This is a genomic window from Danxiaibacter flavus (assembly GCF_041060425.1).
Taxonomy (GTDB): Bacteria; Bacteroidota; Bacteroidia; order Chitinophagales; family Chitinophagaceae; genus Danxiaibacter; species Danxiaibacter flavus.
Genome location: NZ_JAULBC010000007.1, coordinates 142,715 through 200,385, shown reverse-complemented (window position 1 = coordinate 200,385; position 57,671 = coordinate 142,715). Strand labels below are relative to the sequence as shown.

Annotated in this window: 43 protein-coding genes (1 of these 43 cut by a window edge); 25 read left to right on the top strand and 18 right to left on the bottom strand. The window is 42.9% G+C overall.

What is annotated here, in order from left to right; genetic code table 11:
• The 7 genes from QTN47_RS20200 to QTN47_RS20170 form a co-directional block, all read left to right on the top strand.
• Positions 1–2,697: the 3' portion of a Calx-beta domain-containing protein gene (locus QTN47_RS20200; RefSeq protein WP_369331231.1), read on the top strand. 12,822 nt of this gene lie to the left of the window's left edge; only the last 2,697 of its 15,519 coding nucleotides appear in the window; its start codon lies beyond the left edge, outside the window; its stop codon occupies positions 2,695–2,697.
• A 57-nt stretch (positions 2,698–2,754) separates the two neighbouring features.
• The gene (locus tag QTN47_RS20195; protein ID WP_369331230.1) at positions 2,755–3,678 is read left to right on the top strand and encodes a PorP/SprF family type IX secretion system membrane protein; all 924 of its coding nucleotides are present in this window, start codon (positions 2,755–2,757) and stop codon (positions 3,676–3,678) included.
• A gap of 41 nt (positions 3,679–3,719) precedes the next feature.
• On the top strand, positions 3,720–5,552 hold the full coding sequence (locus tag QTN47_RS20190) for an OmpA family protein (RefSeq protein WP_369331229.1): 1,833 nt from the start codon (positions 3,720–3,722) through the stop codon (positions 5,550–5,552).
• 49 nt (positions 5,553–5,601) lie between these two features.
• Positions 5,602–8,052 (top strand): Calx-beta domain-containing protein, encoded by a 2,451-nt coding sequence (locus QTN47_RS20185; protein ID WP_369331228.1) that lies wholly within the window; start codon positions 5,602–5,604, stop codon positions 8,050–8,052.
• Between the two features lie 968 nt (positions 8,053–9,020).
• Entirely contained in the window at positions 9,021–9,899 is an 879-nt protein-coding gene (locus QTN47_RS20180) for a creatininase family protein (RefSeq protein ID WP_369331227.1), read from the top strand.
• Between the two features lie 785 nt (positions 9,900–10,684).
• Positions 10,685–11,467: a transporter gene (locus tag QTN47_RS20175; protein WP_369331226.1), complete on the top strand. Its 783-nt coding sequence runs from the start codon at positions 10,685–10,687 to the stop codon at positions 11,465–11,467.
• Between the two features lie 27 nt (positions 11,468–11,494).
• On the top strand, positions 11,495–11,683 hold the full coding sequence (locus tag QTN47_RS20170) for a hypothetical protein (protein ID WP_369331225.1): 189 nt from the start codon (positions 11,495–11,497) through the stop codon (positions 11,681–11,683).
• Positions 11,684–13,264: 1,581 nt separating this feature from the next.
• Here the strand turns inward: QTN47_RS20170 and QTN47_RS20165 are convergent.
• The gene (locus QTN47_RS20165) at positions 13,265–15,007 is read right to left on the bottom strand and encodes a glycoside hydrolase family 13 protein (protein WP_369331224.1); all 1,743 of its coding nucleotides are present in this window, start codon (positions 15,005–15,007) and stop codon (positions 13,265–13,267) included.
• Positions 15,008–15,345: 338 nt separating this feature from the next.
• Between QTN47_RS20165 and QTN47_RS20160 the strand changes: the two genes are divergently transcribed.
• The 4 genes from QTN47_RS20160 (at position 15,346) to rbp (ending at position 18,514) form a co-directional block, all read left to right on the top strand.
• Complete coding sequence (locus QTN47_RS20160; protein WP_369331223.1) at positions 15,346–16,059, top strand: exonuclease/endonuclease/phosphatase family protein; 714 nt, start codon at positions 15,346–15,348, stop codon at positions 16,057–16,059.
• Positions 16,060–16,214: 155 nt separating this feature from the next.
• Positions 16,215–16,955, top strand: coding sequence for an NYN domain-containing protein (locus tag QTN47_RS20155; protein ID WP_369331222.1), 741 nt, complete (start codon positions 16,215–16,217; stop codon positions 16,953–16,955).
• 55 nt (positions 16,956–17,010) lie between these two features.
• On the top strand, positions 17,011–17,868 hold the full coding sequence (locus QTN47_RS20150) for an ankyrin repeat domain-containing protein (RefSeq protein ID WP_369331221.1): 858 nt from the start codon (positions 17,011–17,013) through the stop codon (positions 17,866–17,868).
• A 358-nt stretch (positions 17,869–18,226) separates the two neighbouring features.
• Positions 18,227–18,514: an RNA-binding regulator gene (gene rbp / locus QTN47_RS20145; protein WP_369331220.1), complete on the top strand. Its 288-nt coding sequence runs from the start codon at positions 18,227–18,229 to the stop codon at positions 18,512–18,514.
• 84 nt (positions 18,515–18,598) lie between these two features.
• Here rbp and QTN47_RS20140 read toward each other — a convergent pair whose 3' ends face one another.
• From QTN47_RS20140 to QTN47_RS20130, 3 genes are all read right to left on the bottom strand, one after another.
• The gene (locus QTN47_RS20140) at positions 18,599–18,853 is read right to left on the bottom strand and encodes a hypothetical protein (protein WP_369331219.1); all 255 of its coding nucleotides are present in this window, start codon (positions 18,851–18,853) and stop codon (positions 18,599–18,601) included.
• A 49-nt stretch (positions 18,854–18,902) separates the two neighbouring features.
• Positions 18,903–19,184, bottom strand: coding sequence for a hypothetical protein (locus QTN47_RS20135; RefSeq protein WP_369331218.1), 282 nt, complete (start codon positions 19,182–19,184; stop codon positions 18,903–18,905).
• 541 nt (positions 19,185–19,725) lie between these two features.
• Positions 19,726–20,184 carry a cold-shock protein gene (locus QTN47_RS20130; protein ID WP_369331217.1) on the bottom strand — a complete coding sequence of 153 codons (459 nt, stop codon included), beginning with the start codon at positions 20,182–20,184 and terminating at the stop codon, positions 19,726–19,728.
• Positions 20,185–20,572: 388 nt separating this feature from the next.
• Here QTN47_RS20130 and QTN47_RS20125 point away from each other — a divergent pair, with 388 nt between their 5' ends.
• The 3 genes from QTN47_RS20125 (at position 20,573) to QTN47_RS20115 (ending at position 24,426) form a co-directional block, all read left to right on the top strand.
• Positions 20,573–20,881: a hypothetical protein gene (locus QTN47_RS20125; RefSeq protein ID WP_369331216.1), complete on the top strand. Its 309-nt coding sequence runs from the start codon at positions 20,573–20,575 to the stop codon at positions 20,879–20,881.
• A gap of 377 nt (positions 20,882–21,258) precedes the next feature.
• Positions 21,259–22,338 carry a GAF domain-containing protein gene (locus QTN47_RS20120; protein ID WP_369331215.1) on the top strand — a complete coding sequence of 360 codons (1,080 nt, stop codon included), beginning with the start codon at positions 21,259–21,261 and terminating at the stop codon, positions 22,336–22,338.
• Positions 22,339–22,347: 9 nt separating this feature from the next.
• Positions 22,348–24,426: a GAF domain-containing protein gene (locus QTN47_RS20115; protein WP_369331214.1), complete on the top strand. Its 2,079-nt coding sequence runs from the start codon at positions 22,348–22,350 to the stop codon at positions 24,424–24,426.
• A 97-nt stretch (positions 24,427–24,523) separates the two neighbouring features.
• Here QTN47_RS20115 and QTN47_RS20110 read toward each other — a convergent pair whose 3' ends face one another.
• Entirely contained in the window at positions 24,524–25,087 is a 564-nt protein-coding gene (locus tag QTN47_RS20110; RefSeq protein ID WP_369331213.1) for a PPC domain-containing DNA-binding protein, read from the bottom strand.
• A 674-nt stretch (positions 25,088–25,761) separates the two neighbouring features.
• Here QTN47_RS20110 and QTN47_RS20105 point away from each other — a divergent pair.
• Positions 25,762–26,205: a hypothetical protein gene (locus QTN47_RS20105; protein ID WP_369331212.1), complete on the top strand. Its 444-nt coding sequence runs from the start codon at positions 25,762–25,764 to the stop codon at positions 26,203–26,205.
• 157 nt (positions 26,206–26,362) lie between these two features.
• Here QTN47_RS20105 and QTN47_RS20100 read toward each other — a convergent pair whose 3' ends face one another.
• Positions 26,363–26,599: a dodecin family protein gene (locus tag QTN47_RS20100; protein ID WP_369331211.1), complete on the bottom strand. Its 237-nt coding sequence runs from the start codon at positions 26,597–26,599 to the stop codon at positions 26,363–26,365.
• Positions 26,600–27,123: 524 nt separating this feature from the next.
• Between QTN47_RS20100 and QTN47_RS20095 the strand changes: the two genes are divergently transcribed.
• The 3 genes from QTN47_RS20095 (at position 27,124) to QTN47_RS20085 (ending at position 28,372) form a co-directional block, all read left to right on the top strand.
• A complete protein-coding gene (locus QTN47_RS20095; protein WP_369331210.1) occupies positions 27,124–27,378 on the top strand; it encodes a hypothetical protein in 255 nt (84 codons plus the stop codon).
• A 30-nt stretch (positions 27,379–27,408) separates the two neighbouring features.
• Complete coding sequence (locus QTN47_RS20090; RefSeq protein WP_369331209.1) at positions 27,409–27,783, top strand: hypothetical protein; 375 nt, start codon at positions 27,409–27,411, stop codon at positions 27,781–27,783.
• A 172-nt stretch (positions 27,784–27,955) separates the two neighbouring features.
• A complete protein-coding gene (locus QTN47_RS20085; protein ID WP_369331208.1) occupies positions 27,956–28,372 on the top strand; it encodes a hypothetical protein in 417 nt (138 codons plus the stop codon).
• Positions 28,373–28,915: 543 nt separating this feature from the next.
• Here QTN47_RS20085 and QTN47_RS20080 read toward each other — a convergent pair.
• From QTN47_RS20080 to QTN47_RS20065, 4 genes are all read right to left on the bottom strand, one after another.
• The gene (locus tag QTN47_RS20080) at positions 28,916–29,974 is read right to left on the bottom strand and encodes a chemotaxis protein CheB (RefSeq protein ID WP_369331207.1); all 1,059 of its coding nucleotides are present in this window, start codon (positions 29,972–29,974) and stop codon (positions 28,916–28,918) included.
• A gap of 273 nt (positions 29,975–30,247) precedes the next feature.
• Positions 30,248–30,601 (bottom strand): response regulator transcription factor, encoded by a 354-nt coding sequence (locus QTN47_RS20075; protein WP_369331206.1) that lies wholly within the window; start codon positions 30,599–30,601, stop codon positions 30,248–30,250.
• 15 nt (positions 30,602–30,616) lie between these two features.
• Positions 30,617–35,620 carry a CheR family methyltransferase gene (locus QTN47_RS20070; RefSeq protein WP_369331205.1) on the bottom strand — a complete coding sequence of 1,668 codons (5,004 nt, stop codon included), beginning with the start codon at positions 35,618–35,620 and terminating at the stop codon, positions 30,617–30,619.
• A 219-nt stretch (positions 35,621–35,839) separates the two neighbouring features.
• Positions 35,840–36,445, bottom strand: a complete 606-nt coding sequence (locus QTN47_RS20065) for a COG3650 family protein (RefSeq protein WP_369331204.1) — start codon at positions 36,443–36,445, stop codon at positions 35,840–35,842.
• 614 nt (positions 36,446–37,059) lie between these two features.
• On the opposite strand from QTN47_RS20065, the gene QTN47_RS20060 reads away from it, so the two are divergent.
• Both QTN47_RS20060 and QTN47_RS20055 read left to right on the top strand, forming a co-directional pair.
• The gene (locus tag QTN47_RS20060) at positions 37,060–37,311 is read left to right on the top strand and encodes a hypothetical protein (protein ID WP_369331203.1); all 252 of its coding nucleotides are present in this window, start codon (positions 37,060–37,062) and stop codon (positions 37,309–37,311) included.
• A gap of 395 nt (positions 37,312–37,706) precedes the next feature.
• Positions 37,707–38,906, top strand: coding sequence for a sensor histidine kinase (locus tag QTN47_RS20055; protein WP_369331202.1), 1,200 nt, complete (start codon positions 37,707–37,709; stop codon positions 38,904–38,906).
• Between the two features lie 3 nt (positions 38,907–38,909).
• Here the strand turns inward: QTN47_RS20055 and QTN47_RS20050 are convergent, their stop codons facing one another.
• The 3 genes from QTN47_RS20050 to QTN47_RS20040 all read right to left on the bottom strand — a co-directional run bounded on the left by QTN47_RS20050 (position 38,910) and on the right by QTN47_RS20040 (position 42,442).
• On the bottom strand, positions 38,910–40,925 hold the full coding sequence (locus QTN47_RS20050) for a PAS domain-containing sensor histidine kinase (protein WP_369331201.1): 2,016 nt from the start codon (positions 40,923–40,925) through the stop codon (positions 38,910–38,912).
• Between the two features lie 146 nt (positions 40,926–41,071).
• The gene (locus QTN47_RS20045; RefSeq protein ID WP_369331200.1) at positions 41,072–41,332 is read right to left on the bottom strand and encodes a hypothetical protein; all 261 of its coding nucleotides are present in this window, start codon (positions 41,330–41,332) and stop codon (positions 41,072–41,074) included.
• Between the two features lie 45 nt (positions 41,333–41,377).
• Positions 41,378–42,442 carry a sensor histidine kinase gene (locus QTN47_RS20040; protein ID WP_369331199.1) on the bottom strand — a complete coding sequence of 355 codons (1,065 nt, stop codon included), beginning with the start codon at positions 42,440–42,442 and terminating at the stop codon, positions 41,378–41,380.
• Positions 42,443–43,033: 591 nt separating this feature from the next.
• Here QTN47_RS20040 and QTN47_RS20035 point away from each other — a divergent pair.
• Positions 43,034–45,430, top strand: a complete 2,397-nt coding sequence (locus QTN47_RS20035) for a PAS domain-containing sensor histidine kinase (RefSeq protein ID WP_369331198.1) — start codon at positions 43,034–43,036, stop codon at positions 45,428–45,430.
• Positions 45,431–45,658: 228 nt separating this feature from the next.
• On the opposite strand, the gene QTN47_RS20030 is transcribed toward QTN47_RS20035, so the two are convergent.
• Entirely contained in the window at positions 45,659–47,425 is a 1,767-nt protein-coding gene (locus QTN47_RS20030) for a thiamine pyrophosphate-dependent enzyme (RefSeq protein ID WP_369331197.1), read from the bottom strand.
• Positions 47,426–47,771: 346 nt separating this feature from the next.
• Here QTN47_RS20030 and QTN47_RS20025 point away from each other — a divergent pair, with 346 nt between their 5' ends.
• Positions 47,772–48,674 carry an SDR family NAD(P)-dependent oxidoreductase gene (locus tag QTN47_RS20025; protein WP_369331196.1) on the top strand — a complete coding sequence of 301 codons (903 nt, stop codon included), beginning with the start codon at positions 47,772–47,774 and terminating at the stop codon, positions 48,672–48,674.
• Between the two features lie 129 nt (positions 48,675–48,803).
• On the opposite strand, the gene QTN47_RS20020 is transcribed toward QTN47_RS20025, so the two are convergent.
• The 4 genes from QTN47_RS20020 to QTN47_RS20005 are packed head-to-tail and all read right to left on the bottom strand — an operon-like array spanning position 48,804 to position 52,839.
• Positions 48,804–49,925: a glycosyltransferase family 9 protein gene (locus QTN47_RS20020; RefSeq protein ID WP_369331195.1), complete on the bottom strand. Its 1,122-nt coding sequence runs from the start codon at positions 49,923–49,925 to the stop codon at positions 48,804–48,806.
• Positions 49,926–49,927: 2 nt separating this feature from the next.
• On the bottom strand, positions 49,928–50,506 hold the full coding sequence (locus QTN47_RS20015; RefSeq protein ID WP_369331194.1) for a D-glycero-alpha-D-manno-heptose-1,7-bisphosphate 7-phosphatase: 579 nt from the start codon (positions 50,504–50,506) through the stop codon (positions 49,928–49,930).
• Positions 50,499–51,872, bottom strand: coding sequence for a glycosyltransferase family 4 protein (locus tag QTN47_RS20010; protein ID WP_369331193.1), 1,374 nt, complete (start codon positions 51,870–51,872; stop codon positions 50,499–50,501). The genes QTN47_RS20015 and QTN47_RS20010 overlap by 8 nt, the downstream gene beginning before the upstream one ends.
• Entirely contained in the window at positions 51,847–52,839 is a 993-nt protein-coding gene (locus tag QTN47_RS20005; RefSeq protein ID WP_369331192.1) for a glycosyltransferase family 4 protein, read from the bottom strand. The genes QTN47_RS20010 and QTN47_RS20005 overlap by 26 nt, the downstream gene beginning before the upstream one ends.
• Positions 52,840–53,068: 229 nt before the next feature.
• On the opposite strand from QTN47_RS20005, the gene QTN47_RS20000 reads away from it, so the two are divergent.
• Genes QTN47_RS20000 through QTN47_RS19990 form a run of 3 tightly spaced genes read left to right on the top strand, consistent with a single transcriptional unit; the run spans position 53,069 to position 56,843 of the window.
• The gene (locus QTN47_RS20000) at positions 53,069–54,784 is read left to right on the top strand and encodes a carbamoyltransferase family protein (protein ID WP_369331191.1); all 1,716 of its coding nucleotides are present in this window, start codon (positions 53,069–53,071) and stop codon (positions 54,782–54,784) included.
• A 12-nt stretch (positions 54,785–54,796) separates the two neighbouring features.
• Positions 54,797–55,774 (top strand): glycosyltransferase family 2 protein, encoded by a 978-nt coding sequence (locus QTN47_RS19995; protein ID WP_369331190.1) that lies wholly within the window; start codon positions 54,797–54,799, stop codon positions 55,772–55,774.
• A gap of 13 nt (positions 55,775–55,787) precedes the next feature.
• Positions 55,788–56,843: a glycosyltransferase family 9 protein gene (locus QTN47_RS19990; RefSeq protein ID WP_369331189.1), complete on the top strand. Its 1,056-nt coding sequence runs from the start codon at positions 55,788–55,790 to the stop codon at positions 56,841–56,843.
• Positions 56,844–57,671: the final 828 nt, after the last annotated feature.

The window sequence follows — 57,671 nt, the reverse complement described above, 5'->3', positions numbered from 1 at the left end:
TGTACCGGAGGTCATAGCGTTAAACTTACTGCAAGCAGTATTGTAGGTGCTACAAGCTACCAGTGGTATGTTAATGGTGCATTGATAGCCGGGGCCACCAGCAATGTTTACAATGCTACATCAACCGGAACCTACCAGGTTACAGCGGGTAATGGCGGTTGCTCAAGCGTGTTAAGCACAGGTTACACACTTACCGCAGGTTCATCTGTTGCTGGTAATGCAGATGTCACTATCAATGGAGTAAATCCTGTTTGTTTTAACAGCAGCACGGTACTACAGCCTGCAAGCAACATCACTAATCCGGTATATAACTGGTATACTGATGCTGCCCTGACTAACCAATTCTATACCGGCAACAGCTATCTGACAACTACGCTTACTGTAGATACAACGTTCTACGTTACGGTTAGCAATACGATCTCCGTTTGTGAGAATGCGCCGGGCAACGCAAGAGTGCTGGCTATTGCTGTTAAGCCGAAAGCTGAGTTAAACATAACAACTCCGGCAGCAGTGTGCACGCCATCTGCCATAAATCTTACTGCAAGAGCGGTAACGAGCGGCAGCAGTATGGGAATGACATTTGTATATTCTTCAGACAGTACGGCACTGGTGGACAACCCCGCTAACAATACTGTTTACCTGCTAAACCCTGCCGCAGTAAATACGAGTGGAAGGTATTATATCCGCGGTAAAGTGAACGGCTGCTGGTCCGAAGTAAAAGGTGTTGATGTTGTTATAAATATAACGCCACAAATTACCATAGTGCAGCCGCAACCGGTATGCGCGCCGGAAACTATAGATGTTACGGCATCTGTCAGCAATTATGATCCTGATAACTACCTGTACGTATTCAGAGACGCAGGTAATGCTATTGTTAATGATGCAACAGTTATTGCCGGCAGCGGTACATATAATGCAACCGCCGAAAATAAAATAACAGGTTGTATATCACCCGCAGTTGCAATAGTTGCCACTATACATCCCAAGCCGCAGGCCGTTACAGCAACTCCGCAGCCAATATGCGCTCCTGCCACCATCAACCTGGCACAACAGGTAAAAAACTATAATAGTGCTGTATTCAGCTACGAGTTTAAAGATGCAGCAGGTAACGTAGTACCGGCACCGGCATCAGTTGCTGCAAGCAGTAACTACTTGGTGATCGCTACAAATAAAACAACCCTGTGTAGCTCAGATGCAGCAACAATTCCGGTAACCATTTACAAACAACCGGTTGTGGATCTCAACAACAATGGCAACGTAGTTATGTGTGGTGTAAATGGTACAGTTAACCTTGTAAAGTCAATTGCCAATTATGATACAGCCGCTTACAACTATGCCTTTACAGATGTGATGAACAGTCCTCTGGCAAATGTATCTGCCATCGTTATTGCGGGCGATTATAAGATAACGGCAACAGATAGAACAACCGGATGCCCGTCAGTAACCGGCACTGTTAATGTAAAACGGTATGCATTGCCAGTAGTGAATATCACGGATCCGGCAGCTGTATATGATCCTTATACAGTTAGTATCATTAAGCCTGATGTTGTAAACGGCAGCACGCCGGACATCGCATATACTTACTACAACGAAAGCAAGAATGAAATAACACAGCAAAAGGCTTCAGCCATTGGCGGCCCTGGTAAGTTCATTTATTACATCAGCGGTACATCCAATGTCGGTTGTTCTTCGCCTTTAATGCCCGTTAATGTGATTGTGCATGAACGGCCGGTATTAAAGATCACAACAAGTAAAGCAGAAATATGGGAAGGGCAGACCGCAGCGTTGACCATCAGCTATCCCGAAGGAGTTAATTTGCCTGACGATTTTTCATTCAGCTTGTCTGCAGGCAACGGAACTACTATACGCAGGGAGGATTACACGCTGCCGGCAACAGTGAGCATAGGTGCGGGACGTAACAATGCGCAGTTCATGGTGAATACAGTAGATAATCATATTCTTGACCTTGACCATGTACTGAATCTGCATGCTGAGAACAGCACCTTTAAAGTAACAGATGGTTCGGTGCTGGTGCATGATTCAACTTCCCTGCATCCTGAAAATGCTGTTATAACCATTGGCAATGACACTATCTATGGCAAAGGAAAGACGGACATATACCTACGTCTTCCGGAAGGGATAACCACATCCTACGACATTGCTGTGAACCTGGCAGAAGCAGCAGGTACAACAATTAGCAATGTCGATTACGATATGGATGCGATTGGAACAATACTGGCTGGTAACGGTGAAGGAACGTTTAATGTTGCGGCAGAATCCAAATCGAAAGAAGAACTTAAACTGACGATCAAAGGCAATAAACAGGGCTTTACTGTAAAAAATGGTGTTGTGTTGATCAGGCCCGGACGCATAAATGTAAATCAACTCATTTCAGATAATGGTGACGGCATCAACGATTATTTCAGAATAGAAGGCATAGAACATTATACCGGCGTTAAGGCTGGTGGTGATAATGATGTTACCATCTTTAACCGCTGGGGCGAGGTTGTTTACAGTGTGACAAAATATGACAACAGCAGCAGACGCTTTGACGGCCGTGGCAATAAAGCAGTATCAACACGAGTGCCCGATGGTGTGTACTTCTATGTCATCAACATTACTGTTCCTCCGGAAGATCTTAAGCCCGGAGAAGAACGAAGGCAACGGTTCAGCGGCTATCTGAGATTACAGAAATAGGAAGGGGCGAAACAAGAAGTGATGCGATTTTAATTGTACATATGAAATGATCCAAACATGAAAAGCAAACAAGTATTTATTTTCCTGGCATGCATAACGGTTAGCCTTATGGGAACCTGCCATTTGTATGCGCAGGAAGATCCACTATACTCGCAATATATGTTTAACGGAACGATGATCAACCCGGCTTATCCTACTATGGATGAGGCGACCAGTGTAACTGCTGTATTGCGCAACCAGTGGGTTGGTCTTGAAGGTGCGCCGAGAACCGGATCCTTTACTTTCAGCACGCCGTTTCAATCAACCGGAACCAACATGGGCGGGTTGCTTTGTTATGATAAGATCGGCAATATCAACCAGACATCTGTTGCGTTTAACATAGGGCAAAAAGTAACCATCGGTGAAGAATTGTTTTTGGGTATGGGTTTGCGTTTGGGACAAAGTTTTTACAGGGAAGACAATACAATTTTTAATACAGAAGATCCGGTTTATCACGATAATAAAAAGTATACAAAAACCGATGTGGGATTCGGTTTTATGTTGTTTTCACCACGTTTCTTTCTTGGATTGTCATCACCCACATTTCAAAGTCTTTCAACTGTAAAGAACCAGGTGTATACCATCCAGCGAAAATCTCACTATTACCTGCAGGCAGCATACCTGTACGACATTAGCGAAAATGTAAAACTAAAGCCCAATGTCTTGCTTAAATATGTGAATGGATCACCCTTGCAGGTTGATCTCAATCTGAACGCTTTGTTTGCAGGCACTTTATGGGGCGGCATTTCATGGCGCTCATCTAAAACAGTCACCGGCATTCTGCAATTGCAGATTACACCAAACCTGCAGGCAGGTTATTCATATGATTACAATTATGGTAAAACAATGTCACAGATTCAATATGGTTCGCATGAGCTTATGATCAATTTCAGGCTCGCCAACGACAAAAGCAACCGTGTAGTAACCCCAAGATATTTTTAGTTTATAAAAGGTTTTGAAGAACAAAGGAAAAAACAATACCAATGAAAAAAACAAGAAAAATTGTTTTGTTAGCAATGGCATCCGGCATAATTGCAGCTTGCAATGTACGGATGGCGCAGCCGGCGTTAGAACCGCTGACAGGTAACACCACTGACAAAGCAAGCCTTTCCGGTGATTACTATTTCAAGATCCAGGAATATGAAAATGCCATCAAAAAATACGGAAACATCGTAAACGATAAAAAGGCGAAACCACTTAAGATTCACCTGGCCAAATTGCAACTGGCAAGGGTTTATTATGAAACGCGCCAGTTTGAAAAGGCCCAGTCTTTGTATGCAGACGTTATTGAAGACAACCTGCTGGAAGGCCTTATAGCGAAGGATGTAAACAACTATCTCGATATATTGTGCCGTTGCGGAGCCATCACAAAAGCACACCTGGTGGCTGCGAGGTTCAGAGATCTCATGTCAGACACCCGGTTTAAAAATCGTTGTTCTTCAATCAATAAATATGAAAGTTTTCTTACGCAGCGGTTTGATACACTCGGCAGATATGGCCTGGAGGACCTTGGCGGACATGCCGAAATGGTAAGGCTGAATGTATCTGTAAGGGGTTACCAATACGGTGCCTCGCCATACAAGGATGGTATCGTGTTTCTTGCCAATTATGTAACTGAGAACAGGGCAAAGACCTTGTATGTTAATTCCAAAATGTATTACCAGGATAAAAAAGGACTTTCGGAATTTAACAGGTCACTGGATTACACGCTTCAAAGCGGACCGGCCGTCTTCTATAACAATGAAAAATCAATTATCTATACCACGAACAGGTATGGTAAAATAAGTAACGAAAAAACATTGAACACGCTTGTTGTAAATGAGCTGCAACTTGCAACAGCACAGTACAATGCCAACACAGGCAAATGGTCATCTCCCGAACGAATATCACACTGGGCGGGAAAGAAGTCTTCCGAATATTCCTTTATGCACCCTTCGTTATCTGCTGATGCAAAACGCCTGTATTTTGCGTCCAATATGCCAGGTGGCTATGGCGGAAGTGATATTTATTATGCGGATTGGAACAATGAAAAGAAAGAATGGGGTGCGGCAGTTAATCTTGGTCCGCAGATCAACACTAACGGTGATGAACTGTTTCCGCAGGTATTTAAGGGGGATAGTTTATTGTTCTCATCAAACGGACAGGAAGGCTACGGCTCTCAGGATATTTATGTAGCCCATCTGAAAAATGACACTCCTGTAGTTGCGCATTTGCCTTACCCGGTGAATACACAGTACGACGATGTAAACCCTGTGTTTCTTCCGGATCAGAATGTTTTTTACCTGGCTTCTGACCGGCCAGGCAATAACCTGAAAGACAGGATCTACAAACTGGATATGCTTACACATCCGTTGGTAGAGTTGGGATACAAACCACTGGAGAAAAAGAAAGAAAAAACAGTTAAGGATACAAGGATCATAACAGAAGAAACACCTTCCGATGTGACTGTTAAACGTGTAATGCCTTCTTACCTGATGCATTTTGATTTCAATAAATCCAATCTAAAGAATGAAGACATACCTTACCTGCAAGACATTATTACAAATTATTCTACCCAAAAATACATCATACAAATTGATGGTTATACCGACGGAATAGGTGGCTGGAACTACAATATGCTGCTATCCCGCAAAAGAAGCGAAAGTGTAAAACAGTACCTGGTTAAAGGAGGTGTTCCGGAGAACCAGGTCATTGCCAATGCGCATGGTGCAGACAATTTTAAAATAACATGCGACACCTATGTAAACAAGGCCGAATGTATCAAGCTGCAGGGCGAAAACAGGCGATGCGAAATAACCATTTTTGAAAAAGAATAAAATACACACAACTTAAGCATACTGAAATTTTAGATAATAAATAACCAACATGAAAAAAACATACCTCGTCTCTTTATTGTTGCCTTTCCTTTGCAACAGCCTTTACGCGCAGGAGATGCCATCTGTATTCAACAAAAGCCTTGCTGAAAAAGGAAACCAATACAAAAAAGTGATTGTTATTGACGATGAAGAAAATATTCTGGCAGTGGGCGGAGGTCAGGAAGGTATTATAACCAAATGCAACCGCAGTGGCGATGTACTTTTTAATAAAGTAATTACCAAAGGAGGTATTTCTTTCTATAATGATATAACTGCCGACAGGAACGGAAACCTGGTAGCAGTTGGCGGAGGAACGATCGGCGTTGGCAATTCACGGATCACCAAACTGACGTCAAAAGGAGACATCATCTTCGATAAAAGTATCGGGCAGAAAACGGGCGGATATTTTACCAGGATCATTGTTGATTCATCTAACAATTATATTGCTATCGGCACAGACGGCAGCAAACCTTCCAGTGCACGAATAGTAAAATTCACAGCAAAAGGTGATGTGATCTTTGACAAGGCGTTTGGCACACACAATGTTTTCTTTGATGCAGCATTAACTGAAGATGGTGATATAGTTGCTGTTGGCGGCGATGTGGGTGATATGGAAGGCCGTGCACGAATTACCAAAATTTCTCAAAAGGGAGATATTGTATTTGATGTAGAACTGGCTCGCAATGGTGCATCGTTCGCTAAAGTTGTATTGTTGAGTGATGACAATGTGCTGGCTGTCGGCGGCGGCGCCTACGGTACCGGCAACCCTTGCCGCATAGCGAAACTGCGCGGAGAGGATGGCCAGGTAATTTATGACAAACCATACAGTACTGCCGATGGCAGGTTTTCTGATGTCTATGTAAACAATGACGGCCGCGTGGTTGCCTGCGCAGAGGAATACGAACAGGGCAGAATTGTGCAATTAAGACCGGATGGAACAGAGATCTATAACAAGACTTTCAGCGGTGCATTTCATGCTTTAAAAATGGGCACTGCGGGAGAAGTGGTTGCAGTTGGTGAGCTTGGTAAATCACAAGGTAAAATGGTTAAGCTAAGAGGAGATGGGGCCGTGATGTACGATAATGCTGTTGATTTGTCCATAGGCAAAATGCTGCTGACAGAGGATGGTGAAGTATATGCGTTATCATCAAAAGGCTATAACCTTTTAAAATATGATCCGTTCGGAAGACAGATGTTCAATAAGACTTTCGGCAATTATGGCGATGCAGTGCTCAATGTGCTTGAACAAACACCTTCCGGCGAAGTGATTGCCGGAGGTGGTGGTTTGGAAGATGGGGGCCGTTTGATTAAGATCACGCATGGTCTTGTAATAAACGACGTTACCGTTTCGGAACCGGTTAATGGAATATCCACCGCCTCACTCACCGTAACACTCACCGGATTTTTGCGCAAGAAAGGCATAAGAAGCCCTGTAACGGTTAACTATGCATCCAGCAATGGTTCAGCCTCGCTTAAGGAAGATTATGTTCAAACTGAAGGATCATTATTTTTTGTTCCATCAGATTATTTTCCCGGATCTTCCATTACACAGACTATCCAGGTTCCTTTATTAAGCGATAATTTACTGGAAGGAAAAGAGGTGTTTGGCGTTGAGCTTTCAAAGCCTCAAAATGCCTATATCACAAAGGCAAAAGCAACGGTGTCGATCATTGATCAGCCTGCCATGCTCAAGTTTGTTGGCGGTAAGGATGGTACAGAAAAAGACTTGCAGCCTGTAAACTTTTATGCCGGTATTTTTAAACAGGACAATTCGCCACTGATCAATAAAACAGGTTCACCGCTTAATATAGCTTACAACTTCGGCAGCGGCTCAGCAATGCCGGGTACTGATTTTGTGGCTTCTACAAAGCCGCTCTTTACCATTGATACCGGTAGAAGCGAGGGAACGTTGCAGGTAAAGGTGAAAGACGATAATAGCTACGAACTGAAGAAAAGTGTGATACTGGAACTAACCGGCGCCAAAACAGCCAATGAAAGCATAATTGGCTTCGAAGGTGGTGCAAGCTCCTTAACAAGGATGCAGTATATCATTGATCAGCCTGCGTATGTCGGCATTATGAAACTTGCCGACAGAAACCGTTCCGCTACAACACCATCATCCATGTTTAGAATAGTACTTACAAAAGAAGACGGGAATGTTCTGACGAACTGCACAGGAGATGACATTAAAGTATTCTTCGGCATAGATGAATCTTCCACTGCTTCACTCGGTAAAGACTTTGTAATACTGGAGGGCGATATGGTAAAAATGCTTGGTGAATGTGACAATGCTGAAACCGTGCTGAAAGTAGTTACTGTAAACAGCAGAACACAGGAAGATGATAAGACTGTTGCCGTAAAAATTGCCTCCGTAACCGGCCCGCAAAATGCCGGGGCCCTGTTAGTTAACCCCGATGACAAATGGAAAAAAACTTCGGCGGTGATAAGGGGAACGAAGTAGTGAATGGTTCCTGTTTGGGTATTTAATCGGTTTATATAAAATGTGCAGAAATCCTTGTCGCATTATACGGCAGGGATTTTTTGCAACTCACACTGTGTTGTTGGTGTGCCTTGCACATTGCCATCCCTACACACGCAACAACGGCGGTCATCGTAACGGTGCGACAGAAGGTAAAACAGAGAGCTGCGCGCCGTTGTTGATATGCAGCTAAGGATTGTGTAAAGCGTACCAACAACTCATTGCGGCGCTACGCTTTCACCATTAACTCCCAACAATGTTGTTGGTGAGCCTTGCGCATTTCCATCGCTACACACGCAACAACGGTCGTTATCGTAAGGTGCGACAGAAGATAAAACAGAGAGCTGCCCGCCGTTGTTGGTATGCAGCCAAGCCTTGTGTTAGGCGTACCAACAACCAATTTCGCTGCTACACTTTCGCCATTAACTCCCCACTGTGTTGTTGGTGTGCCTTGCACATTGCCATCCCTACACACGCAACAATGGCGGTCACCGTAACGGTGCGACAGAAGGTAAAACCGAGAGCTGCCCGCCGTTGTTGGTATGCAGCTAAGCCCCGCGTTAGGGGTACCAACAACCTATTTCGCTGTTACACTTTCACCATTAACTCCCAACAATGTTGTTAGTGTGCCTTGCACATTTCCATCCCTACACACCCAACAGCGGCGATCATCGTAACGGTGTGACAGAAGGTAAAACAGAGAGCTGGCCGCCGTTGGTATGCAGCGAAGGATTGTGTAAAGCGTACCAACGACCTATTGCGCTGCTACACAGTCACTATTAACTCCCAACAATGTTGTTGGTGTGCCAATACTTGTCGGAGAAAAAAAATTTATTAAACTTTTGTAATAAACCTTAACTAACCTAATACTACGCCGCCGCCACCGCAAAGCCCGGAACGTTGTGCGCCTCTTTCCCTTGCCTTTATTATATTTGTTAAAACGACTGTTAATGAAAAGAATTCCAAGCTTCTTGTTTGCGTTGGGCTTTGTTATTTTAATGAGCCAGCAAGCAACCGCTCAAAAGCTGCCCGCACGCTGGGATGAAATAACAGCGGCCGATTGGGACAACGCTTTAACCAAAAGCAATAAAACCTGTATTCTTCCTATTGGCATATTGGAAAAACATGGCCCGCATGTACCTATGGGTAGCGACCTGATCCGTGTGCGTGAGTACGCTTTACGGGCCACGCAAAAGGAATACGCTGTAGTGTTCCCCGATTATTTTTACGGACAGATAAATGAAGCCAAACACCAACCCGGTGTATTCGCTTTACCGGAAAGAGTGGTATGGGACCTGTTGGAAAGCACCTGCGATGAAATTGCGAGGAATGGATTTAATAAAATCATCATTATAAATGGCCACGGTGGCAATCCTGAGCTGATAAAATATTTTATACAAACAAGGCTTGAAAGAGAGAGAAACTATGCTGTGTATTTTTTCCAGCCCTCCTCAGATTCTGCTTTTAACAGACAGGTAGCCGCCTTACGTCGTTCAGATGCCGCAGGCGACCAGCATGCCGGCGAAAAAGAAACATCAGAAGTATTGTATTTTCGCCCCGACCTGGTGCAATTAGACAGCGCCAAAAATGAATCCGGCAAAAATCAGAACCGGTTATCAATACCAAACGTGTATACCGGCATCTGGTGGTATGCCGATTATCCCAATCATTATGCAGGTGAAGGGGATAAAGCCACAGCAACACTCGGTAAAGTAATAGCGGATCATACGATCAGCCAGCTGATTGACGCAGTTAAAGCTATTAAGAGCGACAATAAAACATTGATGCTGCAGAAAGAGTTTTATGACCGGGTGAAAAAGCGAAAATAGATGTTCATTATAACTCCAAACTATGTTGGTGTGCCGCGCACATTTCCATGCCTACACACGCAACAACGGCGGTCATCGTAAAGGTGCGACAGAAGGTAAAGCAGAGTACTGCCCGCCGTTGTTTGGTATGCAGCGAAGGATTGTGTAAAGCGTACCAACAACGTATTACGCTGCTAAACTTTCGCCATTAACTTCCACCTAAGCGAAATTGAAATAACCCAAGTTTGGGAAAATGAAAATTAAGATTAAATATTTAACGCAAACTGTCTTAGCGCTTTTTATCGTGTTTTCCCTGGTACTATTTTATGTAATAAGAAAAATAGGAGAGGTTGGTTATGATTATTTACTACTCAAGGTGAGCTTTATTGACAATGGCGGGATATTTGATCAGGTTGTATTTAGAATATGTTTTTCCTTTCTGATTGTTAATATTTTTATTTTCATTTTGTACTTATGTTCCTTTATCGGTTTTCTGTCAAACAAAAAAAAGAAGACAATTCAGAAAGGATTTTTATACAGTCTTGTTTATAGCATTTTTCTGTTTTCGGCTTTTATAGCAATTGGTTTTTGGTTATTTAACAAGTAAGTTTGAATTCTTAACATCATGAACTTCTCGGCAAAGTTTCCTTTTAAGCCATAGGCACATGGTAGGGACTTTGCGAAATTGGAGGAGGCTCACCCTCTCAAGAATTTTATTTGTTCTCCTAAACGCAATTTCAGGGATTTGCACGGGGTTTTGATGGAGACTTTGTGAAGAAGAAATATTTCGACTAACTTCCAAACTTATGAGAAATGCGATAATCTTCCTTTTGATGCTTTGCTTTACCATCAGCGCCCAGGCGCAGGTAAAAAAGCACATCAAAAAAGGAAGGCGATATAAGTCCGAAAGCCAGTTCGCGTTAAATAAAAATGATTTTCAGGCAGAGTGGGAGTTTGGGAGAGAGGCTGTTGATTCGCAATTGACGACGATCACTTATCCTGACCTGGAGCTGCATTATGCACTCAGCGATCGCTTAGAGGTAAACACAGAGATGAGTTTGATCACGACAGCAGAAAAATCATATTCACTGCAAAAAAATACTTCAGGAATAGAGCCTGTTCTGATCGGTGCCAATTACCAGGTGCTGCGGGATACTTATAATACGCCTTCCATTATCGTTTCTACACAATTGGCGATCCCTTTCCTGGCCACAAAAGAATTTACAATCGATCATCTTGCGCCTATAGTGCAGGTAAACATACAAGAGGCTGTTCATGATAAATGGATATTCGGATTGAGCGGCGGTTTGCTATGGGATGGATTTTCCACATCGCCCAGTTTTATTTATAATGCCAACACTGCATACACCTTTAACAAGAAATGGATGATTACAGCAGAGTGTTTCGGGTTCATTAACCACGACCTGCCACAAAATAATCTTGATGCGAGCCTGGCCTATGTAGTGAATGATCTGATACAGTTTGGGGTCACCGCAGGCGCGGGTATTTCATCTGCTGCCCCCAAAAATTATTTCGCGGTTAATGGTACGTGGGGATTTAACACTTCAAGAAAACGGCAGGTACATTGAAGCCGTGGAAAATTCCCCGCAATTGGTATGCAGCTAAGCCTTGTGTCGGGCGTACCAACAACCTATAACGCTGTTACACTTTCACCATTAATTCCCAACTATGTTGTTGGTGTGCCCCGCACATTTCACCCCTACACACGCAACAACGGCGATCATCGTAAAGGTGCGAGAGAAGGTAAAACAGAGAGCTGCCCGCCGTTGTTGGTATGCAGCTAAGCGTTGTGCCAGGCGTACCAACAACCTATGATGCTGCTACATTTTTACCATTAATTCCCAACTATGTTGTTGGTGTGCCTTGCACATTTCCATCCCTACACACGCAACAACGGCGATCATCGTAAAGGTGCGACAGAAGGTGAAACATAGTGCTGCCCTCCGTTGTTGGTATGCAGCAAAGCGTTGTGTCAGGCGTACCAACAACCTATGACGCTGCTACACTTCAACTATGTTGTTGGTGTGCCTTGCTCATTCACCTCCCTGCACACGCAACAACGGCGGTTATCGTAAAGGTGCGAGAGAAGGTAAAACAGAGAGCTGCCCGCCGTTGTTGGTATGTAGCTAAGCCTTGTGTCGGGCGTACCAACAACTTATGACGCTGCTACACTTTCACCATTAATTTCCACTACGTTGTTGATGTGCCTTGCACATTTCCATCCCTGCACACGCAACAACGGCGATCATCGTAAAAGTGCGACAGAAGGCGAAACAGAGAGCTATCCGCCGTTGTTGGTATACAGCTGAGCCTTGTGTCAGCGTACCAACAACCTATGGCGCTGTTACGCCTTCACCATTAACTCCCCAACTATGTTGTTGGTGTGCCTTGCTCATTTCCATCCCTACACACGCAACAACGGCGGTTATCGTAAAGGTGCGACAGAAGGTAAAACAGAGAGCTGCCCGCCGTTGTTGGTATGCAGCTGAGCCTTGTGTCAGGCGTACCAACAACTTATGGCGCTGTTACGCCTTCACCATTAACTCCCCAACTATGTTGTTGGTGTGCCTTGCTCATTTCCATCCCTACACACGCAACAACGGCGATCATCGTAAAGGTGCGACAGAAGATAAAACAGAGAGCTGCCCGCCGTTGTTGGTATGCAGCTAAGCCTTGTGTCAGGCGTACCAACAACCTATGACGCTGCTACACTTTCACCAATAATTTCCAACTATGTTGTTGATATGCCGCGCGCATTTCCATCCCTACACACGCAACAACGGCGGTCACCTTAAAGGTGCGACAGAAGGTGAGACATAGTGCTGCCCGCCGTTGTTGGTATGCAGCTAAGCCTTGTGCCAGGCGTATCAACAACCCCATTACGCTGTGACACTTTCACCATTAATTCCCAACTATCTTGTTGGTGTGCCCCGCACATTTCATCCCTACACACGCAACAACGGCGATCATCGTAAAGGTGCGACAGAAGGTGAAACATAGTGCTGCCCGCCGTTGTTGGTATGCAGCTAAGCCTTGTGTCAGGCGTACCAACAACGTATGATGCTGCTACATTTTTACCATTAATTCCCAATTATGTTGTCGATGTGCCGCGCACGCCTCCATCCCTACACACGCAACAACGGCGGTCATCGTAAAGGTGCGACAGAAGGTGAAACATAGTGCTGCCCGCCGTTGTTGGTATGCAGCTAAGCCTTGTGCCAGGCGTACCAACAACCCCATTACGCTGTTACACTTTCACCATTAACTCCCCAACTATGTTGTTGGTATGCCGCGCGCATTTCCATCCCTACACACGTAACAACGGCGGTCATCGTTAAGGAGGGACAGAAGGAAAAGCGGAACCATCATTTCAGTTCATAAACAGCAGCTTCATAAGGCCGCAATTCTATACCGCCATCTTGAGTAATTGTACTAGCAGTGCTAATGTAGTTGGATAAAAGTAGTTTTGCTTTTGCCAGATTAAGTCCTGTCGCAGTATGTGCATTTGTTGCGCTGAAGTTGAGTATTACAAGCATTTTTTGTCCGTGCAATTCTCTTACATAGGCATATACGCTGGGATTATCTTTGTCAAGCAAGATATATTTTCCATAAACAAGACACGGATTGCTCGTCCGCAGCCTTACAAGACTTCTGAAATAATTCAGACAACTATTGGCATCTTTCTCTTCTGCCGCTGCATTAATACTGCTATAGTTGGCATTTACTTTTATCCACGGTGTACCCTTTGTGAAGCCCGCGTTAGGCGAATTATTCCACTGGAACGGTGTGCGTCCGTTATCCCTGCTTTCAAAACCAGCCCGCTGCAGGTATTTCTGCAGGTCTCCCGCAGTTGCTTTTTCATGCTGATATTGATTAAGCGTTTGCACATCCCTGTATTCCTCAATGCTTTTAAAACCAGCATTCGTCATTCCAAGTTCGTCACCATTGTAATAATAAGGTGTGCCCCTCATAGTTAAAATAAAAGTGGCTAACATTTTAGATGAACGTTCGCGAAATGGCGCACTGTCATTTCCAAATCTGCTTACCAACCTTGCCTGGTCATGGTTGGCCAAAAAAATCGAAAGCCATCCCTGGTCTGCAAACGCGCTGTCCCAACGGCTGAAAACCTCTTTAAAATGCAGCAGGTCATATCCCTCGGGTTTGGCAATGTCAACCCCTTCAAAAGCATAGGCCATGTTAAGTTCATGTCGGTTTGTATCTACAAGGTTGTGTGCATCCGTAAATGAATTACCAGCTCCTTCAGCCACACTCATTACATCGTATTTGCTAAAGACTTCCTTGTACATTTCCTGCAAATAACCATGTAAGTTTCCCTGCATGGCATACCACAGCGTAAATTTTTTTTCAAATCCCGGCGGAAATGCAGGGAACGTTGTGTCCTTTGCGACGAATTGAAAGGCATCCAGTCTGAAACCATCAATACCTTTATTTGCCCAGAATTTCATTATGTCATAGACCTCCTGCCGTAACCTGGCATTTTCCCAGTTAAGATCAGGCTGTTTTCGAGAGAAATAGTGCAGGTAATATGCATTGGTAAGCGAATCATATTTCCACGCATCATGGTTCACATCAAACAGACTATAACGGTAAGGTGGTTTGCCATTTTCAGCATTCCACCAGTGGTAGTAATTTCGATAAGGGTTATCCCTTGAAGCGCGGCTTTGCTTAAACCACTCATGCTCATCACTGCTATGGTTTACCACCAGGTCCATTACCAGTTTTATTCCCTTCCTGTGCATACCAGCCAGCAGTGAATCAAAATCCTGCATCGTTCCAAAATCTTTCATAATGTTGCGATAGTCGCTCACGTCGTAGCCGTTGTCGTCATTCGGTGAGCTATAAATGGGATTTAACCAAACCACATTAACACCAAGGCTTTTGATATAATCCAGTTTGGAAATGATACCTTTCAAATCCCCAATACCATCTCCATCACTATCTTTAAAACTACGCGGGTAAATTTGGTAAACGATCGCTTCTTTCCACCATTTTCGATCAGCTTCTCCTGAGGCGTCTGCCTGACCATACCCATTTGGTGAACACAATAAAAACAAGCTGCATGCAACTAAATACAATCGTTGTTTCATAAGTAGCTTTTATAAGGTAGAAAGATACAGATGCACCGAATCTGCTTAGTTCTGTACCTTAAAAGTATCTATTGGATTTGGCCGTGTCAAGATGCGTGACCATCTTTTTCTTTGAGGTTTGTTATGGGATGGATTTTTCACATCGGCGGGTTTTATTTATAATGCCAGCACTTCATACAACATCAATGCCAGACCGTTAGCAATCACCAGACTGATACTTGCAGCACGTTAGCAAGGAGATAACCGGGCGAAGCATCACCTGGTCGTCGCTTTATATTGTTACTTGTTTTGCTATCTTCGATCATCTTGCAAATACAGTTTCAAAATCTCCCCGGATAATGAAGATTATTACATGGAATTGTAACATGGCTTTCAGAAAAAAGGCTGACATGATCCTGGTGCATCAGCCCGACATCATTGTTATTCCGGAATGTGAACACCCCGATAAATTGCAGTTTAACAGCGATACGCCAAAACCAGCGGACATATTATGGTTTGGACAAAATCAAAACAAAGGACTGGGTATATTTTCCTATTGTGACTTTAGGTTTAAAGTGTTAGACGTGCATAACAATAACTTTAAAATCATTATTCCAATAGCTGTGTCCGGAGGACTTATTGATTTTACGCTTTTTGCTATCTGGGCAAATAATCCGGCAGATCCGGATGGGCACTATGTAACCCAGGTATGGAAAGCGCTGCATCACTACCAGAATGCAATCAGAAGCAAACGGACAATCTTAATCGGGGATTTTAACAGCAATACCATTTGGGACAAACCGGGGAGAGAAGGCAATCATTCCACTGTAGTGAAGCAATTGGAAAAGAAGAAAATATATAGCGTTTATCATACGCATTTTAATCAGATACAAGGTAAAGAACAACATCCAACGCTTTATATGTACAGGCATAAGAACAAACCTTATCATGTTGATTATTGCTTTGCATCTGTTGATATGCTCAAGCATCTTAGTGCTGTGGAAATTGGAGACTATGAGTTTTGGATGAGGTACAGCGATCATGTCCCGGTTATTGCGACTTTTGATATATGAGCTTATTTCGGCCCTGGCATTTTTCCCTGATTTTTAAGTGTTAATTTAGTGATGGTTCAGGGCTGGTGATACTTCACCGCATCAGAAGTTTTTTGCCAGGGCAGAGCCGTTATCAATCAGCATTCAATCAGACTATTTCTAAAATAAGAGAAACTATGGATGAAAACAGACTTGCCGTTTTAATTGACGCGGACAACGTGCCTTACGCAAATATTAAGGAAATGCTTGAAGAGATTGCGAAGAACGGTATACCAACTATTAAAAGAATTTATGCTGACTGGACGAAGCCTACCGTTTCGGGATGGAAGAACATTTTGCTTGAAAATGCCATTACTCCCATTCAGCAATATAGCTATACCTCGGGCAAAAACTCCAGCGACAGTGCATTGATCATTGATGCGATGGATATACTATATTCAGGGAAAGTGGATGGTTTTTGTATTGTTTCGAGTGACAGTGATTTTACAAGATTAGCAATACGGTTAAGAGAGGCGGGAATGACTGTAATAGGATTCGGAGAAAAGAAAACGCCACAACCTTTCATAACTGCTTGTGACAAATTTATCTATATTGAAATATTGAAGCTGGAAAAAGAAGCAGTATCAACTGTTTCAACCACAAACAAAGGAAAAACGAGCGCCAAAGCATCAAAGAAAATTGAAAAGGAAATTGTTACCCTTATAACTGAAAGTGTGGCGGACATAGCAGATGAAACCGGCTGGGCATTCCTGGGAAATTTAGGCAGTTTTATTCTTAAAAAGAAACCCGATTTTGACCCAAGAAACTATGGGTATCCAAAATTATTACCATTAATAAAAAGCACGCAAAAGTTTATCATTGATGAACGTATTACCGGAGCTAACAATGTCAAACATATTTACCTGAAACTAAAATAACGATGGGCTGCAGCATGTTTTTTTAGTCCCCGGGGCTCATATAACCTGATCATATATGCAAAACACTGAGATCAAAAATGAATTGTTCCGCCAGGCTGTGGAAGCGATCGATCATGGAGATGTTGTGTTATTGGAACGTTTGCTTAATATGAACCCACACATTGTTGGTACCCGTTTGGATTATCCTGCCGGTGGCTATTTCAGAGATCCGTATCTCCTTTGGTTTGTAGCGGACAATCCTATCCGTCACGAAAGATTACCTGCCAATATCGTTGAAATTGCCAGTTTACTCATTCACTTCGCGCGGCAATATGCAGATGAAAGTTTTACGTTCCAGACCGGCTATGCGCTTGGACTGGTTGTTACTGGCCGCATTCCACGTGAATGCGGTGTACAAATTGAATTGATGGATCTTTTGCTTGATGCAGGTGCTGCGCCTGGCAATGGTCATGGCGCCCTTGCACATGGAAATACAGACGCTGCAAAACATCTTTTAAAAAGAGGAGGAGAGCTAACATTAGCGACAGCGATTTGTCTTGACATAATGGATGAGGTGCCACGCCTTTTAGAAACTGCTTCTTCAAAAGATTTAGAGATAGCATTGGTGGCGGCGGCATTTTATGGAAAGGCAGATATGTTGAAACTGCTCATTGCTTCTGGTGCAAATGTAAACGCTTACCTGGATGCTTCCAGCGGTTTTCATCATCATGCATCAGCTTTGCACCAGGCTGTGTTTTCTGCTTCTTTAGATGCGGTAAAAATACTTGTGAATGCCGGCGCGGATCTTTCTGCCAGGGACCGGATTTATGGTGGCATACCGCTTGGTTGGGCACAACACATGCAAAAAGAAGGTAATGAGCTGGATAAAAGCAGGTATGCAGCGATAGAAGCGTTTTTGGTAAGTTGCAAATAATGGGGCCGGATGTCTTCCGGCAACACGGCTTTGCGCTATTGCGAATAATTAAGCTTGCGATAAAATGATTGTTATTAATGTTTCCTGCGTGGAAGCGTGGGCTTTTACCAATATTCCAATAACGGTAAATTGTAACGGAAGCAATTTTGGTTTTGCAACATTGTTAATTACCCGGGATGGAAGTCTGTTTTATAATTAACATTTCCGCTGAGGATATTTGTCTATCTTCATTGTTCATGATTTTCTGATAAGGCCATTCTGCATTCGAATTATACCTATTACTTTCCGGTAACAATTATTCTTCTTATCCTCTTTGCTTTCTCCCAGAATCATGTTTTAATCATTTAAAGAAATTATTATGAACATTTACGTTTCTAACCTGGGATTCCAGGTCACAGAGTCTGATCTGAAAAATCTTTTTGCCAAGCATGGACAGGTTAGTTCAGTCAGAGTCATTACCGATAAATTCACCGGAGATTCCCGGGGCTTTGCCTTTGTAGAAATGTCTTCTGATGAAGAAGGTAGAAAAGCTATCCAATCATTAAATGAGCAGGAAGTTCAGGGCAGACGAATTTCTGTTTCAGTTGCACGGGAAAAAACACAGAATAGTGGTTTTACACGTGCACGCAGCCCCTGGAAAGATTAATAAAAGAAGGGTTGCCAATTACAGGCAATCCTTTTCTATCTTTGTGTAGTTTAACGCAGGGCATACAGGGCATTGTTGTATCTATTATTTGGCCCGTCCTTTTAAGTACTCGTCTATAAGTTCTCCAAGGGTTGAAATAAGCAGGTCCGGTAAACCCGGCAATTCTGCTGATATCCATATTTTTTTACCAGCACCATCTTTTGCTCTGTAAATTGAATACTCACTTTTTCCTCTTGTAGAAATAGTAAATATGGCTTTGGTTGAAGTGTAAGTAACATGAACATTCAGCTTTTCAAAGTCATGGAAAATCACAAAATCATCGCACATTCGATTCATCATCTGTTGTTTTTTAGATTTAATGCGGTTGGCAAGAATATTCAACCGGATATCAGTAATCAAAGCTGCCAAAAAATAAAGCATTCAGATCTCTCTCAATAATAATGTAATCTTTATGCATGCCATCATCTATTTCCAGTATGGAAAAACCGAGCTCAATAAATTGTGAGCCATACCTGGTGATGATATTGTTGATGTCAGTGTTGGAAAGATCTGTCAGATCTTGTTGATGCTTTTCAATCGTCCCTTCCGGAATATGCGTATTGAGCTCAAACAATCGAATGGTCATAGCGTTAACATCAATAAACGTTATTACAGAGTCCAGTGAGCTCATTATATACTTTGATCGAGTAAGGTAAGGATAATAATCGATAACCGGGATTAATTAAACGCTGGTGGATAAAGTCCGTATCGGCTTTGGAAGCAGCAACATGCAATGCTCAAAAATGAATATTTTAATGCGAATATAAAATGGTTTCATTTTTTATTAGGTAACTTGTAAATAGCTGGAGCCTGTTTACGAAAATGACATTTTTAAATGCATAGTTCCGGTGTAAAGCTTATAATGATAAAATAACTAACCTGTCCGCTGCTGTTGTTTTTAAACTTCGACAAGCATTTAAACTTAACTCAACAAGTATTGTAATGCAATCTCAATGCAAGTTGCCAATTCAAAACATGCTCAACTTTAAGCTTGTTTATCTGTGCTGAAAGAACGTGCAGCATTGTGGCGGAACGATGTGCTTGTGATTGATTATGCCCCGCGTTTATTATGCATCGCACTGCTAATGATCGTCGTCACGCACACAAATTGATCAATGCAGATTGAATAAAGAGCTCTTTATTAAAAGCGTTTTGCCGGGTTTTCCAGTCTGTTAATTACCGGTCACCGGTTTAACCTTTGCAGCCGTTAATCCGCGCGTACTGTGTTGAACTTCGAATGTGACTTCCATATCCTGCTCTACCTGTTCTGTTAATGACGAAAAGTGCATAAATATTCTTTCATTAGTCTGCAGATCCCTGATAAATCCAAAACCTTTTGCCGCGTTAAAAAAAGTTACTATTCCTTTTCTCGGTTTTTGCTCATTATGGCTGTTCCCGCCTGTTGCTGCAGGTAAATTTCTATTTACCCTTAATTCTTTGTTGGGACGATCCTGTGGAGGAGTGGAAGTCAGGTTGCCAAACTCATCAACATAAGCATACATTTCGTCAAGCGTTTTGCCTTTATCATTGTTAGCCATGCGCTCAAGTTTTTTGGTTTCTTTCATTTGCTTTTTTTGCATTCTTTTCTTTTCCTTTTCTTTCTTACTAAATGATTCTTTGCTTTTACTCATAATGTTTGTGATTATTTTAAAATATTAATCAGGCCATGCTGTAACAATATTCTGCCACACATAGGATGCGGTAGTTACAACATAATGCACAAGAGCCCGATACGATATATGAAACTGCGTGCCAGTCCTTTTTTAGGCCGCGATTAAGAGAGTGAATGCTGTCGGTAAAAATGCAAATGTCGCTAAAATAACAATGCCTTTAGTATATACTTTAAAGATTAACAGCCGCGTTGAAAAATAGACTATCTCTATAAAGCAGCTTTCTGAAATAGCACGCTCTTTTCGTTACAAATTGCTTTCTGTTAAGTCAATTACCCTTTAGCATTTTTATTCAGCCTTAATTTCTTAATCTGTCCACGTCCGTAAAACGAACATTTAATTTAACAATATGAATCAAAATACTTTAGGTTTTAAAAAAGAAGATCTTTCTGAAGCCGATTATTCCTGGGATGAAAATTTAGCAGAGCGGAGTGAATTTGAGGTGCAGGAACCTACCCGTCGCTCGTTTGACCGTTACAATGGAAACCATATTTTATACATGATCAATTATTTTGCTCAGGCAGTTCAACAGGTAAGTCTGAAAGAAGTGAAACTACTGGAAAAGATCCTGAGAGAAAAATTGCCGATAGATATTAAAAGTGAAGTATCTGTTTTTCGATGGCTGGTAAACACACAAACCGGCATCGTTTCAGCTTGATACCTGAGCCTGATGTAGACTCTTTTTACATCGCTCAATTTATATTTTGCAGGTATTTTCATCTTCGGTTGGAAAATGTTTGATGGCAGCTGTACTTTCCGGCCCGGGAGTACAGTTTTGCTTTTTAATATATGCCCGCTTTAGTCCTGGTTCTAATGCCCGATAGTCTGTTCCGCTAACGATCGTACATTCTTTGTGCACAGGTATATTATCGCGCCGGTCGCTTGTTTTTTGTTTTATTTCGACTGTATGCAATATAGATCCTGAGCGTCAAAAAAGAATAGGTTTTCCCGGAAAAGCATTACTATTTTCAATAACCGGTTCTTCTACAAATGCGCGGGCTTTTACTAACTTACACGAACAAATTTTGAAGTATTATGAACAGTGACGATTTTCTGCAACATACCAGGGAAAGCGCCGTAAATGGTCAGCGGGAGCAGCAATTAGGAGGAGAAAACTACCGGTTTAATATGGGACAGGTTCCTATTCAAATTGAAGCGAAACAGAATACCACTAATAAATACCTTACATTATTCAATAATATGGAACAGGGGTTCTGTATTATTGAAGTATTGTTTGACGATGCAGGTACAGCAATAGACTACCGTTTTCTTGAAACAAATCCGGTGTTTGAAAAACAAACGGGCCTTCAAAATGCCATTGGCAAAACAATAAAGGAGCTGGAGCCGGGCCAGGAAGAACATTGGTTTCAGATATATGGTGATGTTGTGAAGACAGGTAAATCCGTTCATTTTGAAAATGAAGCAAGCAATCTCATCGGTGGCGTATGGTACGAGGTATTTGCTGTTCCCATTGATAAACCGGAAAAAAAACAGGTAGCGGTATTTTTCAACGATATCACTGAAAGAAAAAAGGCTGAGGATCGACACGCATTTTTAATTAAGTTGAACGAGGCCCTTCGTCAAATTGGAGATGCCGTGCAGGTGCAGGCTGTTGCTGCTGATCTTTTAGGTGAACACCTGAAAGCAAATCAATCACATTACGGCGAAGTAGTTGGAGATTATGTGTATATCAATCACAGCTATGGCGACGGACTTCCGGCGATGACGGGAAAATTCCGGCACCAGGATTTTGGTGAATGTATGGTAGACGGGTATTGTGCGGGAAAAGTACAGGTATCTTATGATACAACAACCGACCCTGTCATTTCCGGTGCAGAACGCGCCGTGCTGGCCTTAGCAAACAAAGGGGCTTATATTGCCGTGCCGTTGGTGAAAAAAGGTGAGTGGGTGGCAATTTTGGCGGTCCACAACATTAAACCAAGAAGATGGAAACAAAGCGAAATTGATCTGGTACAGGAGGTGGCCGAACGTACCTGGGAAGCCGTAGAAAGAGCGAAGGCTGAAGAGCTACTGACAAGGGAGCTTGAGGATACAAAAAAACTGCAGCAATTCAGTAACCGCGTTATTGAAGAGAATAATATAGAAGCGCTTTAAGAAGCGCTGATGGAATCAGCCATTAATATTATGCATGCTGACACAGCGAGTATACAGACGGTGGATCCCAAAACAAACGAGTTACTATTGTTAACCCACAAAGGATTTCATCCGCAGTCCGCTGAAACATGGCGGCGGATAAACATCGATTCAACAACCTCATGCGGGCTGGCACTGGCAAAGGGCGAGCGGATAGTATTTGCAGATGTGGATGATGTTGAAATTGAAATAGGTGGGGCTGATCATGAAGCTTATCGTTTGTCTGGTATTATTGCCATGCAATCAACACCACTTGTGAGCAGATCAGGCAAACCGCTGGGAATGATCTCTACGCATTGGAAGAAAAAGCATCAGCCTTCAGTCAGGGAGCTCAATTTATTTGATGTGCTTGCGAGGCAGGCCGCAGACATTATAGAGCAGAAATTGGCTGAAGAAGCTTTGCGTGATAGCCAGGGACGAATGCGCCAACTTTTGTCATTGATGCCTGCAGCGGTTTATACCTGTGATGCTGAGGGACGGATCACTTTCTTTAACCGCCGCGCAGCAGAATTATGGGGCAGGGAACCGAAATTAAATGATGTGCAGGAAAAATTCTCCGGATCATTCAGAATGTGGTCGCAGGATGGGATATTACTTATGCACGAGTCATGTCCGATGGCAGATGCGATATTGGAAGGCCGCACTGTAAGGGATCTTGAACTGGTGGTGGAGCAACCTTCGGGCCTGCGGCTGGTGGTAAATGTAAACATTGATCCGCTCTTTGATGCAAACGGAAAACTTATCGGAGCCATTAATGTGTTTACGGATATTACAGAACGCAAACAGGCCGAAAAGGCCTTGCATGAAAGTGAAGCCTGGCTGAATGGGCAGAAAGAGGCATTTCAGGCAGCGATGAGCGGACAATCACTCGCTACGTCATTAGAGGCCCTGATCCATACTGTTACAGCTCAAACAAGCGGTGAGGCGAGAGCATCTTTTTATCTGATCCCGCAGGGAGGACAGGGGCTGCACCTTGTTGCAGGTATGTCTGAGGAATATGGTCATGATATAAACGGATTTAAAGTAGGCCCTGAATCACTGGCCTGCGGCCTGGCAATGCATACGGGAGAGACGGTAATTACGCCCGATGTAGAGCTTGACCCAGTTTGGGAACCATGGCTGCCAATTGCGCGCAAACACAATTACCGTGCTTCCTGGTCGTTTCCGGTACGAACTGCCGGGGGGCCCGTTGTAGGCACATTTGCCATGTATTTCGAAGAACCCCGGAACCCAACGGCCAGGGAACTGGAGCTGGCGGGGATAGTGGCACATGCAGCCGCGATCATTATTTCACGGGATACAGAGCTGAATGAAAGAACAGAGGCTGAAAATGCACTGCGAAAAAATGAAGTGCATTTAAAACAGCTTTTAAAGCAAAAAGATGAATTTATAGGAATTGCCAGCCATGAGCTCAAAACACCCATCACCAGTATGAAAACCTATGCCGAGATAATGATGGAGGCATTTGAAGAAACAGGGGACAGGATGAGTGCAACACTCATGAAAAAACTGCATAAACAAATTGACAGGCTTACGAGTCTCACCAAAGATCTTCTGGATACTGGAAAAATATCCGAGGGGCAGCTCCAGTTGTTTGTGGAAGAAGCAGATTTGAATGCACTGATAACAGAACGCCTGGAGGAGCTAAAACGCATTTCTGCTATTCACAAAATATTGTTTAATGCCGGAGAACTTAAACCTGTTGTTGTTGACAAAGAACGCATCGGACAGGTAGTCACCAATCTGGTGAGTAATGCAATAAAATACTCGCCAGATGGTGGTGAGATAGTTGTGTCAACACGAACAGATGAAAACAACAATGTAACAGTTAGCGTTCAGGACTACGGAATTGGTATATCAAAGAGTGAGCAATACCGTGTATTTGAGCGTTTTTACAGGGTGAACAATGTCAAAAACCAAAACTTTTCCGGAATGGGCCTGGGTTTATACATAAGCTCGCAAATAATAAACCGCCACGGTGGAAATATAAATGTTCAAAGCGAAGAAGGAAGAGGATCCACATTCAGTTTCTCCCTTCCCTCTAAGTAATTACTCTCTTACTATTTTTTCACTGTCTTACATGTCTTACGGTCTTACTGTCTTACGGTCTTACTGTCTTACATGTCTTACATGTCTTACGCTCTTCCTACAAAGACGGGTCTATCACGCCTGCTTCAAACTCTTTGTTCAATTTTTTATTCAGCGCAACGGGATGAACAGTCACAAAAACTTCCAGTGTAGGGCCGATAAAAGCTTCCAGTAAGTGACCGCCATGACTGGTTCCGTCTGATGTAGCCAGGTTTATATGTGAATGTGCTACAGGCTTTCCGTTAAACATCGCAATGTCACCTATCAATGAAGTAATTTCAGCAGGTTCATTCAGGGGAATGATCTTAAACATTTTACGTTCATAATCATACCAGCCAACTTTGGCTGTAGTCGCATCGCCAATGCCGGTATAATGCGCACTTTTTACCTGGTATTTTTGCGCGAATTCTGTCAGACCCGAAACCACTTCGTCGCCCTTCGAAAAAATCAACACATAAGTTTTTGTAGATCCGCTGGTGTCAACTGCTTTTACCTGCACACCCGGTGCTCTGCCCGTACGTGCGGGATTTGTGGCAGACACATAATCCTGCGCTTTTGATGTAAAAACGAAAGCCAGCATAAGAACAGTGAGGCAGCAAACGGTTTGGTAACGAAATTTCATAGTTTGTTATTTATATTTTGTCCGAACAGAATTTGAACCTATTAAATCGAAATCCTTTTCAGCCAATAGTTTAACGGCAAATTTAGGCCACTTCGAAATACCGGAGGCGATCATATATTTCAATGTCCTTACAAAAACTTTCTCTCAACATCAGTAAACTGTAATAACATAATTGCATAAATCTTTGTGCTCTTCTCAGCGCTTCAGCGCCTTCTTAAAAAATCTTTGTGCCCCTTTGCTTCCTTCGCGTCTTCGTGGCAAATTCTTCCTGCCAGCATAATCTTTGTGTCCTTTTTCAGCGCATTAGTGCCTTCTTAAAATTCTTCGTGCCCCTTTGTGTCCTTCGCGTCTTCGTGTTTCCGACCTTCTCCGTGTTTCTCCGTGTCCATGTGTCTCCGTGTTTCCAATTCGCCCTTTCAGCGCTTTAGCGCTTCTTAAAAATTCTTTGTGCTCCTTTCTGTCCTTCGAGTCTTCGTGGCAAAATTCTTCCTACTTCTTTGTGTCGTTCGTGTCTCCCAACCTCTCCGTGTTTCTCCTGTCCTCGTGTCTCCGTGTTTCAATCCCTCTTCGCGTTTCCCATTCGTCTTATTCGTAACTTTAAACCCCTGCGCGATCACGGATTTGCAATGTTTACTGGATGGCAACATAATTGTTACTAAATAAAAACGCCTAATATGAAACAGCGTCAGAATATCTCAGAGTTATTGCATGATCTAAGCATGATTCATGAAAACCGGATAACAAACTATTTACATGTGCTGCAGCACTCAGATAACCTGGATCTTGATCTAAGAAAAATAATGGCGAATATGATGGAAGAAAGTCGTCTTTTTCAGTATGATCTCGATGCGCAGAAAAGCACGCTGGATGGTGTTACCATTGGTAAACCCGGACCTGTATATCAACATTGGAAAAATGAACAAAAACAGTTTGATGCTACGCCCCGCCAGCCATTTCTTGCATCCTGCGAAACGGAACAGGCAACGCTTAAAAATACTTATGAATATGCCCTGCAAAATGATCTGCTCGATGAGGTTACCCGGAGCTTAATTGATGATCAGCTGCAAACGCTTGATGCTGATCTTGATCATAGGCAAAAATACATGGATGCTTTATAATCAGCTTTCAGCTATAAAACCAAAAGTAAAAAATCAACATTCAAAACTTCCAGTTATTAAGAGTTTATAATAACATGTTTGCTCTTCAAGGCCAATGTTTTGCCTTTTGATTTTTTACTTTTGACATTTAATTTTTGGTTGACATTTTAAACTCAACTCAATGCGGCAAAGACGCCTCTACCTTGCTTTGTCCAGGTTCAACCCTGAAGGATACCTTGCAAATAACACCGTACGAACTTATACTGCCGTCTTTCACATGCACCTTAAAATCCTTGACATAAATTGAGTCGATGTTTCTTACTGTTTTTGATGTTTCGGCAACAGCGTTTTTTATGGCGTCATCAAATCCTGTTTCGGATGATGAGATTACTTCTATGACTTTTACAATACTCATAAAAATAGGTTTTTATGTTCGGCACAATAACCGTGCACAAAAAGCCCAACGTCATTTAGTTAAGAACATTTAAAGCTCCAGCCGAGCTTCCTGTTCATGAAAATCAGCATTTTGAATACAATGTCATTTAGTTAGGAGCTGGCCGAATGCAACTCGTATAAGGTATCACGATCAGGTCAATATTCGGGAGACCTCTGCTGCCGTGCTGCATGGAAGCATATTCTCTGTGCAACGCTGCGTCTTCTCCGGCTGTTTCGCCTATGTAACAAAAAGTTAGTTTTAGCGAAGCGGATCATGCCAAAACTTCTTTTTTGAGATTTACCGGCATAAAATGGGGAACAAATAAACAGTTGAGCAATTGCAAGGGGATATTTTGACTCCAGCACAGCATCCTATATTTCACTTTCAGCTGTTAACAGGCAATAATCAAACGATCATCTTCTACTGGAATGCGGTTTGATTTATTTGAACAAGCGGTCACAGCCATTAAAGACTGCTATTCGTTCAATTAAAAATAATACTTTATGATAGAAAATTCAGTTTATCAGGAAGGCCCTTTGACCGAAGAAATTGAAGATAAGACCGCGCTTATTCCGTCTACTGCATACCTGGTTGCAGCCTTGGCAGCCATGGGCATTTCTTTGACATTAAAGTGTTTTAAAAAGCCGCATGCTGCGCTTTTTTTCGGGCAATGGGCCGCTCCATTTTTGTTACTGGGTATTTATAATAAACTCGTTAAAACCAGTGGACACGATCAGGGAGATAATCACGAAAAATAACCGTTTTTAACACAAAGAAAAATTTATATTATGAAAAAAAATCCCACAAACACACCACAGAGTAATGATCCTAAGAAAAATCTCAATACTGACGATTCTGTTGTAAACAGTAGTACCGGTGAAGATCAGGATATAGACAGTGAGCAGGATAAAAGAGAAGGTAGCGATGACTTGTTAGATGAAGATGAAGATGACCTCGGGGAAGACGATCTTTCTGAGGAAGATGAGGATGTTGACAGCGAAGAGGGCGGCGCAGAAGATGACGATGAACCTGTTCTGGATGAAGCGGATCTTGAAGAGAATGATATTTCAGAGGATGATGCAGATGACATTGAATGGGGTAAATCAAAGGGGCCAAAAAATGAAGGTAAGGCTGAGCCCGGTGACAAAGAAAAAATCATTTAACCTTGCTTTTTGAGAATTCAGGTTGTTTGTAGTTTTTATGTTGTGAGTGTTCAACAAAAGATGCTTTCATTTGAAAGCATTTTTTGTTTGCCGGTTCTTTGGATGCGATACGCTAATCACGCTGATCTAAAATCCGGCAACTATTTGGTATGCACATTGATATTATAACACCATGGCAAAACAAGCAATAAACTCCGAAACGCTTGCGCAGGCACGACAAATGGAAGAGGAGGCCGAACTTACTGATGTAGCCCGCCATTATGAAGGTTTGTACAGGCAGTCACCGTCAGACCGGCGGATAATATCCCGTCTGCTGGTGGTATTGCGCCGTATGAAGGCGTACAAAAAAGAGATGCAGGTGATTAACAGCGTCATCAGGAATTATAAGGAAGGCCTCGTGGCAAAGCAAAAAGCATGGACCAAAGCGCATAGACACATTGCCCGCACGAGCCTATCACTAGCGCGATCATTGCAGCTTATAGATACCAAAGGAATACCGGTAAGCCAGGACCGTTTCATTCTCTCCCTTCTTAAACGCAGGGCCGTTGTTGAGCAGAGGTTAACAAAGGGGAAAAATAAATTGTCTTAAGAGCAAACGTACAGAAGGTTTATAGGCAATTCAATGTGGTTTAGTTTAGTATGCGTCGTCAACTTTGGGGACAGAGTTATTGTCTAATCACAATTCGTTTGGAAGATCTGAAGCCATTCGCCGTGTAGCTCCTTGTGTCTCTGCGTAACTGTATTTTATTATTACACAGGAAAGGCAGAAGTAGACACGGAGTGCCACAGAGCAAAAAATCACAAATCGGGTATAGAGGAGTTTATTTTCATTCAATGCGGTCGGTTTTAACCGACGGATAGTGAACTGAATTTAAACAAGGCTTTAGCCCAACATTATAACCTGTGGCTAAAGCCATGTTGTTAGGCCTATGTTTCCGTTCGCTAAAGCCCGTATGAACTGATCGGGCAGGCGGAACGGTAATGAAAAAAATCGCAACATCCCAATCTGTCTTGCACGATAGGAGGGACGATACACCGTTTTTAAAAACGATGACCGCAATGGTGTTCCAATTCTTCATACGGAAAAATAAACACAACAGCTACGTCTTTATCTGTTTGTTATAGCATGCTGTTATTCATTGCTGCCGACAGGTGAGCCCTTAGGTTTTTCGGCTTCGTATTCGATTGATTCCGTTGTCATGTGCTCATGTGTTTGCAAGGCTTGCTGAACCAATTTCACACGTTTGGAAGCTTCTTTGCTTTTGTTGAAGTAAAGTGCGGCAAGGCGCGGATTGTTGGCTTCCGCAAAATGATCTCCGATGTGGTTGAGTAGGAAAATGCTTTCTTTAATGCTTCTTACCACCTGCCATAAATTTTTCTCAATGGTTTCACCAACAGAAGCTAACAGGCTGTCTGCCGAAAAAGCATGACCCGTGTGACACCGGTAACGTACGCGGTCATTTTCGATAATTGCGGAAAGTACTCCACTGCATTCCGGGCAGGTAATATTTGTCGGTACTCCAATAGGAGTCACATTCGTTAACGCAGCTTCTCCCTCTGTTGCAATCTGTACTTCACGTTCCATGATCGGATTGATTGTCTGGTTACCGTTATCAACTGCTGCTGATTCCTGTGTTAACCGGTATAGCAGTTCAGGCATTTCTGACACCGGCAAACAATAATCAACGTTAACCTGCTGAAGCGCATTTTCAGGCATAGACTTTACTTCAGCTTCATTAGGATCCTGTACAATGGCTGTGCCGCCCTGTTCTTTTATTGCCCACAGCCCCGCGGTACCATCATCTAATGCTCCGGATAATATTATGCCAATAACACGTGGGCCATAGCTATATGCCGCAGACCGGAAAAGCGGATCGACGGCAGGCCTGAACCTGTTTTCTTTTGGTCCCTTTGTTATTCTCATGCGGCCATGCTCTACAATAAGGTGCCTGTCCGGAGGAGCTACGTAAATGTGACCTGTTGTTATTGCCTCCCTGTCTGTTGCATTTGCTGCAATCAATTTTGTTACTTTGTTAATTGCATTTGGCAAGAACCCTTTTATTTCAGGGGACATGTGCCATACAATAAAAATAGCAGCATCAATATCTTCCTGCAATCCTCCAAGAAGTTTGAGAAGAGCGTCATATCCCCCTGCAGAAGCACCGATTACGATAATATTTTTTTTTGCCATGTCATAACATTTAAACCATGCCTGAAAATCCACTCAGCATCCAATTTTTACCAGGCTTTGTATGTTGCGTAAGATGGGTAATTGCTTCTTAAAGAATGGGGGTAATCAAGCCATTGATCTGCTGTCAGGTAGTGTAATTACCTCAAAAACTTAGCCAATGGAGCATGATAATTATTAAGTGGCAGTTGTTGTAAAAATGTTGAGTTAAACTTCCGCATCAGAATGTTTCACCTGCGACATCAATGACTTAATAAAAATGGGGAAATACTAATATCAGGCAGTATGCTTGGCTATCATTTCGCGAAGTCTTTGAATGGTAAATGGTTTTTCAAGATAGTCATCCGCGCCCGCCGTTCTGGCCAGTCCGGCTATATATGGATCGGCGGAAAGCATGATCACAGGAATGTTCCTGGTAGTCGCTTTAAGTTTTAAATGACGGCATATATCAAGCCCATTTATTCCGGAAAGTTGTTTGTCAAGAATAAATAAGTCTGGCAGATCCAGATCGTCTTTTATCAGGTGTTCTCCGTTACCGTAAATAGAGACCCTGAAACCGGACTGCTCCAGGCATAGTTGTAAGGCCTGTTGAATTCCGGGATTATCTTCTGCAATAGCAATGTGTATCATAAGGCGTTTCCTGGCTTAATAGGGCAGTGTAAAGTAAAATATGGAACCTTCCCCAACTTTACTTTCCACATGAACCGTACCATTATGCCTGTTGATTATCCCGGCCGTGATATAAAGTCCCAGTCCCATCCCCGGAAACGTGTTAACCTGTGAATTATTTACACGGAAAAACCGTTCAAATACCTTTTCAAGAAGCTCCGGCGCAATACCTATTCCTTGATCACGAATGGTCACTTTTACGCCTTTTTGATATTCCTCCGATGTAACTACAATTTCACTGCCTTCAGGCGAGTATTTAATTGCATTTGTTACAAGATTGCTGATAACCTGGTTAATGCGCTCACGGTCTATCTCAACTGGTTTTATTTTGCCCGGATTAAATACAATGTGGTGCTTGTTTGCCACTGCAGTAAGCTCATGAATTTCTTCACTTAATACAGTATTCAGATCAAGTCTTTCTTTAATGAGAGGTAATTGCCCTTCCGCAATCTTGGTTGTGTCGAGTAAGGCTTTTATCAATTCGGTAAGACGATCCACCTGCTCATCCAGCTTATGCATCAGGTCTGCTTTTTCCATGTCCTTTGCCTTTTCAAACAATTCCTGCAATACCTCGGTATAAGTTTTAATGCTTGTTACAGGCGTTTTTAATTCATGGCTGGCAATACCTATAAAATCATCTTTTTGTTGTTGTAATGCTTTTTGTTCCGTTATGTTTTGAGCTACGCCCACCGCGCGAAGAGGTTTGTCCGTCCTGTCCTTAATCACAGCGCCGGAAATCCTGTACCATTCAGATCGTGCTTCGCCGCGCTTAAGTCTTATCTCAAAATCGAACCTGCCATTTGTTCTGATGGCTAACTCAATGTTTTTTGTAATCAGAGATTGATCATCCCGGTGAATGAACCGGATATTTTCGTCAAAATTTTCGTGGGGCTGCAACCCGGTAATACGAGCAGTATTTTCAGAATACTTGATGGTCTTTGTTTTAAAATCGTATTCCCAGGAGAACATTTTTGCAACATCCGTCGCGAGCCTCACGCGCTCTTCACTTTCAATCAGTTCTGTCTGAATTTTTGCTCTTTCAATGGCGCTCATGGTGCGGTCCGCTACCTCCCTCATCAAATCTGTTTCAAACGAGGTCCAGGCTCTGGGTTGGGCATGATGGACAAATAGCAGTGCAACCCAGCTTCCCTTCTTTACAACCGGAACATATGCGGCCGCAGTGGCGTCCGATACTTCAGGCAAGGCAACCTCATTTGTAGCCCTGGAAACGACGCCATTTTCCCTGCTCCATGAAAGATTTGAATGGAACTTTTCCAGTGCCGAAGAACTGAATGCTGAAATGTCTACGGCTCCTTCCATATGGGGCAGGCTACCGTTGGTCCAATCCATTTCAACACTTACATGCTGTTGATCTTTATTCACTTCGCCATAACCGACCCGTGATACATTCAGGTGTTCCCCAAGCATTTGCAATGCAGTAGATAACACGGTATGAGGGTCTGCACCGCGCACCCTGTCATTAAACTTTAATAAAAATGCTGTTTGCGCCTCACTTTGGCGAAGGTTTTCTTCCGTACGGGCCTGTTTAACAAAAAGCCATGTGCGGTTGGCGACCTCTTCAATTATTTTAACTTCTTCTTCCGTCCACTCCCTGGCATTTTTTTGATGTACAAACAGAATTGAAACCAGTTTGCCACTTTTATTCAAAGGAGTAATAACACTTGTTGCCAGCTGAGTAGATTGAAAACCGGCGGCAAGATCTTTGCGGTCATCCAGGGATGCTTCCCTGCTAATGATAGTGTGGCCTGATTGAAATTTTTTTCCCAGTTCGCCGAAATTGTTCAGGTTATAAGTTCCTGCCAGGCTTGGCATTTGCTCGTACACCCAATCGTTTTGAATGGTTAATTGCTCTCCTTTAGTATCCATTTCAGCATAGCCCACATTGTCTGCAAGCAGGTGGTTCCCCAGCAGCATGGCTGATTTCGACATTATTTCGCCGGCATCAGTCACATTACGCAAGGCATCGTTCAGCTTTAATAAAAAGGTGTGGTGAACAGCACTGTTATGTAAAACTTTTTCTGCTTTTTTGCGTTCGGTAATGTCATTAAACAAAACTCCCACAAGCCGCTCCGATGGTTCTCCTATGCGGAAGGCATACACATCATAATAGTGTCCCTGTTCCCGCGAATGATTTTCAAATCGTTGCGGTTCGCCGGTCAGGGCTACTTTGCCGAATATTTCAAACCAAAAACTTTCGTGCAGGGGAGCAATCTCACGAATTCTTTTTCCAACCGCATTATTTAACCCGGTTTGTCTTTCAAACGCCGGATTTACAACAATAAACCGGTAGTCAACAGGTGTTTGTGTTTCATTAAAGATCACTTCCACTGTACTAAAGCCTTCATCAATAGAGTTGAACAGTGTCCGGTATTTTCTTTCAGACTGCCTTAACGCTTCTTCCGCCTGCTTGCGGGTATGTATATCAATAAAAGTGATCACTACGCCGTTAATCTGATCTTCAGTGGTCCGATAGGGCAGTACACGCATAATATAATCGCGGCCATCTGCAGTAGTTACCTCCCGTTCAATGGTATTCAATTTTTCCAACACGGTATCAGCATCATCCAGCAGGTAATTGTATTCTAACTTGTGTGTTATATCGGAAAGAGGCCTGCCATAATCAGCAGGAATAAGATTGAAGATCTCACGTATAGCAGGGGTGAAAAGCGCTATTCGCAGGCTTCTGTCCAGGAAGATCGTTCCTATGTTTGCTGAATTGATCAGGTTTTGCAGGTTATTGCTGGTAAAGCTGGTTTCTTCAATCTTTACCTTCAATTCCTGGTTTACCGTCCTCAATTCTTCGTTCATGGATTGCAGCTCTTCCTTGCTTGTTTCCAGTTCTTCCGCTGCAGAACGCAACTCCTCATTCATTGCCTGCAACTCTTCATTTGATGCCTTTAATTCTTCAGCCTGAAACTCGTGTTGTTCATTGGAACTGCGGAGCTGGGATTTCAACCGCATCAGTTCTTCTTCCAGGTGTTGCGATACTGCCAGCTCTGATGATATGACTATTTCTTTGTTATCGGGTTCCTCTTCAGTTTTTTCAAAAATTACCAGTATGAAGCCCCTTGCTATATCTTTATCACGCAGCACGGGCCGGACATGCAGATTGATGGTTTCAATCCGGTTTTCAATTTTTACGCGAAGGCCTTTTGCATCAACGGCTGTTCTTTGCTGAATGGCCTGGTACAATGCTGAACGCAATTCAAGCCTTAATTCCTGTCGTACTAATTTCAACAGGTTTTGTGAAGGCTCCCCGCCACCGAGTTGCAGATAAGGTGAAATCCGGTCGGAGAGGTGAACGATGTCATATTCTTCATTGATCACTACAGAGGGTGGTGCATACTGTTCCAACAATCGCAGATGCAGATCTCCATATGTAATGCGTTCCAGTGTTCTGTGATTCTTTTCTTTAGCACTTTCAAGTGCAGTCGATTGTTCAATGCGGAGCATTGGTACGGAGTCCGGTACAGGATAAGCCCTCATGCTTACCTGCCTGCTTTTGAAGATGTGATGCTCCCTGCTATAAATAGTGTAAAGGTTATTCATTCCATCGGCAGATTCGGATGTGCCAAGAAACAGGTAACCTTCAGGGTTCAGTGCAAAGTGAAATGTTTCCAGTACACGCTCCTGGGCGGACCGGTTCAGATAGATCAGCACGTTGCGGCAAGCCACCAGGTCCAGGTGCGAGAACGGAGGATCCTTAATAAAATTGTGATTGGCAAAAAGCACCATTTCCCTTATTTCCCTTCTAACCCGGTAACCGTCGCCCTCCTTATTAAAGAAACGTCTTAGCCTTTCGGCTGATACATCTGCCGCATCGTTAATGGTATAAAAACCCTCACGTGCATGCGCTATTGCATCCTCATCTATATCCGTTGCAAAGATCTGGATCTTGGGAGCATCAATAACATTCAGCGTTTGCTCAGCACACATGATAGCCATTGAGTACGCCTCTTCGCCCGTTGCGCATCCTGCTACCCAAATCCTTACCTGTTCTTCGGCGTTTTTCTGATGGATGATCGGTGGAAGAACTTCGGCCTGAATGGCTTCAAATGCTTTTTTATCACGGAAAAAATTTGTCACAGAAATGAGCAGATCTTTTAACAAGGCAGTTGTTTCTTCCGGATGTTGCTGAATGTATGTGGCATACGATTGCAGGTCCGGCAGGTTTTTTACCGTTATACGGCGCTCTATCCGGCGGATGAGTGTTGGGCGTTTGTAATTGGTAAAATCGTGACCTGTTTTTATTCTTAACTGTGTAAAAATCTCTCTTAACGCATTCTGCTGGTCTTCCGGCCGTTTGCCTGCATCAATTGAAATATGAACCGTGCCCAGATTATTTTTGTAGGCCAGTATTTTCCCTGGAATTTCTGCAACAGGTAAAATGGCATCCACCATATCGGTTGAAATGGCGTTACGGGGCATTTCATTAAACTCAGCCTCTCTCGGGTTCTGAACAAAAGCGGCACCTCCCTTTTCTTTTATATGCTTAAGGCCCATAGACCCATTGGCACCGGTACCCGATAAAACTACACATACGGCGTTGGCCCCCTGGGATTCTGCCAGTGTTCTGAAAAATATATCAATGGGCGCCCTGCGGTCAGCCACCTGCATATTCTGACTAACGATTATCTCGTCATTCTTCATTGACAGATGCTGGTTGGGCGGTACAACATATACCCTGTTCGGTTTTACGGTTGTCTTTTCAGTAACCTGGGATACGGGGATCTTTGCCGTTTGTTGCAATACCTCTGCAAGCTTGCTGTCATGATCAGGAGATAAGTGCAATATCACCACATATGCAATGCCCGAGTCGGCAGGAACATGCGCGAAGAAATTTTTCAGTGCAAGAATGCCGCCCGCGGAGGCGCCTACACCTGCTATTAGAAAGCCATGCCGTTCCGGCTTGTTGATTTCGGATTCGTTTCCTTCGTTAGATTGATCAGACGATTTCATAATGTTCAAAGCTCTGTAAAGTATGAGCATTTAGTAAATAAAATTGTGTCGTTCAAACACAAGCTGCAATGAGTATGTTAGCCCATTTTTATCCTACGCAGCATTTATCAGCCAGACCCGCATAACGCATCATTGTTCATGCAAATATATACTGATTGGTAACGCCTAAGCTTTGAAAAACCGGTTTTATCGTGCTAGAAAGATACATTGAACGCCGACTCAAAAAGTAAACCACCTGTTTTGATCATTATCCATATCAAGCGCGCGGGGTAGCTGATCGTTTACAGTTTTAGAATAGACTGGCTGCGCAGATGGATTTTCCGGATATTTCTTTCCATCAAATTTAAGAAGTCTTTTTTTATTGTCGCTGGATACAACAAGATTGTTCCATCCGTTTGTTTTTTCGCTTGTAACAAACACAGGATAACCGATTACCGTAAACCGGTTAATCAGTTTGCCGTCGCTTTCCAGCAATAAAATGGTACACCCCCCGGAGCCGCAAAAATAGGGGCCTGTTGTTCCAACAAATATTTCATTCTTTCCGTCGCCGTTCAGATCCTGTTCAGAGAAAATAAATTTTCGACTGGCTGTATCAACCACATTTTTAGCTAAATCCTCTTTGTATAGATCGGATAGCGTTGTTTTTACCAGCGCCGCAGTTTTGTTGATAAGTGATGTTGTGTCATTTAGCGTTCCGGAAATTTTTCCCTGTAAACTGTCTTCGGTGGTGCCGTTCCCGACGCTATCAGACTGATTTTGTGTGTTCGGATTAGTGCAAGCGGATAATGTAGCCAGCATTAATGCAAAGGGAATGAGCTTTTTCATGGCCAGCTTTTTCAATAGCTAAATTGCGAAAAATATGATGAGGGAAGCATTTTATTTTAACCGGAACGGGAGCAAGGGGGCATTGTTGTTTCATGTAAAAAAAAGCTGTACAACAAAAAATGCCGTACAGCCCGTAAACGCTTATCCTGTTAACTTCTATTATCTCTTTCGGGATGAATTTGGGTTGTCAGGAATCACCGTTTTTCTGATTAATATACTCAAAATATCGTGCCAGAATAATTCAAAACTTTTCACGCAGAGAACGCGGAGAAGCGGCGCCGCAACGACAATACCTATGGCATCTGGTTGTCTCTTTCTGACGGAATATATAACGAAAGAAAAACCCAAGAAAACTCATAATATTGGTTCTGCAAAACGAATATTAAAATCGACGCTTGCGGCCGGGTTGAAACTGCGCATATAATTCCCTAAAAATTGGAAAAAACTTACACACTTTGTAGAAGGAGAAGCGGGCTGCGGCAATCTTGATTGAGCATATGTGACTTGTGAAACTGCATTTGAGAGCGTACGGCGCACTATAAAAAAGTTCCGCCTTTGGCATTTTAGTTGAGCCACTTAAAATGCATTTTTCCTTCAATTTTAAATAGTGTTGTATGAGTGATGTAACAAGTTTTTCATTTGAATTTGAAGGCAAAGAATATTTTGCCATTTTGCGCCGGCGTGAAACAGGAGACGGTGCGAGGCTGCATGTGCGGATCATGAATCACAAACTTGATAGTTTATTAGGAAAAGAGTGTGATAATACTTTTTCAGAAGGAGAACGAACGCCATTTCCAAATACAACAGGCAAAAGTGAGCAACGGTTGAGCGCTGTTATTTTTGAGCATATTAAGGGGTTTAGATAAACTATCTTCGGCCGTTTCGGTATAAATGAAAAATACGGTTACACAGCGTTCAAGGAGAAGACGCAGCGTTGCACAGAGGTAGGTTCAGGTTATCCTAAAAGATTCATTGCCGGCTTTAGCTCAATGTCATTTGGTAAGAATATTTTTAGAAAATCAGCATTTTAAAATAGCACAACACCGGCAAACGTCCTCAGCTGAACAATATTGTGCTTTTGCTGCATAAATACCCCTAAAAAATTGAACAAACATTTTACCTTTGTTGCAGCATTGTTTTTTGTAATGTAAGTGGGGCAGCCTGTTGCACCATACGCCCCTAATGTTTCTCAGTTAATTTTAGAACCGTAGCCGTGGAGGTTAAAGCATGTTATATTTACGATGTTTTAAACGGGAAAGCTATGTTAGATAAAATGAATGAAATCAGTGCCAACATTGCTGAAATGATGAATGATGCCAGCATAGACAGGTTGATGGCCATAGATACTGATTGGAAAATAATTGCCTGGAATAAAACAACAGAAATTTTATCGGGAATATTACGTGATGAGGTGCTGGGGAAGAACCTGCTGAAAGTGTTTCCTCAATTAGAACAGGATGAAGAGATAATGAGCGGTTTCAGGCTTGCAATGGATGGAATAAAGTCTTTTATACCAGCCGCCGAGGGAAAATTCAACCGTGATTATTACGAGAATCATTTTATTCCGCTTGAGGATGAAGACGGTAAGCGGATAGGGGTGATGAATATTATGCATGATGTGGCGCACAGGATAAAAGCTGAACAACAGTTGCACAAGCTGAATGAGTTGTTGAAAAAACAGTATCAACAACTGGAAAAAACAACGGCCGAACTGGCAACGTTTACATCAATAACAAGTACTGATCTTAAAGAACCCGTTAAGAAACTGTATACTTCGCTGGAACTACTGGTGCGGAGTGAAGGAGCCAATCTTACCAATCATGGAAAAGCCGGTTTGCGCCGCATGCAGTCTTCACTAACTAAAATGAATCTTTTGCTGGATGACATACTCGCTTTTTCTGCAGCCAACAGCATAGGAAATGAACTCGAAAGATTTGATCTGAATGAAGTATTGCAACGCGTATTGGAATCGCTGCGTCAGAAAATAGCAGCCAGGCAGGCGGTTATTGAAGCACATGATCTGCCTGTTATGTATGGCTCGAGGCAAATGTTGCAATATCTGCTCTATAATCTTATTGACAACGCCCTCAAATTTCAGCAGGATGGCAACATTCCAAAGATAACCATATCTGCTGCTAATGTGGAACGCCAACAGGATAAAGGAGGAGATGGAACAAACCTGAAAGCGTATTTGTGTATAACAGTTAGGGATAACGGTATTGGTTTTGCGCAGGAAGATGCTGATAAGATCTTTATGTTGTTCGAAAAGATCCATCCCCGCAAAGAATACCCAGGCTCCGGCATAGGCCTCACAATAAGCCGGAAGATTGTTGAAGCACATGGCGGTTTTATAGAAGTAGAAAGCCAGCCGGGCAAAGGATCTGCCTTTCATTGCTGCCTTAGCTTAATGGATGAAGATGGCGGAAGCCAGGCCACTTCAGGAGAAAATGGCCCTGCCTGAAAATTACGCAGCTGGTATATCAAATCCAAAGATTGATCCTACAGAAGGCACGCTGCTTAACCAGAGGCGGCCGCTGTGACGTTGTATAATTTCCTTGCAGATATAAAGACCAATTCCAAGACCTGGTTTGTTGGCTTCATCTTCAATCCGGAAAAAACGTGAAAATATATGCTGATGTAATTCCGGCGCTATGCCAATTCCAAAATCCTGAACGGACACAGAGGCAGTTGCATTATTTCCTGTTACCAGTACTTTGACCTCGGCTGCCCCGGGAGAATATTTAACCGCATTGGCAAGCAGGTTAATGATCACCTGCTCGATGCGTTGTCTGTCGCCGTGTACCATGACCTTTTCCAGTTTGCAATCCAATTGAACAGCATGCGATCTCACCGAATACTGAAATTGGGTAACTACTTCCTTTGTTAGTTGCACAAGATCAAAATGGCTGAATGACAAAGGCAGCTTGCCGGCTTTAACTTTTGATACATCAAGCAGATCAGAAATGAGATCCGAAAGTTTTTTCACCTGTGCCAGGGCGATCTTCATGAATTTTTTATTTTCGTCACCATCATCGAGCGATTCCTCGATCAGTTGAAGAAATCCGCTCAGGCTGGTTATAGGCGTTTTTAATTCATGGCTAGCAAGGCTGATGAATTCGTCTTTTTTATCACTCAGTCTCGTTACTTCTGCATACAGCTTGGCATTATCGAGTGCTATCGCTGCATGTAAGGCAATAGCAGAAACAAGGTCCTCATGTTCCTTCGTAAACCGGCCGGGTTGAGGGTGGCCGAAAAATAATCCACCGGTCACTTTTCCGTTTTTTGACACTACCGGTACTGCAAGGTAGCTCACAACAGGTAAATGCCCCTCCGGCATTCCGTTGAAAGGCATATTTCTGGCGTATCTTTCATCGTGCGTAATATCGTCAGATCTTATTGTAGCACCGCCGTTAAAAGTGCTGCTGAAAACAGCCGTGCTGCGCGGTATGGCAAAATTTTCGAATGCTTCTTTGGCAGCCCCGCTTAGCCTGCAAAGCATGTATGGCTCATTTTTGTCATTTACCGTATTGTAAAAGAAGGCACCAATTGCAGCTCCCGTAAGGCGCGTGGTGGAGTCGGCCACTGTTTGCAGGATTACATCAATATCCAGTGTTTGAGAAATCACCTTGCCCATGCCGTTCATTATTTCCAGGTTTTCTGCATGGTGCTGAAGTGCTTTTTCCGCTTCTTTTTGTTTACTGATGTTCCTGGCTATTTTTGATGCGCCGATGATATTTCCTCTTTTGTCCGTTATCGGTGAAATGGTAAGGGACACCGGAATTAATGTGCCATCTTTTGTTATCCGGTAGGTTTCAAAGTGCTCAACGTGTTCATTGTTTCTTATCTTGTTCAATATCATCAGTTCATCCATCCGGTATTGCTCTGGAATAATGGTAGTAATCGGTTTGCCAATTATTTCCTGTTCCTCGTAACCAAACATTTCCTGCGCGCCAAAATTCCAGCTGGTGATGATGCCGTTCAGCGACTTGCTTACAATAGCGTCATCTGATGATTCTACTATGGCAGCCAGCATTGCCTGCTTTGTTTCGCTTTTTCTTTGTTCCGTTACATCAAGCAACACATTGATTATGCATAACAGTTTTCCGTCGCTGTCAAACACCGGCATAGGATGTTCCAGCACATTTAACTTTGTTCCGCCGGGTTGTTGAATAACTACTTCTTCCTCCTCCAAATAAATGCCTTGTTGTATAGCAATGGTCATTGGCCATTTATCCATAGGAAGAGGAACTCCGTCAGGCAGGAATAATTTCGCCGAGCCAGACCACATGTCTTCACCGGCTTTGGGTTTATATCCCCAAAGTTTTTCCGCAGCCTTATTGTAGTAGATAATGTGTCCTGACAGGCTGCACGCATAAATGGCAATAGGCATGTAATCTATCAGATTTTGTATTGAGATATCCCTGGGTAAAAAAAACTTATCCGTATAACCTTCCTTACCATTTGAAACTGTTCGTTGCATGTTCTGTTTTAATAAATGGTTGTTTTAAAATTTTCAGCAATGTTGAAAAACACTTTTTGCCAATAGCTCATTTTTCAAAGGAGCAGATGTAATTTGAGTTAAAATGGTTCTTGCGGTCTATGGAAGGAGTGTTGAATTGTTAAAGCTTATATTGTCTTCTTTGTCAAAAGAAATTCGTTAAAAACACTCTTTAGCTTTTGCATGATCTGCTCAAGCATTTCCGGATAGAACTCTTTAAAGTCTGAGGGTGCAATCCACTGGTTATTTTCAAAAAACAGAAACAACTCATTGTCCTTGCCATCCGGCAGGTTATCAAACCTCACCAGGATAATACGCGTCATCTGCCTGAAATTGTAAATAACATTGGCGCGTATTTTCTTTTCCAGATAAGAAAGTTCTATATACATGCAAGGCATTTAATTTATGGCCGCCTGCGTATTGCATTAAAGCGCTTATTTTGCTTTAGGAATACTTATATAAAATGTAGAACCCTTGCAGGGCTCACTTTCAACCCAAATTTTTCCATTCATTTTTTTTACCAGCTCTGTAGCAGTAAAAAGGCCCACACCCAGGTTCAGATAATGAGGGTCCTGCCTGCCAGCACTTTTTACGCGGTAAAACTTTGTAAATATTTTTTTTTGATGCTCAGGTGCAATTCCGATCCCAAAATCTGTAATTCCAATTACAACTTCCGCGGGCGTTTCTTTACAGGAAATGATAATTGTGTCTGCATCAGGCGAATATTTTACAGCATTGGAAATAATGTTCAGCAAAATCCTGTTAACGCTACATTTATTCGCAAGTATTGAAGCACTGCACTGCCCTACCTGAATGAGCCTGTGCTTGATTGTTGGTTGTAAAAAGTTCGTTATTTCAGCCAAAAGCATATCTACAGGGATCAGCTCGTTATAATTGCCAAATGCAGTTTCGTCAAGCTTTTTTTCAGAAGAAACCAGCAGGTTATTGATTAAGGAAGTAAGATTTTTTACCTGTTGCTTTATTGTCCTTAACGAGCTTTGGAGAAATTCATCCGTGAGATCTTTTTGCTGCAAAATCAACAGGTCCACATAACCCTGGATAGCAGTTACAGGCGTTTTAAGTTCATGGCTCGCAATACACAAAATATCTTTTTTTCTTTGCAGCATATCCTGGCAATCTTTTGCAATTCTCCGTTGTTCCGCCAGTTCAAGCGTCAAAAGCCGAATAGTGTCTTTGTAAGAATCCACGGGGGATTTTTCCGTTTCGCTGTTTGTGACAAACGAAGTTTTATCGTGACCGGCTAATACAACATTTTTCATTTTCTTTATTTTGTTGACGGTAGAAGTTTCGCCGTCGCAAACAGGTTCAGAAGAACTGGCACAAGCAATTACAGGTACGTAATTTGTGACATTCAATAGGGGAGCGGCTTGCAAAATATTATTTTCAAGTTCAGTCGTTATGTTTGATTTCTCCGCGGCATTTACAGGAATGCCTGTGGAATTGATTTTATTTTCTGTTATGAGTAAATGTTTTTTCATCAGATAAATTAATTGTTAAAACAAAAAGCCGCTGCCATGAAGGAGCGGCTCTGTTCTGCTATGTTGATATGTGACTATCTGGATATGCCTTTTCCTTCAATGGAGTTATTCCCGCAATCGTTAAATAGCACGACCAGTTTTTATATTATTTCCTTTAAATAGATTGCCGTTGAAAATTGTTGCAAGTGTGTCTGAGCAACGACGGGAAAGTTGATTGGGATGTATTATCAAAGCTGCAAAATGAGCTACAGCCTGTATTAACAAATCTATCTATTTTTTTTGTATTAACCAAGAAAACATAGAAAAAATAGTATTCGGGCTTTTTCCGGGCAAGGCATTTTTTGATTCTGATGCAATTGAACAAACGTCTGCATAAGCAGATTGCAACTGAAAAAGCTCACCGTTACAAAAAAAATCATGCACTTTTTTTTATCATTTGTGTTTTTCTATATTTTTGGCTTCACGCTTTACGCAGAACCAGATACATACACTCCTTGCGGTTACTCAACAAAACAACCTGTTTTGCTGGTACGTTTTTTCCTGAAAATTATATGTTAAGAAACCAGATACATTAATTGTAAAGAGCTATGTATGCGGCAAACCTGTGCGTGCATTTGGTATATGAATGTTGATTTTTTTTCTGTGACAGATTTTGAAGAACTGCAATCCGTGCTCAGCAGTCGTGTTTTTCAGGGAGTGCTTAATTCCATACCCGTCGGCGTTCTTTTTCTTAAGCCGTTACGGGAAACGGATGAACGTGTTAATGGCTTTCAATCACTGTATCACAACGGCGTTGCCCAGCGTTTGTTATCAACGTATGATGGCAACATTGATCATCTTTTTTCCCGCTACAACAGTGATCCGCTTTTTCTTGCAGTGGCACAACTTGCAGAAGATCCGGGTAATGTTACTACTACACATGTTATTAACAAAAGCGACGGTAGTTCATTGCTGAAAAGTTCCATTACAAAATCCGGCGAAACAATATTAGTTGTGCTTCAACCGGTTAATGAAATGCCGGTACCGGATGATTCGATAACCGAGCTGCTAAAAAAAGAGCGGGAATTACAACACAACAAGAACCTTTTACAAACGGTTTTTAATTCTTCGCCGCATTGTATCACTGTCCATAAGGCTGTGTACAACGGGCAAGGGGAGGTAAGTGATTTCGAAATTCTTATGATGAATGCAGCGGCATTGGCTGTGTCTAAAAACAAACAGCCGATAGGTAAGTTATATACGGAAGCTTTTCCGAATGCTGAAGCAACAGGCGTGATCAGTATGTTGAAAGATGCAATGGCTTCAGATACCGGCATCAGTATTGAAAAATATTATGCAGATGGAGATATTGATGAATGGTTCAGTATCAACGCCGTAAAGTTGGGAGACCTGGTAATTACTACAACAGAAGTAATTACGGCGCGAAAAAAAGCAGAAGAGGAATTGAAAGAAAGTAAGCGTTTAATTGAAGAAATCTCCAAAATAACGCCCGACTTTATTTCTATCTCTGACATTGTTTCTCAACGGCTGATCTACTCCAATCATACCGTGAAAGATGTGATCGGACTTGAAATGGCAGAATTGTATGGAATGACGCTGGAAGATCTGCTTAACAGGATTGTTTACAAGGACGATTTACAAGCGTTCATCGATTTCAGGAACAACAACCAGATGAAGGACCACGAAGTGAAGGATCTGGATTTTCGCCTGGTTATGGCCGATGGAAGCTTACGCTGGTTTAATACCCGCACAAAAGTATTTAAGAGAGATGCCGAAGGTAACCCAACCCAGATGATTTCCTTTACGCAGGACATTCACGAAAAAAGACAGGCGGAAGAAAAGGTCAGGATTCAACTGGAAATTGACAGGCAGGCTGAAAAGATTGCGAGTATAGGAAACTGGCAATGGGATCTTACATCCGGCCAGGTGATATGGGCTGAAAATACTTTTAAATTGTTGGGTTACGAGCCGTTTTCTTTTGAGCCAGGCCTGGAAAAATTCCTGGCAGCCATACATCCTGAAGACAGGGAACGTATTATGTTACAGGCGTTGACGCGGCCGACTGAGGAAGACGCATTTAGATCCAGTTACGAATATCGCGTGCTTACTGCAGAAGGAGAGATACGGTATATATATGCAGTCGGTCAGCTAATAAAGGAAAACACAAGAGAAAAACTTGTAGGCACTTTAATGGATGTAACGCAAAGGAAGAAGGCAGAAGACAAGATTTATGAGTTGAATAAAAGCCTTGTGGTAAAGAACCGTAAGTTGGAGTCTCTTCATGCTGAACTGAATACATTTAATTCACTTATCGCGAGTCAGTATAGAGAAACGCTGCAAACGTTGTATACCAACCTGGAATTTATTGTTACAAAAGATGCGAAGCATTTAAGTGATGCAGGTAAAGCCAATGTTCGCAGGGCGCAGAGTGCAATACAGAAACTTAAGTTACTGACTGATGATATCGTTATGTTCTCCGGCATACATGCAGCGGGAAATTTGGCTGAATCCGTTAACTTAAATGACGTGATGTCAACTGCAATAGCCGGCATACAGGACAGAATAAATGATATAGTGGGAGAGATAAAATCGCAAGCACTTCCAACAATAACCGGATTTCCGCAATTACTGGTTATCCTGTTCGGACAGCTATTTGATAACGCATTCAAGTTCCGCCATCCCGAACGCCCGCCCATCATACAGGTAAAAGCTGATCGCAGATCCGGAGTCTCATTACCTGTTTCACTGGCACTCCAGGATACATGGTACAAGGTAATTTCTATAGAAGATAACGGTATTGGCTTTCCGCAGGAAGAATCAGAAAAAATATTTGAAACGTTTTACCGTATTCACGACAAAACAAAATATAAAGGCTCGGGTATTGGGCTCGCAATATGCCGGAAAATCATGGAGCTGCACGGAGGGTTTGTTGTGGCTGAAAGCAAAGCGAAAGCAGGATCTGTTTTTCATTGCTTTTTTCCGGAATAAGACAGTAAGACCGTAAGACAGTAAGACCGTAAGACCGTAAGACCGTAAGACCGTAAGACCGTAAGACCAGAAAAAGACATGTAAGATAGTAAGATAGTAAGAAAGTAAGATGGAAAGATCGTAAGCTAATGCGATCCGCCTTATGCCTTACGCCTTTTACCTGGTAGCTAAGAGCTAATAGCTAATAGCTGAAAGCTGAAAGCTGAAAGCTGATAGCTGCAAGCTTCCTCAACCCTTCATAATCTTTTCAGGAGGATCCGGTGCTTCGTCGGGATCTACGGATATTTCGATCACTGCAGGTTCGGTTGAAGCAAACGCCTTCTCCAATACAGATGGCAACTCTTCCGAATTGCTGCAGGCATAGCCTTCAACGCCAAATGCTGTAGCCACTTTTGCAAAGTCTACAGGCTGAAGTTGTATTGCAAAACCTTTATTGCCAATCTCTTCCTGTTCAAACTTATCCATAGCCAGCGAGTTGTTTTTGAATATGATAATCTTTACGGGCAGGTTATACATCCTGGCAGTTGCCAATTCACCCATCAGCATGGTAAAGCTGCCATCACCAACCATTGCGACAGACTGACTTTTAGGAAAAGCTATCTGCGCTGCAATTGCATAGGGCAGGCCCGGCGCCATGCTGGCGAGATTGCCGCAAACTGCAATTTGCTGTTGTGCGGTAATCTGTAAATGTCTTGCTGTAAAAACCGTGTGTGCACCTGTGTCTATTGAGATCAATGCATCTTCTTTCAGGAGCTTGCTTACTTCCGCAACAAGAAATGGCGGTTTTACGGGTGAGGTTTTTTGCATCTCCATTTTATTGATGCATTGTTTCCATTCAGCCATTAACTGTTGTGCTTTCTTCAGAAAGTTTTTCTCTGAATTATCTTTCAGTCTTGGAATCAAGGCCTGAAGCGTTGCCCTTACATCTCCGCTTACACCCGCATCAATCGGAAAACGCATGCCTAACTTTTGGGGATTGCGATCGATCTGTACCGCTTTTGCTTTTTCCGGATCAGGATAATATTCGAGATGAGGCATGGTGCTTCCAATAATAAAAAGGGTGTCGCATTCCTTCATAAGTTGTTGCGAGGGCCATGTTCCCAGTCGTCCGGTGCCGCCTGTTGTGTAAGGCGAATCATCGGGCAATACCGCTTTGCCGAGTAATGCTTTGGCTACGGGTGCGCCCAGTTTTTCCGCGATCTGTTCAATTTCGGCCCTGGCATTCAACGCACCGCGGCCGGCCAGTATCATAACTGATTCACCATCATTAAGAATACTTGCCAATATATCCAATTCCTGTTCATCCGGCACAACTATCCTGGGCAGGTAGGTAGATGAGCCTTTGAGCATGCCTGATTTCCTGGATCGTTTATCCTTGGCGAGCGGCATCTGCTGAACGTCTACCGGAACTGTTATATGCGTTACACCGGGAGTGGAAAGTGCCGTGCGGCAGGCAATGTCTACAATTGTTTGCGCATGCGTTGGCCCGGTAATTTGCTGATTGTAAACTGCAATATTTTTAAAGAGTGAAATGGTATCAATCTCCTGTGTGTAAAATGTTCCAGCAAGGTCATGATAGGTAGAACCGGTGATCGCTATGACTGCCGCATCTTCCATCGCCGCATCGTAAAGACCGTTGAGTAAATGTACAGCGCCGGGGCCTGTTGTTGCAATACAGGCTCCAAGCTTGCCACTGAATTTATAATAACCGGAAGCCATAAATGCTGCTGCTTCTTCGTGTCTTACGGTAATGAATCTGATCTTGTCCTCCTTTTTGCGAAACGCTTCCATCAACGGATTAATGCCATCACCAACAAGGCCAAATACAACTTCAACATTCCAGGCAATAAGTTTATCAACGATAATATCGGATGTTGTGTCATCCGGTTGAGCTTGGAAATCTGTCTGTTGCTTTAATGTTGCCATTGTTGTTGTGGCGGTTTCTGGCGAAGGGCTTTTTTGATGCCCGTGGTTATCCGGAAAACTTATGTACATACCATTTCATTTAACATGAATAAAAATGCCGCCTGATCGGAATGTGTTGTAATGATAAAGGGAGACCTTTTTAAAGCATTATACATTAATCAACACTGCGTCAAAATAATCGCGCAAATCAAGCGGCACAGGGAAGAGAGTGTTATTACCAATCGCTGTCAGAAAAGAGCCTCAAAATACCTGCCATAAAAAAGGAGGTAAATAATTCAGCGTAGCCCGGATGCAATTCGTTCTTGAAATGTAGACTGTTTACCCAATGTGGCCTGTAGCTGTTTCACACTTAGCCTATGGATAACTATGGCACAATTTGAGTGCTTGCCAATGCTGTACTTTAAAAACAACATTTATGGCAGACATAAATATGGAAAACAGAAATAAGTATGCATTGATTACCGGTGCAACAAGTGGTTTCGGTTACGAGTTTTCAAAACTCTTTGCCCGGGATGGTTATAATCTTGTACTGGTTGCGCGAAGTAAGGAGCGGCTGGATGAAGTGACTGTTGAAATAAAAAATAAGTTTGGCGTTGAAGTAACACCTTTTGAATGCGATCTCTTTGAAAAAGACTGTGCAAAAAAAGTGTATGATAAGGTTACTGAGATGGGCATTAATATAAATGCGCTTGTTAATGATGCGGGACAAGGAGAATGGGGCAGGTTTGTGGATATAGACCTTCAGCGCATGCTTGATATTATTCAGTTGAATATTTCTTCTCTTGTATCGCTGACCTGGTACTTCCTTAAGGACATGGTGACACGCAATGAAGGACGCATTTTGCAGGTTGCATCAGAGGCTGGAAAAACACCGATGCCATTGCTTTCTGTGTACGCAGCAACAAAAGCATTTTTGTTATCCTTTACTGCATCGCTTGCGAATGAGCTGAAAGATACTGATGTAGTGGTAACCGCGTTATTGCCCGGAGCCAGTGATACGGACTTTTTTCATAAGGCACACGCTGAAGATACAGTCGCTTACAAAGAACAGGAACTGCAGGATCCCGCAGATGTGGCAAAAGACGGTTATGAGGCTTTGATGCGGGGAGAAGACAGAGTCATTTCCGGTGGTAAAACAAAAATGCACGTGTTCAGATCCAATATGATGTCTGACGCTGCAGCAGCTTCAGGTTCCCGAAAGCTGATGGAACCGAGCCAGTCAAATGATCCCAAACGAACATCGCCTGAACACGATGCTTCCCGGAAAGAGCGCGAGCATATAGAATCGTCGGCAGGGTCGGGAAGCAATGATTTGTAACTGTAATTGCTTAAGCCTGGGTCCGTGGCCCGGGTCCGTGTCTCACGGACCTGAACAAATAAAATTGATTTGCTATTGCTTTCCTGCTTTCTTCATATGAATGGGCCGGTTTTGCCGGTTCATTCTTTTTTATACAGATACAACGCCTGCAAAATTTTCTATCGACCGCGCCCCCAGCAGTTGTTGAGCGTGCATAAAAATCTCAGCAGGTTCAGGAACCGGCACATACGTGCCATAATAAGTTTTATTGACATACTGAATTACCTCATTCTTACTCTGCATATCGCTGCTTATGGAATAAGGCAACACTTTTGAAATAGCGTTCCATGGTGTATGTTGCGGATTGGTGAGCGCATACAACACGATTACAGGTGTTTTAACCGCGGCTGCAATGTGTATGGTGGATGTGTTGACCGAAACAACAAGCGCTGCATTGCTGATAAGTGAAATCCATTCACCGATGTTCAGTTCGCCAGCTATGTTGTGTATGCCGGAAGTTTTGCTGTCATGTATTATGTCACCGGCAAGTGCTCTTTCTGATACAGAACCTGTTAATATAATCTCGTATTCAAGATCCCTGAGCAACTTTAAAAGCTCACGCCATTTTTCAACCGGATAGGTTCGTTTTGCATCAGACACACCCGCATGCAATAGTATGTACTTTTTGAAAGTGGACACGCCCTTCTGATGCAGCTTTGAATCCAGTGTGCCTTTATAATTTTGAAAGTTGACAAGAGTGAGCACAGCGGCGGAAGCTTCATGTTTCATGCCGATGTTGATTTTTGAGAGCAACAACAAATCCCTTTCCACCTGGTGCATGATACTGCAATAAGGCTCTTTGTCCGGCACCCAGTCTGTTAGTAAGCCATACGGATTTTCTCTGCAGTATGCAAGCCGGAGCGGTATGCCGGCCATATATGCGATAAGCGCGGATGGGAGCGGGGACTGGCTATACACCGTAAAGATGATCACTGCATCAAATTCTTTGCTTTTCAGATCAGCTATCAGTTGTGTGCAGGCTGCAGCATTAATGCCTTTTGTTGTTTGAACCCATGGCAGATCGGCGACCATCACATCATCTACTGCTGGCATGAAAGGTGCTATAAGACTGCCCGCGGCAGAAGTAAGCAAAGTGATCTTACAGCCCGGATGTTGTTTTAATGATCTTATTGCAGGCCCGCTCATAATAACATCACCCATGTTGTCTGCCCTTATACATAATACATTTCTGCAGGTGTTCCAGTTTGTCATAGTTAAAAATTGCCGACACTGTATTCTTGTTTTCCATAAATAATACCGGCGGCTTCCAGCAGATCACTTATAACGTAGTCCGGCTTTCTGAAAGCATTCATTTCCCATGCTGTTTCATTTCCGTTGTTATAGAAGATCGTCTTACAACCAGCGCGTTTGCCTGCTTCCATATCGTCCAGGATATCTCCGATCATCCATGATTGGGACAGGTCAATGTTATGCTCCCTGGCGGCCATCAACAACATGCCCGGCGCAGGCTTTCTGCAGCTGCATGAAACTGAAAATTCCGGCATCGTCCCTTCCGGGTGATGTGGACAATAATAGTAAGCATCCAGGTAAGCGCTCTCTTCGGCAAGCAGTTCAATAATTTTTGAGCTGGCTATCATCAATTCCTCTTTACTAAAAAAACCTTTTGCTATTCCGGCCTGGTTAGAGACCAGTATTAATAAATATCCATTGTCTCTTAGGATAGACAGAACTTCTGCTATGTTATCATTTAAGAAGATCAGCTCAGGATTTACATTGTATGGAACGTCTTTAATGAGTGTGCCGTCTTTGTCAATAAATACTGCTTTATTCATCGCTTAGTTTTATTTCTTTTTTAGGTTGGATATCCATCATTGACTGCAGAATTGCGTCCCTAAGCAGCCTGATATGTTGCTTAATGGTTTCTAACAGATCTGTTTTTTCATCCTTTTCACTAACCGGTAGCCACTGCGGCGCGCAAATAGTTGCATAGGCGCTGTCTGCCATTTGGGCTACCTGTGTCCAGGTAAAGCGTTTATTTACACGTTTTATAGCGTTATAGCTCATACTTTCCAGTAAGAGGCTATCGTTGAGCAGCAGTTCCATTTTTTCAGCCAATGCCTTTGCATCGTTTGGAGGAACGAGAAATCCTGTGTGTCCGTCTTTAACAGTGTGCTTGATACCCCCAACCGCTGATCCGATAACTGGCGTGCCGCAAGCCATAGCCTCTAACGGAGTTATGCCGAAGGGTTCGTACCATGGAGTTGTAATAAAGATATCTGCGGCGGCGTAATAATATTTCAAAACATCCCTGTTCTTGCGGCCTGCAAAAACAACGTTGGCACTAATGCCTGCTTCATCTGCTATCTGTTGCAGTCTTTTTCGTTCCGGTGAGTTAGTAAATACCACATCTTCTCCTTCACCGCCAACAATCACAAGTTTTACGCTGTAAATGCTGTTACTAAGCAAACCCAAGGCGCGTATAACATTGTCAATCCCCTTCCGCGGAACCATTCTTCCAAGTTGAAGTATGATTTTTTCTGAAGGTTCTAAGTGTAGAAATTTTCTTGCATGCAACTTATTTATCGGGTGAAATTCACTTGTGTTGAAACCGCAGGGAATGATGCTGATCTTTTTCGGGTCTGCCTTATACAGGGTAACAAGGTCATCTTTGTCCTGTGGACATTCTGCTATAATATGGTCGGCATCGCGACAGATAAACTTTTCAATATCGGCCCTGTTTTCAGGAAATTTATCCATTTCCTTCTGATGCATTTTACGAACAAGACCCAGCGCGTGAAAAGTAATGACATAAGGAATATTCAATTCTTTTTTTAGTGCTGAAGCAACCCATCCCGACATGAAAAAGTTGGCGTGAATGAGCATGTAGTCTTCATCATTTCGTTTTATAAAGGAAACCATGTTATGGGTGAACTCGTTCATGTGGGGCAGTAGTTGTTCTTTTTCCACGTACGCTTCCGGACCTGCTTTAATATGGATAACCCGTATACCAGGCTGCCATTCTACGATTTCCTGCTGGCTAATGTTATCCTTACGTGTATAAATGTCAACTTCATAATCAAGCGAGGTAAGTTGTTTGGCAAGCTCTGCTACATAAACATTCTGACCACCGGCGTCAACTCCTCCAAGTAAGGCAAGTGGTGATGCATGGTCACTAATAAATGCTAATCTTTTTTTCATGATTGCTGCTTTTAGTGTTATCGATCACAAAATGGAAAAGCGTTTCCCAATCTTTTGTGAACCTGTTAATATTATATTTCTGTTCTACTGTCTGCTTTCCTGCTAATCCAATTTTTTCTGCAAGTGGCGGTTCATCCAAAAGCAGTTTCATTTTATCCACGAGGTAATCAATGTCTGTATGAACAAAGCCATTTTTCTCATTTTCAATCACAGTGCTGTATTCCGTAGTTGCAAGCGCCACTACCGGCAAGCCCATCATCATAGCTTCGAGGAAGGAAAGCCCAAGACTTGTATAACGGATGGGATTAAAGAAGAACCTGTACTGGCCGATGAATGCAGGAATATCGGGATGCAGCACTTCTCCTAATCCGCCATACGCCTCTGTGCCCATGCCGATCAGGTCAAGCGGAACCTGCTTGCGGACTTCGTCATAGATATCAGCGCCCAGTTTTCTTCCGCGTTGATACAGGTGGTTTATAACAACAATGCCTTTGTTGAGATGACCTGAGTAGGTGGCAGGAGAAGATGTGATGCCATGTTCAATTACGCTGACCATGGGAACTCCGTTGTCCCACATCAGCTTGTTGTAATGTGTTACATGAACCAGGCATACATCCGGGTCGTTCATAATATGCCTAGTGTCTGCAGGCTGTTTTAGTGGTGGATCGTGTTCAAGATATATGCGCGGTAACTTTCGTTGTTCTTCACTTAGTATCTCATACTGATCTACGAGATAATTGGCGTTTGTTTGAAATAAAATGCAATCCAGTTGTAGAAACCTGACATCACCTGATTCAACTTCTATAACGTTGTCATTGAAAGGAAATGTTTCTCCACGTCCATAATAGCCTTCTTCTTTATTTTCTTTTACCGGAATATAAATGTTGAAATCGCCCTGTGAAAGATAATACAAATAGCTGCCATGAATGTGCCATGTAAAAATGTTTAAACGGTTGCTGTTCTTCATGTGGTCGTATGTTAACAAGTATGCTTACACTTGTTTAAAATGGTGCCATTCTTTATTTACGCCTGAATTGTCTGTGTAAGGTGTTATTCATTGTAGTAAGTGTTCTACATAGTCACATAGATGTCTCCGGTTGTCCACAATTTTGTCTGTTTTAAAATAAGTGTCTTATGAAACGCTTGTGTGGTCTGCATTTTGATGCGAATGTGTTTCACGTCTTTAAATGTTGTGTATGTATACACTTGGGATCAATGCAGTTTTTCACGACTCAGCGGCTTGTATTATCAAGGATGGAAAACTGCTGGCCGCGGCAGAAGAGGAAAGATTTACACATATTAAACATGGAAAGCGTCCGGTCCCTTTTTCAACCTACGAGCTGCCATTTCATGCAATTGATTATTGTTTGAACTATGCCGGAATACATCTGTCGGAAGTTGATCATGTAGCTTATTCATTCGATCCTTTCATATTACTGAAAGATGTAAGTCACAACGGTCACATCAGTTTGCCGTTGCAACCAGAACCTTCAACACGTAACGAGCAGGATTATTCTGAGTGGGATCCCTTATTTCTATCGCAGATCGTAAATGCTCCGGCACAGTTAATTGACGGATATCCCCACCACCTGCAAAAAAGATTTGCGGGCACAAAGCCCGCTGATTTTTCCTGGCACTTTGTGCCACATCATATTGCACATGCTGCAAGTGCGTTTTATCCGTCACCTTTTGAAAAGGCTGCTGTTGTTACCATTGACGGGCGTGGTGAACGTGCCACTACCAGTTATTACACCGGTGATGGCGACACGCTTACCTTGCTGAAAGAAATACACATGCCTCATTCTCTTGGCTTGTTGTATGAAAAAATTACAACACATCTTGGCTTTTTACATTCTTCAGACGAGTATAAAGTGATGGCGCTGGCTTCTTACGGCAAGCCGGACTACGTTCATCAGTTCCGCTCAATGATCCATGTTGCGGACAACGGAACTTACACGATTAATGACGTTGATCTGGAAGCCTGTTTCGGTCCGCAACGAAAACGGAATGAGCCCTTTGAAGCACAGCATTTCAATATTGCACATTCATTACAGCAGGTACTTGAAGAAACTGTGTTAAAACTTATAGACTGGGTACACGAGACTACCGGCATGGAAAATTTGTGCCTTGCAGGCGGAGTAGCACTGAATTGCGTGATGAATGCGAGGCTGCGCGATAAAAGTGCATTCAAACAAATCTGGGTACAACCCGCGGCCGGCGATGCAGGTACGGCATTAGGTGCTGCTATGTGGACAGATATTAATACGCGTACTACAAACAAACGAACTTATGTTATGCAGGATGCTTACCTGGGGCCTGAATACAAAGATGATGAGATAGAAAGTTTTTTGAAATGGACAAAAGTGCGTTACAAAAAGATGACCAATGTTGCCAGGGAAACAGCGGCTTTGCTCGCTGACGATAAAGTGATTGGCTGGTACCAGGGAAGGATGGAGTTTGGTCCGCGTGCACTTGGTGGGCGCTCAATCCTGGCATCGCCTTTAAATGCATCCATGCAGGCAAAATTGAATGAAATAAAAGATCGCGAAGATTTCCGCCCTGTAGCTCCGGTTGTTATGGAAGAAGATGTGGCCACATGGTTCCAGAACGGAGGTTACTCACCGTTTATGCTGTTTGTATATAATGTGAAGAAAGATAAAGCGGCAAAGATTCCTGCCGTTACACACGTTGACGGCACTGCAAGGATACAGACGGTAAACAGAAGTCAACATCCGGCTTACTATGATCTGTTGAGTGAATTCAAAAAAATTACAGGTGTGCCTGTATTAATCAATACATCTTTTAATACCCGTGGCGAACCAATTGTTTGTTCCCCGCGTGATGCGATTGAATGTTTCTGGACATCGCCTTTTGATGCCCTTGTTATTAATTCGTTTTTGCTGGAAAAATAAAAGTAGTCGCAAATGAGTGAAGTTAAAGTGTCTGTTGTTGTTCCCACGTACAAGCGTGCACCGTTGCTGAGCAAATGCTTACAGGCTTTGATAAACCAGGATTTTGACCGAAATGATTATGAAGTAATTGTTGTTACGGACGGCGAAGATGAAGAAGCATGTAACCTGGTTCAGACATTTTCTCTTACCAACACATTTCTTCATTGCATTTCGCCAAAAGAAAAAGGCGGACCCGCAGCCGCAAGAAATATTGGGTGGAAAAATGCTCAGGGCGAGCTGATTGTTTTTACAGATGATGACTGTATACCTTCATCAGGTTTTGTAAGTGAATACTGGGCAGCATATAACCTGGCCGCAGCTTCTGTTGTTTGCTTTACAGGGAAGGTAATAGTGCCCGCATGCGGGCGCCCGACCGATTATGAATGGAACACAACTTTGCTGCAGAATGCTGAGTTTATAACTGCGAACTGTGCATGTTCAAAAACTGCATTGCAACAAGTGAATGGATTTAATGAACAGTTTAAAATGGCGTGGTGTGAAGACAGTGAACTACAATTTCGTCTGTTGGGTAACAACATTCCTATTGTTAAAGCCGAAGGCGCTGTTGTAACCCATCCGGTAAGGCCGGCGGGTTGGGGTATAAGCCTGAAAGAGCAAAGGAAAAGCATGTACAATGCACTACTTTATAAACTGCATCCTGAAAAGTACAGGATAAAGTTGCACAACACCACAATCTGGAAATTTTACATGAACTGGTTGAGCGTAACCGTAATGCTTATAGCTATTCTTGCAAATAATATGACGCTGTTCCTGGCTGGTTTTCCATTTTGGCTTGTGTTTGCAGTGTTGTTCACTTATAAAAGGCTCAGGCATACATCAAAGTCAATTAGCCACGTGCTGGAGATGATCATCACGTCTATACTCATTCCATTTTTATCTGTATACTGGCGGCTTTATGGTTCATTTAAATTCAAGGTGATGTTTCTCTGATAAATTTATTCCAATGCTGTTATCACAAGAAAAAATAAAAAAGATTGCAGTGTTCAGGGCCTTGCAGCTGGGAGATATGTTATGCGTTATTCCTGCGCTGAGAGCACTTCGCAAAAGTTATCCTGATGCACGTATAACGTTGCTTGGCTTGCCGTGGGCAGGAGTCTTGCTTAAACGGTTCCCTGGTTATTTTGACGGGTTTATTCATTTTCCCGGTTATCCCGGACTGCCCGAACAACTGTATGATGAGCAAGCTTACCGTTCTTTTTTGCAAAGACTCGGTGAGGAGCAGTTTGATCTTGTATTGCAGATGCAGGGTAACGGAACCGTGGTAAATGATATGATGAAGGAGTGGAACTGCAGATATCTGGCCGGCTTTCACAACCAAGAGAGCAAAACGGACAACCAATTGTTTCCGGAATATCCGGCTAAAGAGCATGAAGTGATCCGCCACATAAAACTAATGGAACATCTGGGTATCCCATCATGCGGAACCTATATGGAATTTCCTGAACTGCCGGGCGATGTTGAGGAAGTCAACAGTCTTTACCTGCCTGTTATTGATAAACGTTATATATGTCTTCATCCCGGTTCAAGAGGTGATTGGAGACGATGGCCGCCACAGGATTTCGCGATTCTTGCTGACCACTGTATTGAACAGGGATACATCGTGCTGATTACAGGAACGCCCAGCGAACAATACATTGTGGAAGAAGTAATGAAGTGTATGAAACATAAGGCCATAGATGTAAGCGGCAAGACAAGCCTGGGTGCAGTGGCTTATCTCATCAGGCATGCGGCGCTGCTTATTGCAAACTGCACAGGCGTATCGCATATTGCAGCTGCAACCGGAACGCCAAGTCTGATCATAAGCATGGATGGCGAACCCGGGCGCTGGGGAGCAATGAACAAACAAATTCATACAACCATTAATTGGCTCGAAAAGCCATCGCTTGAAAACGTGTTTAATGAGCTGTATGAATTGATGGACAGGATAAACAGCAAGCAGATGATAAATCCTTTAAGTACGAATTACGAAGTACGAAGTACGCAAGGTGCAACAGGCTGACGGTAATTGCCAGGTACGAATTACGAAGTACGAAGTACGCAAGGTGCAACAGGCTGACGGTAATTGCCAGGTACGAATTACGAAGTACGAAGTGCGTAAGGTGCAGCAGGCAGACAGTAATTGCCAGGTACGAATTACGAAGTACGAAGTACGCAAGGTGCAACAGGTTGACGGTAATTGCCAGGTACGAATTACGAAGTACACAAGGTGCAACAGGCTGACGGTAATTGCCAGGTACGAATTACGAAGTACGAAGTACGCAAGGTGCAACAGGCTGACGGTAATTGCCAGGTACGAATTATGAAGTACGAAGTACGCAAGGTGCAATAGGCTGACGGTAATTGCCAGGTACGAATTACGAAGTACGAAGTACGTTGGTGCAGCAGGCAGATTGCTTGTAACAGTTTAAAATATGAAGTTGTGGCAAGCTAATTGAATGAATTAGTATAAGTACGAGTTATAAATAATTACGAGTTACGAAGTGCCAAACCCTGTCGATTAGAGTTATTTGGACTTGTTCATTTTTAAGTAGCGGAATGAATGAGTAGATCGCAACCGCTAGTTCCAGCGTCTTTCGTACTTCGTAATTCGTACTTATTACGAGCGTTTACGAATAAACTGAGCAAGCCTGCACCCACGTACTTCGTAATTCGTACTTAGTACGAGCGTTTACGAAAAATCGAAACAGGATCGCACCCACGTACTTCGTACTTCGTAATTCGTACTTAGTACGAGCGTTTACGAAAAATCGAAACAGGATCGCACCCACGTACTTCGTACTTCGTAATTCGTACTTATTACGAGCGTTTACGAAAAATCGAAACAGGA

Excerpts from the sequence above, each read along its gene's own strand:
- QTN47_RS20195 (WP_369331230.1), top strand. The coding sequence starts at position 2,755 with ATGAAAAGCAAACAAGTATTTATTTTCCTGGCATGCATAACGGTTAGC.
- QTN47_RS20190 (WP_369331229.1), top strand. The coding sequence starts at position 3,720 with ATGAAAAAAACAAGAAAAATTGTTTTGTTAGCAATGGCATCCGGCATA.
- QTN47_RS20185 (WP_369331228.1), top strand. The coding sequence starts at position 5,602 with ATGAAAAAAACATACCTCGTCTCTTTATTGTTGCCTTTCCTTTGCAAC.
- QTN47_RS20180 (WP_369331227.1), top strand. The coding sequence starts at position 9,021 with ATGAAAAGAATTCCAAGCTTCTTGTTTGCGTTGGGCTTTGTTATTTTA.
- QTN47_RS20175 (WP_369331226.1), top strand. The coding sequence starts at position 10,685 with ATGAGAAATGCGATAATCTTCCTTTTGATGCTTTGCTTTACCATCAGC.
- QTN47_RS20170 (WP_369331225.1), top strand. The coding sequence starts at position 11,495 with ATGCAGCTAAGCCTTGTGTCGGGCGTACCAACAACCTATAACGCTGTT.
- QTN47_RS20165 (WP_369331224.1), bottom strand. The coding sequence starts at position 15,007 with ATGAAACAACGATTGTATTTAGTTGCATGCAGCTTGTTTTTATTGTGT.
- QTN47_RS20160 (WP_369331223.1), top strand. The coding sequence starts at position 15,346 with ATGAAGATTATTACATGGAATTGTAACATGGCTTTCAGAAAAAAGGCT.
- QTN47_RS20155 (WP_369331222.1), top strand. The coding sequence starts at position 16,215 with ATGGATGAAAACAGACTTGCCGTTTTAATTGACGCGGACAACGTGCCT.
- QTN47_RS20150 (WP_369331221.1), top strand. The coding sequence starts at position 17,011 with ATGCAAAACACTGAGATCAAAAATGAATTGTTCCGCCAGGCTGTGGAA.
- rbp (WP_369331220.1), top strand. The coding sequence starts at position 18,227 with ATGAACATTTACGTTTCTAACCTGGGATTCCAGGTCACAGAGTCTGAT.
- QTN47_RS20140 (WP_369331219.1), bottom strand. The coding sequence starts at position 18,853 with ATGATGAATCGAATGTGCGATGATTTTGTGATTTTCCATGACTTTGAA.
- QTN47_RS20135 (WP_369331218.1), bottom strand. The coding sequence starts at position 19,184 with ATGAGCTCACTGGACTCTGTAATAACGTTTATTGATGTTAACGCTATG.
- QTN47_RS20130 (WP_369331217.1), bottom strand. The coding sequence starts at position 20,184 with ATGAGTAAAAGCAAAGAATCATTTAGTAAGAAAGAAAAGGAAAAGAAA.
- QTN47_RS20125 (WP_369331216.1), top strand. The coding sequence starts at position 20,573 with ATGAATCAAAATACTTTAGGTTTTAAAAAAGAAGATCTTTCTGAAGCC.
- QTN47_RS20120 (WP_369331215.1), top strand. The coding sequence starts at position 21,259 with ATGAACAGTGACGATTTTCTGCAACATACCAGGGAAAGCGCCGTAAAT.
- QTN47_RS20115 (WP_369331214.1), top strand. The coding sequence starts at position 22,348 with ATGGAATCAGCCATTAATATTATGCATGCTGACACAGCGAGTATACAG.
- QTN47_RS20110 (WP_369331213.1), bottom strand. The coding sequence starts at position 25,087 with ATGAAATTTCGTTACCAAACCGTTTGCTGCCTCACTGTTCTTATGCTG.
- QTN47_RS20105 (WP_369331212.1), top strand. The coding sequence starts at position 25,762 with ATGAAACAGCGTCAGAATATCTCAGAGTTATTGCATGATCTAAGCATG.
- QTN47_RS20100 (WP_369331211.1), bottom strand. The coding sequence starts at position 26,599 with ATGAGTATTGTAAAAGTCATAGAAGTAATCTCATCATCCGAAACAGGA.
- QTN47_RS20095 (WP_369331210.1), top strand. The coding sequence starts at position 27,124 with ATGATAGAAAATTCAGTTTATCAGGAAGGCCCTTTGACCGAAGAAATT.
- QTN47_RS20090 (WP_369331209.1), top strand. The coding sequence starts at position 27,409 with ATGAAAAAAAATCCCACAAACACACCACAGAGTAATGATCCTAAGAAA.
- QTN47_RS20085 (WP_369331208.1), top strand. The coding sequence starts at position 27,956 with ATGGCAAAACAAGCAATAAACTCCGAAACGCTTGCGCAGGCACGACAA.
- QTN47_RS20080 (WP_369331207.1), bottom strand. The coding sequence starts at position 29,974 with ATGGCAAAAAAAAATATTATCGTAATCGGTGCTTCTGCAGGGGGATAT.
- QTN47_RS20075 (WP_369331206.1), bottom strand. The coding sequence starts at position 30,601 with ATGATACACATTGCTATTGCAGAAGATAATCCCGGAATTCAACAGGCC.
- QTN47_RS20070 (WP_369331205.1), bottom strand. The coding sequence starts at position 35,620 with ATGAAATCGTCTGATCAATCTAACGAAGGAAACGAATCCGAAATCAAC.
- QTN47_RS20065 (WP_369331204.1), bottom strand. The coding sequence starts at position 36,445 with ATGAAAAAGCTCATTCCCTTTGCATTAATGCTGGCTACATTATCCGCT.
- QTN47_RS20060 (WP_369331203.1), top strand. The coding sequence starts at position 37,060 with ATGAGTGATGTAACAAGTTTTTCATTTGAATTTGAAGGCAAAGAATAT.
- QTN47_RS20055 (WP_369331202.1), top strand. The coding sequence starts at position 37,707 with ATGTTAGATAAAATGAATGAAATCAGTGCCAACATTGCTGAAATGATG.
- QTN47_RS20050 (WP_369331201.1), bottom strand. The coding sequence starts at position 40,925 with ATGCAACGAACAGTTTCAAATGGTAAGGAAGGTTATACGGATAAGTTT.
- QTN47_RS20045 (WP_369331200.1), bottom strand. The coding sequence starts at position 41,332 with ATGTATATAGAACTTTCTTATCTGGAAAAGAAAATACGCGCCAATGTT.
- QTN47_RS20040 (WP_369331199.1), bottom strand. The coding sequence starts at position 42,442 with ATGAAAAAACATTTACTCATAACAGAAAATAAAATCAATTCCACAGGC.
- QTN47_RS20035 (WP_369331198.1), top strand. The coding sequence starts at position 43,034 with ATGCGGCAAACCTGTGCGTGCATTTGGTATATGAATGTTGATTTTTTT.
- QTN47_RS20030 (WP_369331197.1), bottom strand. The coding sequence starts at position 47,425 with ATGTACATAAGTTTTCCGGATAACCACGGGCATCAAAAAAGCCCTTCG.
- QTN47_RS20025 (WP_369331196.1), top strand. The coding sequence starts at position 47,772 with ATGGCAGACATAAATATGGAAAACAGAAATAAGTATGCATTGATTACC.
- QTN47_RS20020 (WP_369331195.1), bottom strand. The coding sequence starts at position 49,925 with ATGACAAACTGGAACACCTGCAGAAATGTATTATGTATAAGGGCAGAC.
- QTN47_RS20015 (WP_369331194.1), bottom strand. The coding sequence starts at position 50,506 with ATGAATAAAGCAGTATTTATTGACAAAGACGGCACACTCATTAAAGAC.
- QTN47_RS20010 (WP_369331193.1), bottom strand. The coding sequence starts at position 51,872 with ATGAAAAAAAGATTAGCATTTATTAGTGACCATGCATCACCACTTGCC.
- QTN47_RS20005 (WP_369331192.1), bottom strand. The coding sequence starts at position 52,839 with ATGAAGAACAGCAACCGTTTAAACATTTTTACATGGCACATTCATGGC.
- QTN47_RS20000 (WP_369331191.1), top strand. The coding sequence starts at position 53,069 with ATGTATACACTTGGGATCAATGCAGTTTTTCACGACTCAGCGGCTTGT.
- QTN47_RS19995 (WP_369331190.1), top strand. The coding sequence starts at position 54,797 with ATGAGTGAAGTTAAAGTGTCTGTTGTTGTTCCCACGTACAAGCGTGCA.
- QTN47_RS19990 (WP_369331189.1), top strand. The coding sequence starts at position 55,788 with ATGCTGTTATCACAAGAAAAAATAAAAAAGATTGCAGTGTTCAGGGCC.